This is a genomic window from Paenibacillus sp. Pae15 (assembly GCF_024519685.1).
Taxonomy (GTDB): domain Bacteria; phylum Bacillota; class Bacilli; order Paenibacillales; family NBRC-103111; genus Paenibacillus_G; species Paenibacillus_G naphthalenovorans.
This window is the reverse complement of the sequence record NZ_JALJRM010000002.1, coordinates 1-57671: the sequence shown is the minus strand read 5'-3', so window position 1 is coordinate 57671 and position 57671 is coordinate 1. Positions and strand designations below refer to the sequence as shown.

Genomic DNA, 57671 nt, shown 5'->3' with positions numbered 1-57671 from the left:
GCGACAATATAAACACCGATATCCGCGGCGGAGCAGAGGCAAAGTGCCGCACGGCCCTGGTGCTTACAGGGCTGGCGAACGAATCCAATGTAGAGGAGCAAATCGCAAGAGCCGGCGTCCGGCCGGAGCTCGTTTGCCTCCATCTCATGGAGCTCGCCGGGCGGATCGGGTAAAGAAGCTTACGATAATTCTATGAACCCCTCCAAAGGAGAGGGTTCTTTTTATTTCCATTTGACAATTATGTTGGCTGGTGCTATGATTTTTGATTATTAAATTATTTACTATTAAACTATTTTATTATTAAATATTATTTTCAGATTAGGATGGTTGCTTATGAAAATCCCCTTGGATCCTGCTGTCCGTCGCTTTGAGGCCGCCTTCTTCACGCTGTTTCGCAAGCTGGGACCTGAGCTCGGCATACCGGCCGACCTGTCGTTAACAGGACCTCAAATGATGATACTGTTTACCATTTCCAGCAGCGGGCGCTGCCCTGTCGGACAGCTGGCGCAAAAAATGGAGGTTACTCCCGGCGCCATTTCCGTGATGATTGACCGGCTGGTGAACAACGGTTTTGTCGTTCGGAAGTACGACCCAAAGGACCGGCGGGTTGTGCTTCTTGAAATTACCGGGCAAGGACGCGAAGCGCTAGAGAAAATAAGAGAGGTGCGCACAGCCCAGATCAAGCAGTATTTAGCTTACCTTGAGCCGGACGAGCTGGATTTATTCCTGCATTCGTTCGAGAAAATCGCCGCTCACATTAAACAATAATAAAGTTAAACGGGAGGAATAATGGTGTCGCAAACCTTAGAACTCAATTCATCGGAAAATAACCAAATTGCCGGCCGCGGTCTGCTGATCACCGGTTTGATCATAGCCATGCTGTTCTCCGCTTTAGACAACACCATCGTCGGAACGGCCATGCCGCGTATTGTCGGAGACCTCGGAGGTTTCAGTTTAATGACGTGGTTGACGACGGCTTATATGCTTACATCTACCACCGTCGTCCCGATTGCCGGCAAACTCGCTGACCTGTTGGGCCGCAGAACGGTATACTTGGCAGGTTTATTAATTTTTATTCTGAGTTCCATGCTCTGCGGGCTTGCCCAGACGATGGAACAGCTGATTTGGTTTCGTGCGCTGCAGGGTATCGGGGGCGGGATCATGATGCCGATGGCCATGATTATTATCGGGGATATGTTTACCGGAAAGCAGCGGGCCAAATGGCAGGGAGTATTCGGAGGAATTTTCGGCCTTTCCTCCGTTATCGGTCCGCAGGTCGGCGGTTGGATCGTCGATTCGATGAACTGGCACTGGATCTTTTTTATCAATTTGCCAGTCGGCATTCTGGCAACGATTTTTATCGCGATGGGTTTAAGGGGCCAGCGGGCACAAGGACCGGTCAAATTCGATATGGCTGGCATGATTACGATGATTATCGGTATCGTCACGCTGCTGCTGGCCCTGACGTTCGGCGGCAAAGAATACGCTTGGGGATCTTGGCAGATCATCGGGATGTTCGCGGTTTCTGCCGTTTCGCTGCTGGCCTTCGTACTGATCGAAGCCAGAACCAGCGAGCCCATATTGCCTGTGCGTCTGTTTAAAAACAGGACTTTCACCGTGGTTAATTCCATCGGGTTTCTGATGAGCGTGGGCATGTTCGGAGCCATTATGTTCGTACCTCTGTTTATGCAGGGGATTGTGGGGATCAGCGCTTCAGCCTCCGGCACCGTCATGACTCCGCTTATGATCACGATGATTGCGGCAAGCATGATCGGCGGGCAGCTGGTGCACAAAATCGGTGTAAAAATACAAATGGTTATCGGTATGATCGTCATGGCCGCAGGCTTCCTTCTGCTTACGACAATGAATATCGATACGACCAAACTGACCGCCAGCGGGATCATGGTGGTACTCGGCCTCGGTATGGGTCTGGTGATGCCTCTGCTGACGCTTACGCTGCAGGAAACGTTTCCCAAATCGGAGCTTGGGGTGGTCACGTCCTCCAGCCAGTTTTTCCGCCAAATCGGCGGTACCTTCGGCATGACCATTCTCGGCGTGGTCATGAACAGCAAGTCGGATGAGCTGCTCTCATCGCAATTGGTGCCCAAGCTGAAGCAGCTGCCGGATCAAGCTGCCGGCATAGCCGATCAACTTGCCGAAACGATCCATACGAATCCGCAGGGCTTGTATTCAACGCTTTTGAATCCGGAGACGCTGGCCCAATTTCCCAAAACGCTGGCGGATCAAATCGTTCCGATCGTTAAGAACGCATTGATCGAATCGCTGCATTCCGTCTTCTGGTTCGGACTGGTTTTCGTGCTCCTCGGTGCCCTCTTAACGCTGACTCTCGGTAAAATCAAATTGGAAAGCCGCAGCGGCAAAGAAGAAGCCACGGCCCCGGAAGGGGCCATGGAGTAATCCTTATAAGCCCCTTTAGAAAAGGAAACATCTTTTAAGCGCGGTTACCATTGTTCTTTCAACGGGGGGCTCCCTTTCGCATCCGAACCGGTCATCAACATTTAAATATTGGTTGGCTGCTTAGTTTGCCCTAATGCCGCAAGTATCATATAATGGTATTAGTCGAGAAACCGGATTTATGTATTTTACTCATTTGATAAAAATTAATTATTCTGCGCACAGTAGAGTTGCGCAGGTTCACGCTTGGGAGAGGAGGGATACCGTGAACCTCAACCAACTGGAAACGCTTATCACGATATCCAAAACGATGAGCTTCCGTAAAGCCGGCGAGCTTCTCAATTTAACCCAGCCTGCCGTGTCGGCGCAAATCAAGAGCCTGGAGGACGAGTTCAAAACGGTACTTATTGACCGGAATCAGCCCGTGACGTTGACTGACAGCGGCAAGGTATTTTTGGATCATGCCGAAAAAATTCTGCAGACGGTAGAGGATTTGAAACAGCGGCTTGCTGATTTGAACCAAACGCCCCAGGGACACATTCACCTCGGAACGACGACGTCCATCGCCATTCAAATTTTGCCAAGAGTTTTGTCGTATTTCCAAAACCAATTTCCGCTAATCAAAACAACGATTCATTCCATGACGACTTCGCAGATTATGCAAAACGTCGAGAACGGAACGATCGACATCGGCATTACGTATTTGTTCGACAAGCACCCGGCGCTGGAAAGCTCCGTACTGTATTACGACACGTTCGAGCTTGTCGTGTCCCCTGACCACCCGCTGGCTCAATACAGCCATATCCCCATCGAACGGCTGCATGAGCTGCCTCTCATTATGCTGTCTCCCGAAACGGCCGGACGCCGGTTCGTCGATCAAATTTTCAAGCAGCTTCATATCGTTCCGCAAGTGGTCATGGAGCTGTCCAGCAGCGAGGAAGTGAAGCGGATGGTGGAACTGAATTTGGGAGCGGCAATCATCTCCAAGCTGTCGATTCAAAGTGAGCTTCGTCTTGGCACGTTGAAAATGATTAACGTCAACGAGTTGGAAATCAGCCATCCGGTCGGCGTGGTATACAAATCCGGACGTTATTTGAGCTCGGCGCTGCATCAATTCTTAATGGATCTCAAAGGCATGGAAGAAATTCAATTTATCGGTTCGGAGTGATGAAAAATATGAAATTCGATTTGCATACCCATCACGAGCGCTGCGGGCATGCCGTAGGTACGATCCGCGATTACATTGAAGCAGGTATTGCCCGCGGCCTTCAGGTCATCGGGATTTCCGACCATTCGCCTTACTTCGCAAGCGAGTCCGACCGGGAACAGCCGGGTATTGCCATGGCGAAGAGCGAATTTAAACGCTATGTAGATGAAGTTCTCAAGCTGAAAGAAGAATACCGGGGACGCATTGAGGTGCTGCTCGGTGTGGAATCCGACTTTTTCCCGGAGCATGCGGACGTATACCGTAAGGTATATGAACAATATCCGTTCGATTATATCATCGGCTCTGTCCATTTGTCCGGCGGGGTCAGCATTTTCAACAAAAAACGCTGGAACGGACTGACCGACCGTCAGAAGGTCGAGCAAAAAGAGCTGTATTACGATCTGATCGAGCAATCCGCGCGCAGCGGCATGTTTCAAATTCTCGGTCACATTGACGCGATGCGGGGCTTCTACCCTGCCTTTTCAGACATCCAAACGGATGCGGTGGACCGGACGTTAAAAACGATCGGCGAAATCGGCATCGCCATCGAGATCAATACTTCCGGCAAAACGAAGGATTGCGGCGGCTGGTACCCGATCGATCCGATTCTGGAGCGGGCGCTGCATTACGGGGTGAACGTTACTTTCGGCTCGGATGCCCATGTGCCCGGGCGGGTCGGTGACGATTGGGAGGAAGTAGCCGTGCGGCTCAAAGAGATCGGGTTTCGCGAATGGGTGTATTTCAAAGAAAAGCAAATGCATAAGGTACCTTTATAACCTGTTTGCAGCGGATGTCGGGGGCTCCCCGGCATCCGCTTTTTATACCAGCCAATCCGGTCAACCCGCTGTTCGGAGCCGGGGGCTGACCGGATTTAACCAAGCGGCCTGTAGCCAAGCTGACTCATTTGCTGCGCCATGACACGATATCCCGCCGCATTCGGATGAATCTTGTCGGAAGACAGCAGTTCTTTTTCCCTTCCGGCAAACAGGCTGTAAATCCGTGCCACCTGAAAATTGGCGCACTCCAGGCTCTCAATGTGCTGGCCCAGGCGCTGTACCCATCCGGCCGCCGCGGGAACTTGCGGAAGAGGATTGTACAAATCGACGGCACGGATGATATAAGGCCTTGAACGATTCGCTTTCAGCTTCCGGATGGAATCCACGATCTTTCCATAGTTCTCCCGGCACTGCACCAGCGCTTGCTGAAGCACCTCGGGATTGGTTTGCATCGCGTAACGCTGAGCAGCGCGAATTAAATCGTTGCCTCCCGCCGTAATCGTAATGATATCCGCACGGGCCAGAATATGACGAATTTCGGGGCTTCCGTGCACCACCCGAAGCAAGTCACCTGTCGTCGCCCCGGATATTCCCAAATTGATGCTGTACACACATTGTCCCAGCCGCTTCTCTGTCATAGACCGATACTGCGGCACCAACCCGCCGCCGGGACATGCGCCTGTTCCGACGGTTATCGAATCTCCAAGTGCAGCATAGGTGAGCACGATCTTCACCCCTTTCTTCCATTATCTCTGTTTTTGGCGTACAACGGCTTTCTTGGGTTTTGCAGCATGTTTGCCTTGCAGAGGGACCGCCTTGACGTTGGCCGTTCCCAAACCGCCGATCCCGGTTCCAAATCCGCCAAAGCTGCCCATCAGCTTAAATATCGGCCCCATCTGTTTCATGATCGTAAACAGCTTCTGGAATTTTCCCATAGTGGACACAATACCGTCCAATCCGCCGATTCGATCATACATAGAGAGAAAACCTCCGCCCGATCCGACCGCTCTGGCTGCGTCACCCGCGCCTGTTCCCCCCGCGCCATCCGGAATGCCGGTCGCTCCTCCACCGCCGAAAGGACTGAACAATCCTTTTACATTGGCTGTATGCATGTGAGGACGACTTGTACCGTCAGAGCGGCGACGTTCGGGTTTAGAGCCTTGCGCCGCACGCGGGACGGATTTACGGACTTGCGATTGCTTTGTCTTCTTCATGCTCGTTCCCTTCCCTCTTCACGTGTTGGCATACTCTGACTTGTCTACTTAATCCAGATTATGTGAATGCGCTCCGTATGGCTTGGGTAAGTGGAATGCTTGCGGTAAAATGGGCGGATACCTGTGCCTGACTGTCTCAACGAAAACTATCCGATAAAGCAAAAAAAAGAAGCCGGCCTCATTTATCCGACACTTGCGTCACGGAATGATGAGTAGTCCAGCTTCTTTCCTACACCAGTTTTATTCGGTTTTTTTCAAATCTTCTATCGAATTGATTTCCATATACTTCGGCACAACCAGGCCGATCTTGGTACCGTTCAAGTTCGGACCAAGGTCTTCAATTTTGTCCTTGAACTTATCAAAGTAGTCTTTGTGCGTAGTCGGCAACCATGCGGCTACGATGCCGTCCGCATCGCCTTCGGCCACTCCGGCCCACATCGGTCCGGCTTCGACCTGCAGCAGGTCGACTTTATATCCAAGTCTCGTTTCCAGCACCTGCTTTACGACATGGGTGCTGGCGATTTCGGAATCCCAGGCCACGTAAGCAAGCTTCAGGGTCTTGCCTTCTTGTTTGGGCAGATCCTTCACCCATTCGTCCGCCTTGTCGGCATTGTCGCCGAGCCATGCAGCCGCGGCTTCTTCAGGCTTCTTGCCTTCCTGCACCTCCACCATCACCTTCGCCATATCGTCCGGTGTCCATTCAAACCGGTCCAGCATAGCGTAAGCGGCCGGATGTTCCTCTTTCAGTCCTTTTCTGACGATCGTATGAATTTGCTCATCCCCGCCATACACGTTTTTCGGATCTTCCAGATATTTAAGGTCATATTTGGCGAACTTCCAATGCGGGGTCCATCCCGTCACAATAATGGGTTTTTGGTCTTTATAGGCTTTATCCAGCGCAGCCGTCATGGCGGCCCCGGAGCCCTCCACCAGCTTCCAGTCCGTGAGTCCGTACTCCTCTAACGCTTTGCTCGTGGCCTGCATCAAACCTGCACCGGGATCAATCCCGATAATTTGATAATTGACCTGTTCCCCGACAGAAGCGGAACCGGAGTCAGAGCCGGAATCCTTCTGTCCGCAGCCGGCGGCCAGTACCGTTATTCCCAATACACATGCCGCCATCATCATCAGGTTACGAGTTCTTTTTTTCAATGCCTACCCTCTCCTTTTTTTCTTTTTGACTATATTTTGAGTTAAGCGGTCCAGAAGGATCGCCAAAATCACAACGGCAATGCCTGCTTCAAAGCCTTCGCCTATCTTGAGCTGGGTCACCGCGCGATAAACGTCCGCACCGATTCCCTGGGCTCCGATCATGGATGCAATAACGACCATGGATAAGGACAGCATAATTGTCTGGTTGATTCCTGCCATCAGTGTAGGCAGGGCCAGCGGGAGCTGAACCTTCCACAGCTTCTGGCCTGGAGTCGAACCGAACGAATCCGCAGCCTCAATCAAATCGAACGGAATCTGGCGGATACCCAGGTTCGTCAACCGGATCGTAGGCGGCACGGCAAAAATGACCGAAGCGATAACGCCGGGCACCACGCCTAAACCAAAAAAGAAAACGGCGGGAATCAAGTAAACGAATGCGGGCATGGTCTGCATAAAGTCCAAAAGCGGCGTCACCGCATTCTGGACCGAGTTATTCCTCGCGCACCATATGCCAAGCGGCAGCCCTATAATGACCGAAACCAGCGCGCTCGTCATCACCAAAGCCAGCGTGTCCATCGTGTGGTCCCAAAATCCGAGATTATCAATCAACAGCAAGCCGACCAGAGAAAACAGCCCCAGCACCCAGCCCGCTGAGCGGTAGGACCAGAAAGTTACCAACAGAATAAAAACGAAAGCCGGCGGCCAATGAAACAGCCACGAGAAAACATCCACCGTGCCACCGATGATGGTGGAGATGAAATCAAATATGAAATCAAAGGTCGAGCCGACCCAATCAACAAAACGCTCTATTCCAGGAGCAATCGGCAGCTTAGGCATCTTCGCTCACCGCCTTTCGCACCCGGTCTTGATTTCCTGCCAAAGCCCCAAGCACGGCGCCGCGGATAATTACACCAAGCAGTCTCCCGCTTTCCGAGGTTACGGCTACGGGCACACGACTGACACTGACAAGCTCGAACAAGTCGTTCAGTAGCGTATTCTCCGACACCGTCGGCACATCTTTGACGATAATTTCGTCAAGCCCTTTATTCTCTTTAATGGCCTGAGCCGTATCCTCCGCCGTCAATACGCCGATCAGACGTTTTGAATTGTCGACGACAAACAGATTGGAGATGCCGTTCTCCCGCATCAGCTCAAGCGCTACTCTCGGGCCTCCGCGGTCGTAGACCATCGTCTCCGGTCTGCGCATGACGTGCGATGCCGTCAGTACCCGGGACAAATCGACGTCCTCGATAAACCGTTCCACATATTCGTTGGCAGGCGAAATCATGATTTCCTCCGGCGTCCCGATCTGTACGATCGAGCCGTCCTTCATCAGAGCAATGCGGTCTCCGATCCGAAGCGCCTCATTCAAGTCGTGCGTAATGAATATGATGGTTTTCTTCAGCTTCTCCTGAAGCTCCCTCAGCTCCTCCTGCATGTCTTTGCGGATGAGCGGATCCAACGCGCTGAACGCTTCGTCCATCAGCAGCACCTGCGGCGAGTTGGCCAGCGCCCTGGCCAGTCCGACGCGCTGCTGCATTCCCCCGCTAAGCTGGTCTGGGTAACTGTTCTCCCATTCCTCAAGGCCGACCAAAGCCAATGCTTCCCGCGCTTTCTCTCGGCGGATTTTGGCAGGAATCTTCTGTATCTCAAGACCGAACTCTACATTCTGCGCCACCGTGCGATGCGGGAATAAAGCGAATTTTTGGAACACCATACTCATCGCCGTTCTTCTGAACTCTCTGAGTCTTCCCTCCGACATCTCGACGATATTTTCACCTTGAAACGTAATGCTTCCGAACGTCGGTTCGATCAGGCGGTTTATAAGACGGATCAACGTCGATTTACCGCTGCCCGACAACCCCATGATAACGAAAATTTCCCCTTCTTTTACTGTAAAGTTGGCGCGGTTCACGCCCACGGTCAGCTTTGTCTCGGCAAAAATGCGTTTCTTGCTCCAGCCTTGCTCCAGGAGGCTCAAGGCTTTTTCCGGCGACTGCCCGAATATTTTAGTCAGGTTTTTCACCTCAATCAACCTGTATCACCCCATTCTTTGATGTGCTTAAGTTTACAGGTTTTGGTGTAAAATGGTCAAAACCCAAATAAGTTTGTTTCGTACGTACAGAAAAAACTTTATTAACGTATTATACAGAATACTCCTTATTCCTCCAAATTCCTGTCCATGTAACTTCTTTACTTTCAAAACCAACTTCAATACAATGTAACTATTCTAGTAAGAGCGTGCCGGCGGCTGCCGGTCCGCAGTTATGAACAACATACGAATAACATCTGAACAGGCAACCGGCTTCGTCCGGAGGAGGCAGAACGATGAACAACTGGGTTGGCATGTCGGAGGAACAAGTCGGCATCATTCAAAAAGCCCGCAAACGCGTGATTGAATCAATCGGTAAAAACATGGACTTATACGGAGTTACATTATCGTCCGGACATTTATACGGTATGATGTTTTTTCAGGACAAACCCATGACGCTCGACGAAATGGGCGAAGGCATGGGGATGAGCAAGACCAGCATGAGCACAGGCGTGCGCACGCTCACGGATCTGAAGATGGTTCATAAGGTATGGGAACCGGGGTCGCGCAAGGATCTGTATGAAGTGGAGCCGGACTGGTACCAGACGTTTGCGGATTACTTCGCTATCAAGTGGAGGAAGCAAACGGAGATGAATCTTCAGGCGGTGCGCAAGTCACTCAGCGAGCTGAAGCGGTTGAAGGAAGCGTACCAAGACAATGAACAGCTGCAGAAGATCGTTAACACGGATATCAATAAGCTGGAGGAAGCCGTCCGCTATTACATGTGGCTGGGCCGTTTGATCGATACCTTCGAGAGCGGGGAAATCTTCTCGCTGGTACCGAAGGAGGAGCCCGTAAAACCATAATGCAGGAGAGCCGATTAAGGCTCTTTTTCCTGTTCAATCGTCTTTATGATAGAATAGAGTAATACTAACCGTTGTGATGAGGTGAAGCTTTTGAAAACCGATTTTGACCGTATCATCAATCGACGCCATACGCATTCCTACAAATGGGATCAATCCCTAAAGCTGTTCGGGGATCAGGACATCCTCCCCCTTTGGGTGGCCGATATGGATTTTGAAAGTCCTCCTGCCGTAAGGAAAGCTCTGGAAGCCCGTGCTGCGCTGGGAGTTTACGGCTATTCGATCAAAAACGAAGCTTATGTGGACGCCATTATCCACTGGTATCAACGGCGGCACGGCTGGACCATCGAGCGGGAATGGCTGAGCGACGTGCCCAGCGTCGTCACATCGCTCAGCATCGCGGTAGATGTATTCAGCGAGCCCGGCGGCTCCGTCATTCTTCAATCCCCGGTTTACTATCCTTTTTACGATGTGATTCGGATGAATGGCCGCGAGGTGGCTAAGAACCCTCTGGTCATCCGTAACGGCAGATACGAAATGGATTATGACCATTTGGAGGAACTGATGGCGGGCGGAGCCAAGCTGATGCTGCTGTGCAGTCCGCATAATCCGGGCGGGCGCGTGTGGGAACGCGAGGAGCTGCTCCGTCTGGGCGAGCTGTGTCTGAAGCACGGGGTTACGGTCATCTCGGACGAAATTCACTGTGATTTGGCACTGCCGGGACATCGCCACATTCCGTTCGCCTCTTTGTCGGAGGAGCTCTCGCAAATTACCTTGACTGCACTCGCGCCGACAAAGACGTTTAATCTCCCCGGCCTCCAATCCTCGTTCATTGTCACCGCTAATGCGGCGATGAAACGGAAATTCGATTACCGGGTCAAAGCGCTCAGCCTGCACATGACGAACTTCTTTACTCATGAAGCCGTGATGGCCGCATATAACGAAGGGGAAGCTTGGCTCGACGAACTGATCGAATACGTAGCAGGCAATGTCGACTATGCCATAGCTTATTTGGCTGAGCATCTTCCCGAGGTAAAGCCGATGCGTCCGGACGGCACTTATTTGCTGTGGGTGGACTGCCGGGGCCTGGGCCTCGATATTAAGGGGCTTAAGTCGCTGATGTTCGAAAAAGCGCGTGTGGCCTTCAGCGAAGGCTCTGCCTTCGGCACGGAGGGACAAGGCTGGCTGCGCATTAACCTGGCCTGCCCGAGATCGCTGTTGACGGATGCGCTGGAGCGGTTTTGTGAGGCGGCTTCCAATAGAAGTTAATCCGTTGTTTCTCACTAACACTACAGCCTTGTATTCCGTAGCGCCTTTTCGCGAATACAGGGCTTCCTTATGTCGCCTTTGGGACTTGGGCATCGGGACGTAATTCCATCATTTCCGGTGAGCCGGCGGCAGGAGAAAAGCTTACGAACGAACGGCTGCTTGCCCGAACAATGCGGCGCAGCCAGAAGACGTATACGCGAAACCCTGCGGCTTGTCCCTGATCGGCTTAATTCATAATTAAGGCCAGAGAAGGCAGCTTTGCGAAATAGCGGAACGATTCCATTTCTTCCAAAACGATGACCTAGCTCTTCATATTCCGGATGAGGTCATGCCGCAATGACTATTTTTCAACAGGTCTGAACCGTCAATCATAAGGATCATAGACCGCAGCCCGAATAAGGACCGCGCCTCCTGAAATCAGCCGGGAGACCCGGTCTTTGGGGTGCCGCTTTCTCCAGATACGCGGACAAGACGCTGCCATCATCCGCCTTCATGCTGTTCGTCGAGATAAGCCTTGTACTGCTCGGCATTGAAAAGCTCGTTCAGCTCTTCTCCGGCATCGGGAGACCATTCGATCTCTACGATCCATCCGCCCTCATACGGCTGCTCATTGACAAGCTCAGGCTGATCGAGCAGAAGGGCATTTATATTCGTGATGATGCCCGAAACGGGAGCAAACAAATCCGAAACGGTCTTCACCGATTCAATCGTACCTATAGGGTCTCCGGCGCGAACACTAGATCCTATCTCGGGGAGCTCGACAAATACAATATCCCCCAGCTCGCATTGCGCAAAATCGCTTATGCCGACCCTGACCGTCCCGGATTCCCCGATGTCCGCCCATTCATGCTCTTTGCTGTAGAAAACGTTCGCTTTAACCTCGTTCATATCCATACAGCTCCCCGTCTGTGCGGTGTTCTGCACCTGCCGGCTGCGATTCGTTCTCCCCGGAGGCACAGGCCTTCCACCCTTGTGATCCTTCATCTTCGCACGTATACTGGTAGAATAAAACAATGGACAAGTTTACGTCAATATAACTTACATATCAATTTATTTTATCGGAAAAGCACATTGACAATCCGTTTCAACCGGGAAATAATGAGAATAAGACAACTAAATATCTGTGGATGATGACAAAAGGAGAGATTACTTGACATTAAAGTAACGCCGAAGGGGTAAGCCGCAAGGTGAATCTCTCAGGCAAAAGGACTTTTGCCGGACACATCTCTGGAGAGAACCTGCAAAACAGGTCACCCAAGGGGAAACTTGTGCTGCGGCATAAGGTAACTCTCAGGTAGAAGGACAGAGCAAGGAACGAGGTAACGCCGGCAAGCCCGGCAAGCCCGCTTCTTTGGCTCTGTTTGTTTTTTCTATGCGCTTGAGAGGCCAAATCATCGAAAGAGGTGAAAGAGATGTCCCCCTTAAAAAGAACACCGCTATTCCCGCTCTACGCGGATGAACCGGGAGCCCGCTGCATCGATTTCGGCGGTTGGGAGCTGCCCGTCCAATTCATCGGCATTCAAAAAGAGCACGATGCCGTTCGCCGGCACGCCGGATTATTCGATGTTTCCCATATGGGCGAGGTTCTGGTTACGGGTACCTTTGCCGAGGCTTACCTGCAGCACTTGACGACGAACGATGTCTCCAAATTAAGGGACGGTCAGGCACAGTACAGTTTGATGTGCTATCCTGACGGCGGCGTCGTTGACGATTTGCTGGTTTATCGGCTCACCACAGACCAGTTCATGCTGGTTATCAACGCCTCGAATATCGACAAGGATCTCGAATGGATGGACCGCCACCTGATCGGCGACGTTGTGATCCGAAACGTCTCTGAGCAAACCGCTCTGCTTGCGCTTCAAGGCCCGTTGGCGGAAACCATACTCTCTCGGGTTACAGACGCCTCTCTTTCCGATTTAACCTCATTTTCGTTTATTTCGAATGTTCAGGTCTGCGGCGTTCAGGCTCTTGTCTCCCGCACAGGATATACCGGCGAGGACGGGTTTGAACTCTATCTTCCCGGCGCCGACGCTCTTCATGTATGGCGGACGCTGCTTGAGCACGGCCGGGATCACGGCTTAATCCCCGCCGGACTTGGAGCCAGAGATACGCTCCGCTTTGAAGCTAGGCTGCCTTTGTACGGGCAAGAGCTCAGCGCCGGGGTGTCCCCTTTGGAAGCCGGAGTTGGATTTGCCGTGAAGCTAAGTAAAGAAGGATTTATCGGCAGGGAAGCGCTGTTAAAGCAAAAGCGGGAAGGAGTACGCCGCAGGCTTGTAGGCATCGGGATGATTGACCGTGGTATTCCCCGCCCCCACTACAGGGTATATGCAGACGGTGCATGCATAGGAGAAGTTACATCGGGCACGCAATCCCCCACCCTGAAAAGGAGCTTGGGCTTGGCCTTGCTGGATACCCGTTATGCAGACATCGGCACGAAAATCGAAGTGGACATTCGCGGCAAACGATTACGGGCGGAGGTTGTTCCCAGTCCGTTTTATAAACGGACCAGCAAATAAGGTAATCGGCTTTCCCCCATCATAAAGGAGCTGAATAAGGTGAAGCATCGATACTTACCAATGACGGAGCAGGATCGGCAGGACATGATGGCCGAAATCGGCATCAAGTCGGTGGAGGAGCTGTTTGCCGACATCCCTGCCCCAGTCCGGTTTCAAGGAATCTTGAATGTCTCTTCCGCACTGAGTGAGCCTGAATTGCTCAAGCACACACGCCGATTAGTGGAGAAAAATGCGGATACCGATCGGTACACCAGCTTCTTGGGTGCCGGCATCTATGATCACCACATCCCCGCCGTCATTCAACACGTGATTTCCCGTTCCGAGTTTTACACCGCCTATACCCCCTATCAACCGGAAATCAGCCAAGGCGAGCTTCAGGCGATCTTTGAATTTCAGTCGTATATTTGCGAATTGACGGCGATGGCCGCGGCCAATGCAAGCATGTACGACGGCGCTACCGCTCTGGCGGAGGCCGGAAAGCTGGCCTGCGAAGCCACCAAACGAAAGCAGCTGGTCGTCTCGCGGGCGGTACACCCCGAATCCCGGCAAACCTTACGTACGGCGGCACGGGGGTTAGATCTGGATATCGTTGAAATCGACTATGCGGATGGTGTAACGGATCAGAAGCTGCTCGCCTCCCAAATCTCCGGTCAAACCGCAGCCGTAATCGTACAATCGCCCAATTTTTTCGGCTGTATCGAGGATTTACGAGCTATGGAGCCGCTCATTCATGCCGTAAACGGCTTGCTCGTAGTGTATACCAATCCGCTCTCACTCGGTTTGCTGGAGCCGCCAGGCGCTCTCGGCGCGGACATCGTGATAGGCGATGCGCAGCCGCTGGGCATTCCTGCGGCTCTTGGCGGACCTACCTGCGGCTTCTTCGCCGTCGGCTCACCGTGGCTCCGCAGGATGCCCGGCCGAATCGTAGGCCAAACGGTAGACCGGGACGGCAAACGCGGTTTTGTGCTCACGCTGCAGGCAAGGGAACAGCACATCCGCCGTGAAAAAGCAACCTCCAACATTTGCTCCAACCAGGCTCTCCTTGCTCTATGCGCTTCCGTTTACTTGTCGGTTATGGGTAAAGCCGGCTTACAGGAGGTGGCAGGCACGAACGTGCGGAAAGCACACTATGCGGTCGAAAGCTTCCGGCGGATCAAGGACGTCACCCTTGCTTTCAACAGCCCTTTTTTCAACGAGTTCGTACTTAAGTTACCCGAACAGGCCGACATCGGAAGGCTTAATGAAGCGCTGCTGTCCTTTGGATTTATCGGAGGCTATGATCTGGGATCGGCATACCCGGAATTAAAAAATCACCTCCTCATCGCCGTTACGGAACGAAGAACCCGGGAAGAGATCGAGGAATTTATCGACCGAATGGAGGCATCCCTGTGAGCAGCGAAAAATCCACTGAACGTATCGTAGAGGAAACAAGCAGCGTAAAGCACGATCAAGCCTTGATTTTCGAGATAAGCAGGCCCGGACGGATCGGGTACTCCCTACCCGAATGCGATGTGCCTCAGACCAGCATCGATGAACTAATTCCTTCCCGTCTGCTGCGAACAAAGCCCGCTCAGCTTCCCGAGGTCAGCGAGGTCGACGTCATTCGCCATTACACCGCTTTATCGCGCCGCAATTTCGGCATCGACAACGGATTTTATCCCTTAGGCTCCTGCACCATGAAATATAATCCGAAAATCAACGAGGATGTCGCTCGTTTTCCCGGTTTTTCCAAAATTCATCCGTACCAGCCCGAATCCTCCATCCAAGGCGCATTGGAGTTGTTGTATACGCTGCAGAATGATTTGACCGCCATCACCGGCATGGACCGGGTGACGCTGCAGCCCGCAGCCGGGGCACACGGCGAATGGACCGGACTCATGATGATTCGCGCCTATCACGAGAGCCGTGGCGAGCATCGGACGAAGGTCATTGTTCCGGACTCCTCCCACGGCACCAACCCTGCAAGCGCAACCGTCGCGGGGCTTGAGACCATCATCGTCAAATCCGACGCCAAGGGGCTGGTCGATCTGGAAGCGCTGCGCGCAGCGGTAGGTTCGGATACCGCCGCACTCATGCTGACCAACCCTAATACGCTCGGCTTGTTCGAGGAGCGGATCGTGGAAATTGCGGAAATCGTACACGAAGCCGGAGGCCTGTTGTATTACGATGGAGCCAATTCCAACGCGATTATGGGCATTACGCGCCCCGGAGATATGGGCTTTGATGTTGTTCATTTAAATCTTCATAAAACCATGAGCACCCCGCACGGCGGCGGAGGCCCGGGCGCAGGCCCGGTGGGCGTGAAGCAAAAGCTGGCCCCATTCCTGCCAGCACCGACCGTAGAACGCAAGGAAGACGGGACGTACTACTTCGACTATGACAAGCCAGAATCGATCGGCCGGGTCAAAGCCTTCTACGGCAATTTCGGGATTCTTGTACGGGCCTACACCTATATCCGCAGCTATGGTCCAGAGGGGCTTCGCGCCGTATCCGAATGCGCCGTGCTGAACGCCAACTACATGATGCGCAGGCTGGCGCCTTATTACGAGGTTCCGTATGAGCGCCTGTGCAAGCACGAATTTGTCATGTCCGGCAGAAAGCTGAAAAAATTCGGCGTGCATACGTTAGATGTAGCCAAAAGACTGCTTGATTTCGGTTATCATCCCCCGACCATTTATTTTCCGCTGAATGTCGAAGAATGCATCATGATCGAGCCTACCGAAACCGAGAGCAAAGAAACACTCGATGCTTTTATCGATGCGATGATCCAGATCGCTCACGAGGCCGAGCATCATCCGGAGCTGCTGCTGAACGCCCCGCACACTACAGCCGTAAGAAGGCTGAACGAAACCCAGGCAGCCCGAAAGCCCGTACTGAATTGCACCTGCCGCTAATAGTCCGTTTCGAAACATAACGGGGTTACCCTGCAATAAAGCAAACTCGCCTAACCTGGCGGGTTTGTTTTTCTTCGATCCTATCGGCAAGCTTCTAATTGATTCTCATATTGCCGCGAAAAGTTGGCGAGTTATCGTCCTTCTGCATAATATATCCTATTTCATTTTAACTTTATCGGATTTGGACATATCTTTATTGTTCTAAGCCTTCAAGACAAAAAAAGAGACCCGCCAACGGGGCCGGGTCTTAAAGTGTATATATTAAAAAAGGGGGTCTTGTCACTAATTATACATCGTCAATATGTTAAACAAGTAACAGAAATATTTCATTTATGTAACAAGTTTGAAAGCGCTATATCGAAATTGAGAATAACTATCAAAATCATTGATAAAACTTCTCAATATGGAGATAATCCACCAAAATAGGCTAATAATCGGTCTCAATTAAAGTATTTGCCAAAATTCAACACTTGACGTATAATTCGGAGCACAGGGGTACATGAAAGGCGAGGTGAGAAGAATGTACGACTATCATCATTTACATCATGTCAAGGAGCAGTCCCGATCCAAGAGAACCCTGTGGATCACGCTGTTTTTGACTGGATTTTTTACCCTGGTGGAAATTATCGGAGGTCTGCTCTCCAATTCTCTTGCTCTGCTTTCCGATTCGGCTCACATGATATCCGACGTATTCGCACTCGGGCTCAGCATGTTTGCGATTCATTTGGCTACTCGGCCCCCGAATGCAAAGTTTACGTTCGGGTACCTGCGCTTTGAGATTATCGCCTCTTCGATCAACGGACTTACGCTTTGCGCCATCGCGGTCTGGATCTTTATCGAAGGCATCCGGCGCTTTATCCATCCGGAAGAGATCAACCTGAAGCTGATGCTGACCATTGCCTCCATCGGACTTGTTGTAAATATAATACTGACCTACGTATTAAGCCGCAGCGTGAAGGAAGAAGACAATTTAAACATCCAAAGCGCATTATGGCACTTTATCGGCGATTTGCTCAGCTCGGTCGGGGTTATCGTTTCCGCGATCCTCATTTATTTTACGGGCTTCCTATGGTTCGATCCGCTGATCAGTATGGTGATCGGGGGCATCATCTTTACAGGCGGTGCCAAAATCCTGAAAGAAGCCTACTATATTCTAATGGAGTCGGTGCCTGACCGCTTTCAGCTGGATGAGATACGGGAATCGATTGCTCAGGTAGAAGGTGTGGAGGATGTGCACGAAATGCATTTGTGGGCTATTTCCACCGACCATTATTCGCTGACTGCGCATGTGTTTATTGACAATAAGACCCAACCGTTTTGCATCATTCTCGCCATTAACGAGACGCTGAAGGAGAAATACGGCATTGAGCATTCCACTATTCAAATGGAGCATGCGGTCATTCATCCCCATGGAGAGTACGGCAAGGAATTTTTACGGCACAAGGACGAGATCGGCGGGACGGCGCTGCCAACCTGATCCGGGAAATAAAGCAAAACCCTCTTTCATCCATGCGATGGCAAGAGGGTTTTATGCTTTATCCGCTTTCGCTCCCGTAATCAGTATATGACGAGCCCTGGAACGCCTCCCTTCTCTTGAAGATCAGTCCCCGTCAATGTCATTCAAAACTACAAAACGATATAAAAACCGCCCCTGCCGGCCAAAGCCGACAAAGGCGGTGATATGCATTAGCCCGGATATATTCCGGACTTCATTTACAAAATTACATGCTGAGCCATTTTTTGAACAAATGCTTCGTCGTATCGAGGTTGATCGCTGCGATCGAAGTCGTGAGCGGGATGCCTTTCGGACAAGAGCGCACGCAGTTCTGCGAGTTTCCGCAGCCTTCGATGCCGCCGTCGGACATGAGTGCTTCCAGACGCTCGTGAGCATTCATCTCGCCAGTCGGATGCGCGTTAAACAAACGCACCTGCGAGATGGCCGCCGGGCCGATAAAGTCCGTTTTGTCGTTCACGTTCGGACAGGATTCCAGACATACACCGCAAGTCATGCATTTGGACAGCTCATAAGCCCATTGACGCTTGGCTTCGGCCATACGCGGACCGGGACCCAAATCGTATGTGCCGTCGATCGGAATCCAGGCTTTCACTCTCTTCAAAGCGGAGAACATACGCTCGCGATTGATCACCAGGTCACGAACAACCGGGAATGTCGTCATCGGTGCAATGCGGATCGGCTGTTCCAGCTTGTCTACCAGCGCTGTACAAGCCTGACGCGGTTTGCCGTTGATAACCATGGAGCAGGCTCCGCACACTTCCTCCAAACAGTTCGATTCCCAGCAGACCGGTGTCGTTTTTTCGCCTTTGGCATTCACCGGATTACGCTGTACCTCCATCAAAGCGCTGATCACGTTCATGTTCGGGCGATAAGGAATTTCAAACTCCTCCGTGTATGGCGCACTTTCCGGTGAATCTTGACGGGTTATGATAAACTTGATCGTTTTGCTTGCAGTCGCGGTTGCTTCGGCCATGATTAATGACCTCCCTTCTTCTTGTCGGTCGTATAGTCACGTTTACGGGGCGGAATGAGTGATACGTCGACGTCCTCATACTCGATTTGCGGACCATCCGGCGTCCATTTCGCCTTCGTTGTTTTCAAAAATTTCTCGTCATTACGCTCCGGGAATTCCGGCTTGTAGTGTGCACCGCGGCTCTCGTCACGCAGCAAAGCGCCGAGTGTCATGGCATGCGCCAGTTCCAGCATGTTCCAAAGCTGACGGGTATAAGCCACACCCGGGTTGTTGAAGCGGGCGGAGTCGTTGATGTTGATGTTGCGGTAGCGCTGCTTCAGCTCGTTGATCTTGTCGATCGTTTCCTGCAGCTGCTTGTTGTAGCGAACCACCGTCATGTTATTGGTCATCCATTCGCCGAGCTCTTTCCCAATCACGTAAGCATTTTCGGTGCCGTCCATCTTCAGGATGCTTTCGTATTTATCGGTATGAAGCTTCGTATAACGGTCGAATACCGAGGAAGAAATATCTTCCGCATGCTTATCCAGGCCTTTGATATATTCGATCGCTTTCGGACCGGCAACCATACCGCCGTAGATAGCGGACAGCAGTGAGTTCGCGCCCAAACGGTTCGCGCCGTGGTACTGGTACTCGCATTCGCCTGCGGCGAACAAGCCCGGAATGTTTGTCATTTGGTTATAATCTACCCACATACCGCCCATCGAATAGTGAACGGCCGGGAAAATTTTCATCGGAATTTTGCGCGGGTCATCGCCCATAAACTTCTCATAGATCTCGATGATCCCGCCAAGCTTGACATCCAGCTCTTTCGGATCCTTGTGCGATAGGTCAAGATAAACCATGTTCTCGCCGTTGATGCCCAGCTTCATGTCCACGCACACGCTGAAAATTTCCCGCGTAGCGATATCACGGGGCACCAGGTTGCCGTAAGCAGGATATTTCTCCTCAAGGAAGTACCAAGGCTTGCCGTCTTTATATGTCCATACCCGTCCGCCTTCACCGCGTGCCGATTCGGACATCAGACGAAGCTTGTCATCGCCCGGAATGGCTGTCGGGTGGATCTGGATGAATTCGCCGTTAGCGTAATAAACGCCCTGCTGGTACACCGCGCTCGCCGCCGTACCCGTATTGATAACGGAGTTGGTCGATTTACCGAAGATGATCCCGGGGCCGCCTGTCGCCAAAATAACCGCATCTGAACGGAATGTTTTCACTTCCATGCTGCGCAGGTCCTGGCCGACAATACCGCGGCATACGCCGTCATCGTCAAGCACCGCACCAAGGAACTCCCAATGCTCGTATTTCTGAACCAGACCGGCAGTTTCCCAACGGCGCACTTGCTCATCCAGCGCATACAGCAGCTGTTGACCCGTTGTCGCTCCAGCAAATGCCGTACGATGGTGCTTTGTTCCCCCGAAACGCCGGAAATCGAGCAGACCCTCAGGTGTACGGTTGAACATCACCCCCATCCGGTCCATCAAATGGATGATGCCGGGCGCCGCTTCACACATCGCTTTAACAGGCGGCTGGTTCGCGAGGAAGTCTCCTCCGTATACCGTATCGTCAAAATGTTCCCACGGAGAGTCGCCTTCTCCTTTTGTATTAACCGCTCCGTTGATACCACCCTGGGCGCATACGGAGTGGGAGCGCTTGACAGGAACAAGGGAGAACAAGTCTACGTGAACTCCAGCCTCGGCCGCTTTGATGGTGGCCATCAAGCCCGCCAGACCTCCACCGACTACAATGATTTTTGAATTCGCCATGATCGTCCGCCCTCCTTAACCTTTTGCCATTTGAGGCACTTGCTGGAATGATGGGTCCATAAATGCCGTCAACGACAAGATAAACATGATGGACATGATAACAAAAACGCCCATCCAGACATAAGTAGATACTCGCTGTGCGCGCGGACCTATGGTAATACCCCAGCTGACAAGGAAAGACCACATTCCGTTGCTGAAGTGGAATACGGCTGCAATCACACCGATCACGTAGAGCACGAAGTAGACGGGATTGACTACAATACCGTGCATGTGGACGCCGATCTCACCTTGGTCAACCGTTCCGATAGCAATCTGAAAGCGAGTTTGGAAAAAGTGCCATGCCACGAAAATAAACGTGATTACGCCGGTCACACGCTGCAGAAAAAACATCTGGTTGCGGAAATACCCGTAGTTAGACACGTTGTTGCGTGCTGTATATGCTACATACAGACCGTAGATGGCATGGTATGCCAGCGGAATCCAGATCCCGAAAATCTCCAGGAACAGGACCAGCGGCAGCGAATGCAGCCAATGCACTTGCTCCATAAAGCCCGTGTGTCCACCGCTGAACGCTTTGTAGTTCGTCAGCAGGTGCTCGATCAGGAAGAAACCGACCGGGATGACACCCAGCAATGAATGAAGCTTTCGAGAATAATACGAGTTCTTAAACATTAGTAATTCGTTCCCCCCTTAAGGTCAAGGCTTGTCACTATTTCGTCAAAACCATCTTTCATTGTACTCCCGCATACTTAGAGCGTCAACAGAAAACGCTACAACTATTTTCCATGAATCGACATGCTTTTATGCAGAATACGCCGAAAAATGTGAACGGGAAGTGACATATACCATACTACTCTTGAATCGCTTATAATGGAAGTGCGGATTTTTTATATATCGTTATAACAATACTGCATATGTAAAAAGGAGACGGTTCTTATTATGGAACTCATTGATGTTTTCGCTGCCGTCGTCGAGCAGCAAAGCTTGAATAAAGCCTCTCAACTGCTGAATATTTCACAGCCTGCCTTATCGCGCAAAATCATGCGGCTGGAGGAGGAGCTCGGTGTCCAGCTGTTCAAGCGCATAGGCAAGCGTCTTGAGCTGACCCGGGCCGGTGAGATTACCTATGAATATGCTCTCGATCAGCAGCGGCTGGAACGCAAGCTGCATGAAACGCTGCAAACCTTCAAAACGGGTGTGCAGCCTGCCAGCATGATCATTGGAGCAAGCTTGACTACGCTGCAGTCTACGCTTCCGGACCTGATTACGATGTATATGAGGGAATACCCGAACACCGATATTAAAGCGATCACCGGCAAAACCCATGAAATCGTGCCGCTGGTTAAAGACAGAAAAGTGGACATCGGACTCGTCGCTTCCAAAATCGATGATCCGTCCCTCACCTGTGTTCCCTTGTTCGACGACCACCTGTGCCTTGTTTTGCCGGACGGTCATTCTTATACCGGCAAGACGGAGCTCAAGATTCACGATCTTCACGGGCTGCCGATGATCCTGTTCTCGCGAGGCACCTGGTACCGTGTCCTGATGGACGAGATCTTCCAACGCTATGCCGTCCATCCCGACGTCAAGATGGAAATCGATTCGTTCGAAGCCATCACGCGTCTGGTTTCCACCTGTAATGCGGGCACCTTGCTTCCCGAATCCTATCTCCGCCGTAATTTAATGGAAGACAACCAATTGACCGTACGTTATATACCGGAGCTGAAGCAAACCAAAAGAACGACCTCTCTGCTGTATACAGATGATGCCGTTCTCCAGACTTCCATCGGTCTTTTCATTGATCAGGCGGTGCGTCATTATCAACAGGCCAGGACGGTGGGCGTTTAGCCTTTTGGGGTTCACTTGCCCCTTGAGCCAAGCGCCTCAGCCGATGGTGATTTTACCTTCAGGGTAACGGTACAGCTCCTTATCCGTTTTCTTTCCAAGCGCGTAGGCCAAAGTCATCGGTCCAAGCCGCCCGGTGAACATCGTCAGAGCGATAACGACTTTACCGAATTCGGTGAGCTGGGGGGTTAGGCCCATGCTTAATCCCACGGTGCCGAAAGCGGAGGTCACTTCGAACAGGATAACCAAAAAGGCGTGATCCTCCGTCGTAGAGAGCAGCATCGTTATGAAAACGACCATAAAGATCGCGAACATGGTCAGTGTGATCGCTTTGAGAATCCGGTCCTTTCCGAGCCGGTAGCGAAACATGACAATGTCTTCCTTTCCCCGAACCATCGCAACCAGCGCCCCGACCAGGATGGCGAAGGTCGTCGTTTTGATTCCGCCGCCCGCCGAACCTGGAGAAGCGCCGATAAACATAAGAATAATGAGAAAAAATTGCGAAGCTTGTCTCATCTGGGAGACGTCCACCGTGGTAACCCCTGCGGAACGGGGGGTCACGGAATGCAGCAGCGAAGCCAGCAGTTTACCGGAACCGTTTAATGCTCCGAACGTTTTGTGATTCGTAAATTCAAAGATCAGCAGAATCACAAAGCCGATAACGGTGAGTGCCCCTGTAGTGCTCAGTACGACTTTTGAGTGAAGCGAGAGCTTTCGGGTTTTATGATATTCCAGCAGATCCGCAATGACAATAAAGCCGATTCCGCCAAGCACGATCAGAATGATCGCCACCAAATTGACAATCCAATCGTAAGCCAGATGAGACATGCTGCCGAATGGCTTATGGATCGCGCCGAATAAATCGAAACCTGCATTATTAAAGAATGAAATGGCATGGAAAATGCCGTAATAAATCGCCTGGCCGGGTTCCATCTCGAACGACCAACGGACCGAAAAAATCACCGCCGCTGCAAACTCAATCGTTAGAGAATATAGAAGAACCTTGCGTATTAACCGGACGATCCCTTCCATGCTGCCCTGATTCATTGCCGTCTGCAGCACCAGACGTTCTTTGAGCGAAATCTTCCGCTTGAACACAAGAGCGATCAAAGCGGCCATCGTCATGAAGCCGAGTCCGCCAATCTGAATCAGCAGGATAAGGACAAGCTGCCCGAACGCGGAAAAATACGTGCCTGTATCCACCAGCACGAGTCCCGTTACGCATGTCGCTGAAGTAGCTGTAAATAAAGCGTCCAGGAAGGGCATGGACTCCCCGCTGACCGTTGCAATCGGCAGTGAAAGCAAGACTGCGCCAATCATAATAATCAAAGTGAAGCCATATACCAAAATTTGCGGCGGTGACAGCCTCATAATCAATCCAGGTTTCAAGCCTTGGCACGTCCTTTCCGTCTCCCGGGAGCATCAAATCTGCTCCGTCCGCCTGCTAGCGGATGACTTCATTCTCGAATGTTTCGATCTGTTCGTTTGTTCCAATCACGACCATAACGTCGCGCTCTTCGAAAGTATCTTCCGCTGTAGGCGCAATGATGACACCGTTCTTTCTATTGATCGCCACGACACTGCATCCGTAACGCGCCCTGGGATCAAGCTCCTTCAGCGTCCGCCCGGCAAGCCTTTTGGGTACGGCCAGCTCCGCAATGGTGTAGTCATTGGACAGTTCAATATAATCAAGCAAATTGGGAGAAACGAGTTGATGCGCTACGCGTATCCCCATATCCCGTTCGGGATAAATGACCCGGTCAACCCCGATTTTGTTCAGCACTTTGCCGTGAAGCTCGGACAGCGCTTTGGCTACGACCGTTTTGACCCCAATGTCCTTTAATAGAATCGCAGTAAGAATGTTCGCTTGAATATCGTTGCCGATCGCCACCACCACGCAATCGAAATTCCGGATGCCCAGCGATCGGATCACCTCTTCTTCCGTCGAGTCCGCTACCACCACGTGCGTCAGCTTGTCGCTCATCTCCTCCACCGCTTCTTCGTCCACATCGATGCCAAGCACCTCATAGCCCAGTTTCAGAAGCTCCTCGGCAAGACTTGAACCGAATCGTCCTAATCCAATGACTGCGTATTGAGTGTTTTTCATCCATTCGTTTCCCCTAACCAATCGTAATTTTGCCTTCCGGATATCTGTACAATTCCTTCTCCGCCTTCGGACCCAGTGCATAAGCCAATGTCAGCGGACCCAGACGTCCGGTAAACATAGTAAACGCGATAAGGATCTTGCCGAGATCCGACAAATCCGGTGTTAACCCCATCGACAAGCCAACCGTGCCAAAGGCCGATGTCACTTCAAACAAAATCATCAGGAACGCATGATCCTCCGTTGTAGAAAGAATCATCGTGATCGTGACGACCAGCGCCAAAGCGACCATCGTAATCGTAACGGCCTTCAGAATCCTTTCTTTGCCTAACCGGTGACGGAAGAGTACAATGTCTTCCTTCCCGCGGACCATCGCGATCATCGCGCCGACCAGCGTGGTAAAGGTCGTCGTTTTGATCCCTCCGCCTGTAGAGCCGGGAGAAGCACCGATGAACATCAGAATGATGATAAAAAACTGCGTCGCCTGCCTAAGCCCGGCAATATCAAGCGTATTGGCTCCAGCTGTCCGCGGTGTAACGGATTGAAACAGTGAGGCGAGTATTTTGCCGGACCAGTCGAGCGGTCCAAGCGTTCTGGAATTCGTAAATTCGAAGATAAATATAATCAACGCCCCGATTCCGATCAAAAAACCGGTAGCGCTTAGCACCACTTTGGTATGAAGCGTCAGCTTTTGGTTCCTTCTATAATCCATGAGGTCCGACAGAACGACGAAACCGATTCCACCCAAAATGATGAGTCCCATCGAAACCGCGTTGATCACCGGATCAGCTGCATAAGCCGTCAAGCTGCTGAATTTTCCCGTTACCGGCCCGAAAATATCGAAACCGGCATTGTTGAAGAAGGAGACGGCATGAAAAATACCATAATAAGCCGCTTTGCCGGGACCCAAATCAACCGACCATCGAACAGCGAAAATAACGGCAGCCGTAAACTCAATCGTGAGCGAATAAATCATCACCTTACGGATTAACCGCACAATGCCTTCAAGACTGTTCTGATTCAGTGCTTCTTGCAAAATAAGCTTTTCTTTAAGTGAGATGCGCTTTTTCAGGGCAAATGCGAATAAGGTAGCCATGGTCATAAACCCGAGCCCGCCGACCTGGATCAATAGCATGATAACCATCTGGCCGAACAGGGTAAAATAAGTGCCCGTATCCACAACGACAAGTCCGGTTACACAGGCTGCCGATGTCGCCGTGAATAAAGCATCCAGGAAACGCATCGGTACACCGCTGGCCGAGGCCGCGGGAAGCGACAACAGCATGGAGCCGATCAAGATCATAACAGCAAAACCGATGACCAAAATTTGCGGAGGCGTGAGCTCGACTTTCCTGGCAATGGTTTTCATGAATGCACCCCTATTTGACGTTTCAGGCAACAAAAAAGACACTGGAAACCCAATGTCAATTTAAGGTTCCTGTAATTCAAGCCTACGAGGTTAGCTGTCGGATTCGGATGTACAGGCACCCTATCAGCGGATTGTATCCGCTGAATTCACCCCTAAACTCATGGTTCCCCCGTTTTCCTTTAGAAATTCGGCTCGCTATTCAATTGATATGAATTATAATCCTCTTTTCATTGAAGTACAAAGCCTTGTTTCACCTGAATGCACCGGATTTCGCAAAATTACGACATATGTAAGCGTTTTTATAGGTGTGGCGCTTCGCTTTGCTGAATATTGCCTCGCGTAGCTCTTGTTATCATTGGATTTGCTTATGGAATGTATGCTACCTTAAAAGAATAGACTGTTATTATCCCATATCTGCTAAGGAGCATTTCATGCCGAAACGACGATTCGAACCTCCACTGCTGCTTCTGGCCGTCCTTGGCCTGATGCTGTACCTGGGCGTTACGTTTGCCTCCGCCTATTTGGACAAGACTCGCCTCCCTAAAGACGATGCCGAAGACCTTCCCGTCGTTACAAAGCAGCAAGCGGCGAATGCTGCGATGAGCTTTGTCCGCAACCGCTTTGCGATAGGACCAGGCGCACAAGCCCATACCTTGTACCAATCTTACCCGGTAAGAAACGGCTATTTGCTAAAGGAGCAGCTGTACGATCAATACAAGAAAAAATATGAAGGACGATTTCCCCTCGAATATTTTGAGGTGGAGATTAACGACATCGAAAAGGGCGCAACGTACTATGTGGCGGTGAATTATAAAACCTTGGCCATATTCGGATTCTCGATGAGCCGGACCGCAACCGCCAGAAGCGAATCCGTAAGCTCTCCGGATGCCGGCCTCCTGAAGACGGCGAATACCGCCATTCGGGAGATGGGCTATGACCCCGCGGAATTTGCATTGACGGGCGAATCCGGGCGGGCCGGGAACGGAAGTCTCATCTTCCGCAGCAAGACGGAGCGAATAGGCGAAGCCCCGCTGGAGCTTCACCTGAAAGTGTCCGGCAGCCGGGTCACTGCGTTTGAGCCGGTATTTCCGGTTCCGGATGCGTTCATGGCCTGGCAGGAAGCGCAGGATCGCCGTTCCGCTTTAATGACGCGGATCAGTATCGGAATCTCGCTTGTGATGACACTCGCGGCGCTGATCCTTGTTGTGCGGCGGCGGCGTGACATCCGCTATGCGCGCGGTGCGCTGCTCACGTTTTTCTTCGTGGCGATTTATATCGTCAACAATTTTAATATGATCCCTGCGTTCCGAACGATGCACGGAAGCGGACCTTCCTGGCCAGTAGCCCTGTTTTACTTATGGTTCACCAATATTGTTGTCGGACTGATGGCCCTTTCGACGTATTTGGCCTTGAGTGCGGGGCGGCGGCTCTGGCTCGACCGCGGATGGAATCCCTGGCCGGTTTGGCGGGACTCTGTATTCGGAGGCGAGGTATGGAAAGCGGCGGTACGAGGTTATTTCATTTGCTTGTTCATTTTGGGCCTGCAGCAAACCATGTTTTTTATCGGTACCGAAGTGTTCGGCGTATGGACGGTCAGCGACCCGGCCGACTCCGTATACAACATGACCTATCCCGGTATATTTCCGTTGATGGCCTGGGTGGCCTCCATCTCCGAAGAGGCGGTGTACCGGCTGTTGGGCATCGCCCTCATGCTGAAGCTGACACGCAGCCGTTTCCTGGCCGTACTGCTGCCGAGCGTCATCTGGGCGATGAGCCATACCCAATACCCTATTTACCCGGTGTACACCCGATTGGTCGAGGTGACGGTCATCGGATTGATATTCGGTTATGTATTCTTGAAATATGGCTTGCTTACCGCTCTGTTCACCCATGCGTCCATGAACAGCATCCTGATGGGGCTCTCGATCATGTTCGTCGGAGAGCCCGAACAGGTCGCTATCGGCGCGGCTTATTTGGCGGCGCCATTGGCTATCGGCCGGGTGCTGTCTCTGCTGCACGCCGGATTCAATCGACGGCCCCCGTCGTTTCCCCCGCCGAATCCTTCGCCGGATCCGAATCCGCACCCTGGCTCCGGCCGTTTAACGCCGTTATGATTTGCTCCGCCAGCTTTGGACCGATACCAAGAGGCTTAAAGTCTTCAGGCTTGGCCTCTTTTATTTTTTTCAGGGAACCGAAATGCCTCAGCAGCGCTTTCCGCCGTTTCTCCCCAACGCCGGGTACGGCATCCAGCTGGGAGACGACCATCGACTTGGCCCTCGTTTCCCTGTGGAAGGTGATCGCGAACCGGTGCACTTCGTCCTGGATGCGCTGAAGCAAATAAAATTCCTGGCTGTCGCGCGGCAGGGGCACAACCTCGGCCGGATCGCCCATAAGCAGCTGCGCGGTTTTGTGCTTGGCGTCTTTTACCAAACCGCAAACGGGTATAAAGAGTCCGAGCTCGTTCTCAAGCACGTCCACCGCAGCAGCGATATGCCCCTTTCCGCCGTCAATGACAACGAGATCCGGCAGCGGCAGACCTTCCTTCAGCACCCGTTCATAGCGGCGCCTTACTACCTCGCGCATCGTTTCATAGTCGTCCGGTCCCTTTACCGTGCGTATTTTGTACTTGCGGTATTCCTTACGGTCCGGCTTGCCGTCCGTAAATACAACCATCGCCGATACGGGGTCCGAGCCTTGAATGTTGGAGTTATCGAACGCCTCGATGCGCCGTACGACGCCCGTGCCCAAATAGCGGCCTAGGTTCTCCACCGCCTTGACCGTACGCTCCTCATCCCGTTCAATCAAACGGAATTTTTCTTCAAGCGCAACCCGGGCATTCTCGCAAGCCATATCCACCATATTCTTCTTCAGGCCCCGGCGCGGAATATGCACCTTTACCTTCAGCCAGCTTTCAAGCGCCTCCTTGATTTCGACTTTGGCCGCCACTTCATGTTCTTCCGATTCAGCATCGGAGAAGCCGGCCTTATGCTCCGCTTTCCCGACAGGATCGCCTGCTTCTTCCTGCTTCTGCCCCGCTCCCCACGCCGGCAGGAAGACTTCCTTCGGCAGCGCCGGATTCTCGCTGTAGTACTGCGTCACGAAAGTGAGGAAGTCTTCATCCGCCTCGCCATAATATGGAAAGAGAGAGGCGTGGCGTTCGATCAGCTTGCCTTGGCGCATGTACAGGATTTGCACACACATCCAGCCTTTGTCTACGGCAAAGCCGAATATGTCCCGGTCCACGGTATCCGTTGTCGTAATTTTCTGCTTTTCCATCACGGCATCGATTTGCAGAATATGATCACGGAGTTCCTTTGCCCGCTCGAAGTTCAGCTCCTCTGCCGCTTCGTTCATTTTACGAGTCAGCTCCGCCTTGATGGCATGATGTCCGCCGTTTAAGAAACGGCTGATCTCTTGGACCATCTTGTCATACGTATCCTGCTCCACCTCATATTCGCAGGGGGCGATACATTGGCCAAGATGGTAATACAAGCATACCCGGTCCGGAAGCGTCTTGCATTTGCGCAGCGGGTACAACCGGTCCAGCAGCTTCTTCGTCTCCTGTGCCGCAAAGGCGTTCGGGTAGGGTCCGAAATATTTGGCTTTATCCTTCAGCACCCGGCGGGTCACCTCAAGCCGCGGATGCTTTTCATTCGTAATTTTAATATATGGAAACGATTTGTCGTCCTTAAGCAGAACGTTATATCGCGGAAAATACGTTTTAATCAGGTTAGCCTCAAGAATGAGCGCCTCCACATTGCTGGCCGTAACAATGTATTCGAAGTCGACGACCTCATTGACCATCAACTGCGTCTTCACGGTATGACTGCCGGTAAAATAGGATCGCAGCCGGTTGCGCAGCACTTTCGCTTTGCCGACATAGATGACGGTGCCCTCCCGGTTTTTCATCAAATAACAGCCGGGCTGCTCCGGTACGAGCGACAGCTTGTTTTTGATGGCTTCCAGCGTCTTCTTCCGTTCCTGTAGGTGATGGGCTCCCCCTTCGTGCTCGGTCATCTGCGCTCCTCCTTTCCATAACAAAAAGCTCTTTTTCCAGCATAGCAGAAAAAGAGCTTTTTCGTCACCTTACTCGCCTGCTGCCAATTTATTGATAGCGGCTCAGTACGTTTTTCAGGGCATCCTTGGATTGGAAGCCGACAACCTTGTCCACCGGCTGTCCGTCCTTGAACACAATCAGCGTAGGAATACTCATAACGCCAAAACGGGAAGCGGACTCCGGATTGTCATCCACGTTCACCTTGGCGATTTTTACACTGTCGCCGATTTCTTTATCCAGCTCCTCAAGTACAGGAGCGATCATTTTGCAAGGACCGCACCAAGGAGCCCAGAAGTCTACTAGAACCGTACCGGATCCTTCTACTTCATTAGTAAAGGATTGGTCAGTAACATTTACGATTGCCATATTTTATATATTCTCCTTTCGGTTTGGTATGCCAACATGTAAAGTATACCACATCACGGCCCTTTTTCAACCGCGCTAAAGTTTGCATAATTGTCACTTTCACGTTCTTTACAATTCCTTCGAAAGTTGGGTATACTGTCTTTATATATGCACCCCGGCTAATTGCCGAAGGAGGAAAGGGACATGAACGATCCGAAACATCCGGAGCTGCACGTATACGAAGAAGGACGCGACGATTTGATGGATACGGCCATGGGCTTTGGCGTATTCTTTATCGTTCTTATCGGAATCGCGGTAGTGGCTACCGTTGTCTCCGTTTTGGTGAAGTAATTTCTCATTAGACAAGTTAGTTTTCCCAAAGCCAAAAGCCCTTCTCGACGTCTGCATGACGCGAGAAGGGCTTTTTTACCTTTTTTATAAGCGGCCGCTTATTGCAAGCCCCGTTTATTCGTTCCATTCACCATGACCACGTCGACAAAATGCCGGATGCGATCCATGATTCTCTGCCCTTTGTACTCCTCGTCTCCATCCTTACTGGTGAAGCTGAAATGCTTCTCCAACGAGGTTAAATCCAGATTAGAGGTAAAGAACGTCGGCTTGCGGTTCATCCGGTAATTGAGAATCGCTCCCATCACATGGTCGCGCAGCCACGGATTCAGGTTCTCCGCGCCGATGTCGTCAAATACCAGCAGATCCGTTTCCTTGAGCACATCAATCGTTTCCTTCAGCTTCAGCGGTTCCTGGAACATCGACTTCAAATCCTCGGCAAAATCCGGCATGTACACAATGGCTCCCGTATATCCGTCTTTGGCCAGCTCATAAAGCAGGTAACACATTAAGAAGGTTTTTCCTGTTCCGAACGCCCCTGCCAGGTAAAGCCCCTTCGGTTGCAGCCCGTTTTCCCGCACCTGGAAAATATAATCCATCACCTGCCCGACAGCTTCTTCACGATCGGGGTCCTTGCCCAAAATCTCCAATGACGAATAACCTTCCGACAGCGCCCGCTCATCTACATAGAAGCTGCGAATGCGGCTGCGTACCGCCTCTTGCGTTGACCTTGCGATAAACTTTTTGCAGGCCACCTTCTGATCGTGGATGCGGATCCGATCTTCCGTCGCCTCCACCGTCAGTATCGAGTAATGACCTTCAAAATCGTTCGGACAGCGGTCCAGGCCCGGACAATTGGAACAGTTGTTATATTCCGTCACATATTGGTGCAGCTTATTTAAATTCAGCTTCATCGTCTGAAGATCAAGCTCCGGATATTTTTGTCTCAGCTTCACGATGAGCGGGTCCTTTGCCACCTGCTGTAACTTTTCATCCGCCTGTTTTAACAACTGTCGTCCCTGCATGCCGCGCAGCAACTCTCCTAACGATTCCACCGGCTTCACCTCCCCATGGTTTCCGATTCATTGACCGGACTAAAGCCTACCGCTGTCCGTCCAGCTGCTGAGCTTTTCTGCGGAGCGTCTCCCGTTCAGCTTCCGTTAACCGTTTGACGTTAGGCGCATCCTTGACGATCGGGATGACCGGCTTCTGGCGCCCTCCTGCCCGGCTTCCCCTTGCCGCTGCAGCGCCCTTGCCTCTTGGGCTTTGCGCATCGCGAGACGCTTTCTTGTCCGTATATTTCATCTGCTCGCGTATGTATTGCACCGCTTGTTCGAACGAGTTCACCTGTTTCCCCAGCATATCCGTCACGCTGAATTCAATGGATGCCCTTGACCAGGATCGTTTATTTACATAGATATAATGAATGAGCACATTGATGACTTCTTCACGCAAGCCGTAATTCAAATCGACCTTTGCCAGCGTATCGAGCAAACCGTCCGGTACCGAACCCTTCGAAAAAATTTTCTCCAGCAGGAACGTATAGGGCTCATTACGCAAAATGTAATTATACTGATGCTGGTTGCATTCGCCTTGAAAAATATCGGGCACGTCCAGATAATATTCCATTTCGACGATGTTGTCCCCCGATTCCGGGCCTTCGCCGCCGCGGTTCAATTCACCCTGCCTGTCGGTCAATTTGGCCAGCAAACGGGTACGGTCGTCGCTTCGTTTCTTATCCGCCCGGAAGATCTGATTCGCCTTATGCTGAAGCAGTTCCAGCACCACCCGGCCCTCTTCATCAAACACGCCATCCTCATCCAGTAAGCGGCAGACGTCCGTCAGGTGTAAATTATACTTTTTGGCCACAAAATTAATGGTTGCCATTTGCTCTGTTTCGTATTTGAGCCTCTCCACGTACTCCCGGTTTATGGATTCGCGCGGGAAATGCATGATGATGTCGGCATATTGATAGCCCTTGTACGTGACTTCCGGCTTCCCTTCCGCAGGTTCAGACGCGGCGGATTCGAAGAAAGCCTGCTCCAGCTCATAATCGACCACCTGTGTGTTGAGCCGGAACAGCTCGTAGAAGGGCACGGATAAATTCTCCGTATTGGCATTCTTCAGTTCGTCAGGCTCCGGCCGCACCAGCTCGTCCCGAAGCGCAAAGACCGCATACTTGCCAACCTTATCCCGCAGCAGCAGCGTCAAATGCTGGTTGCGGAAAAATTCCGCCGGCGTATGGGGCGCATACAGCGTATATTCATATACATAGTCCTCCGAAGCCGCCGCAAACCGGCGGGAGGTCTTCAGAAGCCCTACCGCCTCGAGACGCGAGGTCTGTTCAATAAAGAGCTTTCTGCCCCGCTCTCCCGCCTCCAGTTCCAGCGCCAAGAACAGCTTGCGCTGCTGCTCCACCTCGGAGCAGCCTGTTTTGTCGGCCGGCAGCTGCTGAAACAGCGTGTGGTATATGCTCAGGGCATACGCCCCGACCATAGGCTGGTAGACGGCGGTCAGCATCTTGTAATCCAGGCTGCTCAGCGCGAAATCCCGTACGACATAGAAACGGTGGTATTCGGAAAAATGCAGCAAATTCGTTATTCGCATTCGTTCAAAGCTCCATCCGTGTTGCGAGTCTTACTCTCCATTTTACCACAGGAATCGACAACATGTGTAGATGAAAAAGAAGGCTCTGCTCTGGTTGGCGTGGCTGAAGTGCCAGGGTGGCTGCCGGCGTTCCGCTGCGAGCTCGTGTTAACTGCCTCCGGCCGCTCTTGAAATCAGGTTCTTCTTAATTATTAACTTACGTAGCGGTTAGAACCCGATTTCAAAGGCGGCACGTAAACTCTCCGGCAGTTACACGGCTCTCCGCTTCACACCAAACCACCTTAAAAAACGTAAGCCCCGCCAAAATGGCAGGGCCTTGAGGGGGGATAAGCAGGAAAATCAAAGCGACAAAATATCAGAAACATCAAGGAGTTTAAAACATTTTGTAGCCTTTTTGCCGAAGAGATTTGATCGTGGAGCCGCTGACGATGGCGCCGGCTAATCCGCCGATCGCAGGTATATAATCGACAATCGAGTACTCTGCAAGGTTTGCGCCAAGCGAACCGGTACCCCATTCCCAATAAATGACCAACCCGATGACCAGTACGATATATCCGTAAATGGGAAACCATGTCGTTTTCATCAGCATGTTTAGTATAAAACCGAGTCCGAAGAAAAGCACGAACAACAGCATCGTAACGATAATTAATTGAAGCAATCCGGACAACCCCTTTCTTTTCGCACACAACGCAGGCTTTTCCATTCTATTTTATAATAAACAGGAGTGCCCGGTAAAGTGAACGGTGACTGAACAGAGAATTTGGACACAAATCGTTCGCTGTTTTGTCACGGTCTGTCATTTGCCCTTTATTACCGATTTCGTTACAATGAAACAAGCAACCTCAAAATTATATCATAAATGTTCCAATATAAAGGAGTTGTATATCATGAGTGAAGCCGTTTCTACATTGGAAGGCTGGTACTGCCTGCACGATTTCCGCGCCATCGACTGGAATGCCTGGAAGAGCCTGACGGACCAGGAGAGAGCCCGCGCAGAGGATGAGCTGTACACCTTGCTGCGCCAGTACCAGAATACGGAAGACCAAAAGCAGGGAAGCACCGCTTTTTACTCCATCGTCGGACAAAAAGCCGATTTTGTGTTCATGCACCTGCGCGAAACGCTCGAAGAGCTGAACGAGCTTGAAACCGCGTTTAACAAAACGTTATTCGCTCAAGTTACAATACCGACCTATTCCTATGTTTCAATTGTAGAACTTGGCGGCTACATGGCCAAACCCGGATCGGACCCGATGCAGGATCCCGAAATTCTCGCCCGTTTGAAACCGATCCTTCCAAAAGCAAAACATATCTGCTTCTACCCGATGAACAAGCGCCGTGAAGGCAATGACAACTGGTACATGCTGTCTACCGAAGAGCGCCGCAACTTTATGCGGAACCATGGCATGATCGGCCGTAATTATGCAGGCAAAATCAAGCAAATTATCTGCGGCTCCATCGGTTTGGACGATTGGGAATGGGGAGTTACCCTGTTTGCGGATGACGCGCTTCAATTCAAGAAGATCGTCTATGAAATGCGTTTTGACGAAACGAGCGCACGCTTCGGCGAGTTCGGCGAATTTTATGTCGGAAATCTGCTGGATAAAGACAAAATGGAAGCGATGCTGAAGCTATAGGCCCGGCATTCCTGAATACAGCCGACAAAAAACCTTATCGCGCACGGTTCCTAACTCATACCGGGCTGCGATAAGGTTATATTGGTCAATCTTCATCATCGTCCGCTGTCAAACGCGCCAGTTCTTTTTCAAGCTCTTTACGGCGAAGGTATTCTTCCGTATCCCGGTCGCGCTGCCGCGACTTCTCTTTCAGCCGCTCGATGGCGGGAAGAATCAAAATATCGATTTCCTTCTGTACCGTATGAACCAGATCGTAGCGCTCTTGCGATTCCAAATAATGGCCGACGTCCATCAGCGCATTGTACCGGTCAAGCTCATCCCGCGTCAGAAGTCCCCGAACTTGAACGCTGCAGTGTCTCACGATTTAAAACTTTCCTTTCCTAATGACCAGCGGAATTCCGCCGATGATGTACAGGTAACGCAAATCGATGATTTTCTTCATGATGGCGGCGATTCCGCCTTTAATTTTCTTTGAACCGACAATCCCGATCGCTTCGCCGCGGCCGAGGGACGCCACTGTACCTTTAGGTTTGTATTCAAATTTCTTCAGCTCGGAGCCGCGGATTTGAGCAACCAGATTGCTTGCGCACACTTCGGCCTGTTGCATCGAAATTTGCGCCGTTGGCGGATACGGACGGCCTTCCGGATTCATTACAATGGAGCAATCGCCCAGGACGTACACATGGTCATAGCCTGGCGCACGCAGCGTCTCATCCACTTTAATGCGGCCGCGCATCGTTTCGAAACCAGCTTCATCCAGCAGGTGATTACCGCGGATACCGCCGGTCCAAATGACCGTGGAGGACTTGATTTCCTCGCCCGTTGCCAGCACGACGCCTTCCGGCGTGCACTCTTTGATCGCTGTAGCGATTTTGAACGTCACACCTTTTTTCTGCAGAACTTCCATCGCGTACTCGACCAGCTCCGGATCAAAGCCCGGCAGTGCGGTCGGCGCCGCTTCAACGTTATAAATTTTAACAAGGGAAGGATCCACGTCGAATTCCTTGCACAGCTGAGGTATGCGGTCAGCCAGCTCGCCGACAAATTCGATCCCCGTAAACCCTGCTCCGCCGACGACAAAAGTCAAGTAATCGGTACGGGAAGGTTCACGCTTGAACTTGGCGAACTGGTATTCGATATGCTCGCGAATGAGGCGCACGCTGTTGATCGAGCGAATGTTCATTGCATATTCCTTCAAACCCGGAATCCCGAACGTTTCCGGTTCGCCGCCTAGACCGATGACCAAATAGTCGTACGAGAGCGTTCCTTCTTCAAGAATGACCTTCTTCTCCTGCGGACGAATCTGAACGACCGTGGATTTCACAAAGTCAATTTTAAACTCGTCGATGAGCTTCAAAATATTCACTCTTGCATTCTCAGGATTGTCCGTCCCTGCGGCCGGCATGTGCAGATGCGTTGTGATGTAATGGTAATCATGCTTGTTTACCAATGTGACATCCGCCTCATTATAATTCAACTCTTTTTGTAAGCGAATAGCTGTTACAATGCCTCCATACCCTGCGCCTAAAATGACTATTCTCGGAATTCGACTCATGGCTTTATCCCTTCCATCCCGCATTTGCGTTGTATATGTCTATCATAGCGCTTGTGAAAAAATACACAAGTTATACCAAAAATAGCTTCCATCTTTACTTTTTCCGTCGGGAAATGAAAGTATGAACGTTTAAAGCATACATGGTACAACAGTTTTAACCAATTCACAAAAATAATATAATTTTATGACTTAAATAGCAAGCCCTATTTTGGATAAAATAGTAGGAAAATCAGCAGAATAATGGGGCATACGCCAGTAAAACACGCAAAAAATGTCGAAAGCTATACAAAAACTTTATCGGGCTAATCAATTAAATCACTCATTGAAAAGGGGATTTTTTATTTTCATACTACTGGACGTACGTTTATAATAAAAAGGATTGAACTTCGGAGGTGTTATTTTTTCATGAGTAACCAAATCAGCGACGTGATTATTGTCGGCGGTGGCCCTGCAGGTATGTTCGCCGCTTTTTATGGAGGAATGCGGCAGGCTTCCGTAAAATTGATTGAAAGTATGCCGCAGCTTGGAGGACAATTGGCCGCGCTCTATCCGGAGAAATATATTTATGATGTGGCCGGATTTCCCAAAGTGACGGCACAAGAGCTGGTTAACAATCTGTATACCCAAATGAAGCATTTTCCGATCGAAGTATGCCTGGAAGAAAAAGTGCTGAAGGTGGAGAAAAAAGACGAGCGGCTGTTCGAAGTGACTACGGACAAAGGAACCCATCATTCCAAAGCGGTCATCATTACCGGGGGCGTCGGCGCGTTTGAACCGAGAAGACTGGAACTTCCGGAAGCGGCACAATACGAAAAGAAAAACCTGCATTATTTCGTAAGCGATCTTAACCGGTTTAAAGGACAAAAGGTGCTCATTAGCGGCGGCGGAGATTCCGCTGTAGACTGGGCGCTGATGCTGGAGCCTATCGCCGAGAAGGTGACCTTGGTTCACCGCCGCGATAAATTCCGCGCCCATGAGCACAGTGTAGAAAACCTGATGAAGTCCAAGGTCGAAGTGGTTACTCCAACGGAAATCACCGCCCTGCACGGAAACAGCCAGATCGAAAAAGTCACGCTCAAGCACATCAAAACAGGTGAAGAAACCGTTGTAGATGTGGATGCTGTTATTATTAATTATGGTTTCGTCTCCACTCTCGGTCCGATCGCGGAATGGGGACTTGAGATCGACAACGGCTCGATCGTCGTCGATTCCCGGATGGAAACGAACATTCCCGGCATTTTCGCTGCCGGCGACATCACCACTTACCCTGGCAAGCTGAAATTGATCGCCGTCGGTTTCGGCGAAGCGCCAACGGCGATCAACAACGCCAAAGTATATATCGATCCTTCGGCCAAGCTTTCCCCGGGTCACAGCTCGAACATGAAGCTCTAAGCACCGGTTTACATTTAGGCTCTACAAAAAACGGACTCCACGGTCCGTTTTTATTTTGGGTATTTTCTGTTTATACTCCATTGCAGCCCGTCTGAAAAAGAAAAAAAAGCCCGGTCAGCTGACCTGGGCTTCACCCGCTCTGTAGTAATCTAGGTTGATTTGCCTGTGTCTAATTTCATCCAACAACAACGCAACAAATTCATCCTCTAACTGCAACTCAATAGCTTTGAAATAGGACTCGACCAACATCTCATCACTGATAAGTTTCATAATAACTATCACCTTATTCTGTAATCTACCATCATATTAGCATGCGGTTAACATTAGAACAAGCGTTCTGTTATCCACAAAATCATGTGAACAACCTGTGTGTATCTTGTTAATAACCTTCTAATAACTGTTATTTATGCGGTGGGTAATGTGGACAAAGTTATACACAGCCGCTTATTCGATCTTGTCGATAAAAAAGAATAATTGGAAAACATATAAACAATCTGATTTAATAAATTTTTCCTTTCATGTCAAGACTGCCCTTTTTCGCAAAAAACCGCCAGGCTTGTCCGCCTGACGGTCCCGCTATTTACAAGTGCAGATTTTCCAGTTCAATAAGCGTTAGAAGAACGGAGAGTTGTTTATACTTGCTTTGAACGGATGTCTTCTTCAATCATCGCAATGACGCTCTCCAGGCTTTGAGCGCCCAAATCGCCTTGTCCCCGCTTGCGTACCGACACGCTGCCCGATTGGACCTCGTTCTCGCCCACTACAAGCATGTAGGGGATTTTTTCCAATTGCGCTTCACGGATTTTGTAGCCGAGCTTCTCGTTCCGCAAATCAGCCTCCACACGAATACCTGCGAGCTTCAGCTTCTCTTCCACTTCCTTGGCATAAGCCTCGAAATTGCCGGATACCGGAAGGACTTTCGCCTGCACCGGACACAGCCAGGTCGGCAATGCGCCTGCAAAATTCTCAAGCAGGAAGGCCGTCATGCGCTCCATCGTCGAAATAATGCCGCGGTGAATAACAACCGGACGGTGCTTCTGGCCATCGGCGCCGACGTACTCCAGCTGGAAACGCTCCGGCAGCAGGAAATCGAGCTGGGCAGTAGACAGCGTCTCTTCCTTCTTAAGAGCGGTTTTGATCTGAACGTCAAGCTTCGGACCGTAGAAGGCCGCTTCGCCCTCTGCTTCAAAGAACGGAAGGCCCAGCTCCTCCACAACCTCACGCAGCATGCGCTGCGACATCTCCCACATCTCGTCGTTTTGGAAATACTTCTCCGTATCCTTAGGATCGCGGTAAGACAAGCGGAACCGGTATTCCTTAATCCCAAAATCCTCATATACCTGACGAATCAGGTTCACAACACGGGCAAACTCCTCTTTAATCTGATCCGGACGGCAGAAAATATGTGCATCGTTCAGTGTCATCGCCCGGACACGATGAAGACCGGTCAGCGCTCCGGACATTTCATAACGGTGCATCGTACCCAGCTCGGCGATCCGTACAGGCAGATCGCGATAGCTGCGCATGTCGCTTTTGTACACCATCATATGGTGCGGACAGTTCATGGGACGCAGCACCAGTTCTTCGTTATCCATCGTCATCTTGGGGAACATGTCCTCACTGTAGTGCTCCCAATGGCCGCTCGTTTTGTAAAGCTCGACGTTAGCGAGCACTGGTGTGTAGACGTGCTGATACCCCAACCGTTCCTCCAAATCGACGATGTAGCGCTCCATCGTGCGGCGCAATTTTGCCCCGTGCGGAAGCCACAGAGGCAGTCCTTGTCCGACCTCGCTGGAGAAAGTGAACATTTTCAGCTCTTTGCCCAGCTTGCGGTGATCGCGTTTTTTGGCTTCCTCCAGCAGATGCAGATGCTCGTCCAGCTCCGCTTTTTTCGGGAAAGCCGTACCGTAAATGCGCTGCAGCATTTTGTTTTTGGAGTCGCCTCTCCAGTAAGCGCCCGCTACGCTCAGCAGCTTGAACGCTTTGATCCGTCCGGTGGAAGGAAGATGAGGGCCGCGGCATAGATCGAAGAACTCGCCCTGATCGTAAATCGTAATCACGGAGTCCTCCGGCAGATCACGGATCAGTTCGAGCTTCAAAGGATCCTCCAGCTCGGTGAAGATGCGAACCGCTTCTTCCCGGCTCACTTCGCGGCGGCGAATCGGCAAATTCTCCTGAGTGATCCGCTCCATTTCCTTTTCGATCTTCCCAAGATCCTCCGGCGTCAGCGAGGTCTCCATATCGATATCATAGTAGAAGCCGTCCTCGATGACCGGGCCGATCCCGAGCTTGACGTTCTTCTCGCCGTACAGGCGTTTGATCGCCTGCGCCATCAAGTGCGCCGTACTGTGACGGTATACTTCCAGTCCTTCCTCGCTGTCCAGAGTCACGATTTGAAGCGCGGCATCCGCTTCGATCGGCGTATTCAAATCCACCAGCTTGCCATTGATTTTGCCCACCACAGCGTTCTTTTTCAAGCCCGGGCTGATCGAGCCCGCAACGTCCTCTACCGTGGTCCCCTGTTCAAACTCCCTTACTGCGCCATCCGGAAAACTTACTTTTACTGCCATACTCCTGTACCTCCGATTCTAAGTCCCTTTTCAAAATAAAAAAGCGCTTCATCCCGTAAGGGACGAGTGCGCTTGGCTCGTGGTTCCACCCTAATTCGATTCGAAAGCCGATTCCTGACAGGACGCCATGCTTGCGAATCCTCAAAACATTCGATAACGTGAATGATCCGGTGACATATACTGAACGCCTGCTGACGGTCGCTCCGCCGATACGGTCGTCGTTCCACATCACGGCTACAAAGGGGTAAACCATTGTCGTTCACTGAAGGGGATTTCAGCCAAGTCCCCTCTCTCTGGGCAGCACTTCAATCGTTCATGTCTTTGATCATAGCCTTAACCTTTATTATATTCAGCTGCCGCTCCCCGGTCAAGATTATGACACAACCTGCAGTACCCGCACAATTCCACCCGGTTTTCAAAAATTTGCTTGATCGTTTTGATCACCTGCAGCTCCGGTTCCCGGGTGTGAATATAGATTTGCTGGGGAGAAACGGTAATTAAAGTACTGATGATCATATCTTCAAAATTGATTTCCTTCTCAAGCATCTCTACAGTAACGACCGCATCCATTTCCGGGGTTTCCATGCTTTCCATCTGTTCGTTAAGCAGCAAAAAATCACTGCCCCCCTTATGAATCAGATGCACGAAAGGTATTTTCGCCTCCTGGATATAGACAAAATACTGCAGCAGGGAGATGAATTCCTGATACTGCCGGTCCATCACAAATTCGTCGATCGCGTATTCCACCACATCCCGCAGCTCATCCTTGTAGGCATGAAGCCGAAACCGCAAAAATCCGTTCAGGTCGAACTCCGTATACACCTCGAGATATTCGTAAAACTCCGATATAATTTTTTGTTTTCTTCTTAAATAAGCCTCCGTTTGACCGGCTCCTTCGCCCCATTCGCCTTCACCGTACAGCACCTGCCTGCAAAAGGCCAGGATGCCTTCCACTTCGTCATCCTGCTTATAGTTAAAGTCCTGTTTAATGATCTTGAGCAGCAGTTCCCGCTCCTCTTCCTCCAGTACATAATCCGCAAGGACATCCGCCGCTGCTTTATAAACTCGAATGCCGTCTTCCTTCAACCGAAATCCGGGCGGCACTCCGCTGACTTCTATTCGATACAAGCCTTTCCGCCGGTCCAGGGCGATATGGATGTGCTCCTTATGATGTAGGATCCCGCAGGAGGATTGAAGCAGTCGATACAGCCGATCTGCTTGCTCATCCGTACGTTTGGTCAAGGTCACTGTAAACAGCTTCATCCCCACTCACTCCTTTGAGGCCTTACTTTCTTTTTTAAGTATATGGTAGGACATTCGCATATATACAAATATCCGCCGGCCTAAGTATAGGAATAAATGAGATTTACACACAATTATGGTGTATTTCTCAAGCCGATACATAAAAAACATGGCGCCATCGCCCGGAATATCATTTTTTATTGATACGTTGCGTATATTAAATATGTTCTTATATTAAATCCAGAATAAATATGATACTATATGTATCATAACGTTGTGATGAACAGGAGGGCAGATATGCGGCATAATCGCGATCGGTATAAACCCCCGGCAGCGGACAATCTGGTTCACCTTCACAAAAATGTTTACGTGAACCGCAGCGACCCGAACTATCACGAAAAAGTCCTCCGCTACCTCGATCCTCATTCGCCTGAAGCACATTATCGGTTAGGACAGCAATTCGAGCATGCAGGAGATACCGGCAAAGCCCTTTTTCATTACAAGGAAGCGATGAAGACGCACCCTTCCCCATACTATTATCCTGCATACACAGCCATTCGCAGGTTGGATACTCAACCATTGAATCCGTCAACTCCCCACCATGCCGGAGACATCGCTTCTTCTTCCGGCACGAGGACGCGACCTTTCATTCCCTTGTTTTTGAAAACGCTTATCATCGTGCTGTTGTTATTGAATTTCCTTCTGCTTGCGGCACTTTACGGGCCCGGATCCGTATCCAAAGCGGTATCCGTAGTCATCCCATGGTCCATCGGCAAAGAAGTCACCTATGAAAGCGTGGAGACGCCGTTTATCATGCATTTCCCATACGGTTTCCCTCGCGAGCAAGTCGAAAAAGCGCTGCACACCAAAGCATTGCAGCTGTCGGAAACTTATCCGACGCACAGCATTCGCATTTACGGTATGGCTTCACCCGTGACGGTCGCCGACAATAAAGCGATGCCGCTAACCGACGAGACGACTAAAAGCAAAGCCTTTGTCGTAGCGGAATATAACCCGGCCATCGATACGGCCGTAAAAATCCGTTTTCTGAATACCGAACTGCAGCAGCTTCATACCGCCGCGGGCGCCAACCTGGTCCGGACGGCTCTCCTTGCTTATCAGGAGGATCACGGGAGCCCTCCCGCCTCCATCGGTTTGCTGCTTAAAGATTACCCTAATAATTATTTAAGCTTCCTCCCTATAGAAACGGAATCCGGTTCGGCGAATGTCCGAACCGTTTTTGATCGCAGCGGCGGCTGGGTGTACGATCCAACGGCAGAGGAACCGTCCGCTATGTTTTATCCCAACACCATAAAGGGTACAGCCTTCCCTTATGTTCCTGTGAAGCTGACCGTCGATCCGTCCGCCCATGCTTTACGGCTTGCGGCCGGCCCGCTTATCCTTGCGGAAGCCCCCGTCGGAGTGGGCAGGGACAACCTTACTCCGGAAGGCCGTTTCTTCATCTCCGAGAGGGTTCTGGACCCGCAAGGCATCCATCCCGGGGTATACGGGGCCGCAGCGCTCGGTATGGGACAGCTTGCCATCCATGGAACCTTCGATAAAGAGTCGATTGGTCAAAATCAATCGCTGGGATGCATCCGGCTAACCAACAGCGATATTACGGCCATCTATCCCCTGGTTCCCAAAGGCACCGAGGTGGAGATCGCCAACGGCGCAGCAGCGGATGCCGCCTTTACCGCCACCCTGACGCCGGAGCTGCTGCTGCCCGATCCCTTCCTTTTTCCTCCTCCCGACGAAACGGCGCCAAGCCGCCAGTTCCATTGGCTTGGCTGATCCCATCTATGAAAAAAGACGCCTGGCTCCACAGAGGCAAGCGTCTTTTTTGCATATTAATTTTGCATAACAAAGTCCTTGTCCACAGACACCGAAGCGTCATCAAACACGCGCAAAATTTCGTACTTCGTATTGCGCTGAGCCGGAATCTTGCCCGCTTCACGAATGATCTGCAGCGTCGAGCTGATGTTCACCTTATGCGTGGTTCCTGCGGCGGATACGACATTCTCCTCGATCATCGTCGAACCGAAATCGTTGCAGCCGTAATGCAGGGACAGCTTGCCTACTTCCGGTCCCATCGTTACCCATGAAGATTGGAAGTTCGGAATGTTATCCAGCATGATGCGGCTGATCGCCACATTTTTGAGATAATCCTCCGCCCCCAGCTTCTCGGCCTTCATGTTCGTATTCTCCGGCTGGAAGGTCCATGAGATAAAGGCCAGAAAGCCCGGTGAATTCCAGCCGTTGGCTATACATTCATCTTGAGCGTCGCGAATGCGGAGCAGATGCAGCGCTCTCTCTTCTATGGACTCGCCGAAGCCGATCACCATCGTACCCGTCGTATGCATCCCGACCCGGTGGGCTGTCTGCATGACATCCATCCAGTCGCGCCAGGAGCCCTTCAGACGGCTGATCTTGCGCCGCGTCCGATCATCCAATATTTCCGCGCCGCCGCCCGGAAGCGAATCAAGTCCCGCCTCGTGAAGCGCGCGGACGACCTCTTCCAGCGTAAGGCCGTTCGATACTTCCTTCATCTTCATGATCTCCGCAGGAGAGAAGGAATGCATCGTAATTTGCGGGAACCTCTTCTTAATCTCACGCAGCAAATTCGTATAGTACGTGAAAGGAAGGTCCGGATTCGTTCCTCCCTGCATCAGGATTTCCGTCCCGTTGACATCTATCGTTTCCTGGATTTTTTGGAAAATGACATCATCCGGAAGCACGTACCCTTCTTTAGAGCCCGGAGCCCGGTAGAAGGCGCAAAACCGGCAGTACACATCACAAATATTGGTATAGTTCACATTCCGCCCGATCACAAAGGTCGTAATCGGTTCCGGGTGGTGCTTCAGCATAATCTGGTTAGCGGCATGGCCCATTTTTTCAATTTCATCCGATTCATAGAGCGTGATGCAATCTTCCAGGCTAATCCGATTCCCGGCCAGCGCATGCTCCAATATCCGGTCGATGGAACTCATCGCATTCATCTCCTTTACCCTATTCATCGTATCATAAATCACACGCTACCCGCTATACAAAAAGACCGTCATTTCGGACCAAAGGCCTTCAAACGGTCAAAAATTCAACAAATTGTTCAGGTTATCCGGAGTTATTCTCAGTGAATAGGATGGTCCTTCAGACATGATCCAAAGAAAAACCGGTGACGCCTGCCAAGGCCACCGGCTGCATTTATCGTTTATCCTAACGTCAGCGGCTGATTTTCCTCGATCTCCTGACGGGCCAAGTCAATAGCCCGGGACAAATCCGCAATCAAATCGTCAACGTGTTCTATCCCGACGGAATAGCGCAGCAGCTTGTCATCCACGCCAATCCTGCGGCGGATTTCCTCGGGAATGTCCGCATGCGTTTGGACGGCCGGATACGTCATTAACGATTCGACCCCGCCCAAGCTTTCCGCGAACGCAATCAGCTTGATATGCCGCAGAATCGGCTCGACGTAGCGGGCATCTTTCAATTTGAAAGAAAAAATACCGCTGTTGCCCGAGGACTGCTTGTTCTGAATATCATGACCCGGATGGTCCGGAAGCGCCGGATAATACACCGCTTCCACCTGCGGATGGGATTTCAGGAACGAGGCCACGGCCAGCGCGTTGGCTTGATGGCGCTCCATACGGATGGCCAGCGTCTTCATTCCCCGCATTAACAGCCAGCTGTCCTGCGGATTCAGCACCGCGCCGATGGAATTGTGCAGGAAGGCCATCTGCTCCGACAGCTCCTTGCCCTTAGTCACGATCAGTCCGGCAAGGACATCGTTATGGCCCCCGAGATATTTGGTCGCGCTGTGAATGACGATGTCTGCGCCAAGCTCGATCGGCCGCTGGAAAAAAGGCGTCAGCAGCGTGTTGTCAACGATCGACAGAATGCCTTTCTTTTTGGCCCAGGAACACACAAGCTCCAGATCCGTAATCATCATGAGCGGATTCGTCGGCGTCTCGATCAGAATCGCTTTTGTGTTCGGCTTGATATTGGCTTCCAGCTCATCTAAATTGTTCGTATCCACATAAGTGGCCGTCACTCCGAAGCGTGACATGATACGTTCAAGGAGACGGTATGTACCGCCGTACAAATCAAGCGAAACGATCAAATGATCCCCTTGACTGAACAAAGCGAAAATCGTCTGCAGCGCCGCCATTCCGGAGCTGCAGGCAAACCCCGCATCTCCGGATTCCAGCTCGGCGATTGCATCTTCAAGCACCTTGCGCGTCGGACTCTTCGTACGTGCATAATCAAATCCGGTGCTTTGCCCAAGCTTCGGATGACGAAACGCCGTGGATTGATAAATCGGAAAGCTGACCGCTCCGGTCACCGGCTCCTCCTGAGAACCGATTTGAGCCAGCCGGCTTTCGATTCTCAATCGCTGATTTTCCTCTTTGCTGTTACTCATCTTACGAATTCCCCCTTGTGCAGATCAAACGGTGTCTCTTGGTACACATAATAATTGAGCCAATTGGAGAACAACAGATTGGCATGCGCCCTCCAAGTGTTAAGCGGCGGCTTGCTGGGATCGTCGTTCGGGTAATAATTTTTCGGGATGGCAATGTTTAACCCTCTATTGATATCGCGGTCATACTCCATTTTGAGTGAACACGCATCATATTCCGAATGTCCGGTAACAAAAATTTGCTTACCGTCATGGGTAGCGACGATATATACGCCCGCCTCCTCCGACTCGGAAAGAATTTCAAGCTCCGGCACCTTCAAAATGTCCTCCCGGCGCACCTCCGTATGGCGGGATTGGGGCACCAGATACAACTCGTCGAAGCCGCGAAGCAGTTTGACATTGGACCTTGTGATGGTATGCGGGAACACGCCAAACATCTTTTCCTCCAACGGATATTTCGGGACGCCGAAGTGATGATACAGCCCGGCTTGCGCCGCCCAGCAAATATGCATGGTGGAGGTGACATGCGTTTTGCTCCATTCCATGATTTGCTTGATCTCATCCCAGTAGTTGACGTCTTCAAAATCCATTTGTTCCACTGGAGCCCCGGTGATGATCATGCCGTCGAACCGTTCATGCTTTACATCTTCGAACGTTTTGTAAAACTGTTCCAAATGCTCGGGTGATGTATTTTTGGACCTGTGTGTTTTGGGGTGCAGCAGTGTGAATTCGACCTGCAGCGGAGTGTTTCCGATCAGCCGCAGCAGCTGCGTTTCCGTCGTCTCTTTGGTCGGCATCAAATTCACAATGGCAATGCGAAGCGGCCGGATATCTTGACGATATGCCACACTTTCGTCCATGACAAAAATATTCTCGTTGATCAATATTTCTTTGGCAGGCAGATTATCTGGAACCTTGATAGGCATCGGAATCACTCCTTTACATTGTGGGATTCGTATGTTCCTTGCACTCTCACGCTCGCAGCAGGCAAAATAAAAAAGCCTTCTTCGCACGCACGAGAAAGGCCTTTGTCTGTAACATCGTCCTCTCTCATCTCTCAGAAGCCGCTACAGCTTCCGCAAGATTTAGCACCGTGCAGTCTTTGTTATGCAAAGAACTGTCGGTTGCCGGGTATCATAGGGCTAGTCCCTCCACCTGCTCTTGATAAGAGTGTGAAACCGAATCTATTCAGTTGAATTTGGATAATAATAATGTATACGAAAACTCGGCGATCGTCAAGCGCATGCCTCACGCAATCGAACGAATTGTACGCTTTCCGGATGGACTCCGCGGCACCAAAAGATACACGCATTCATAGTATGTGGTAAGGTGCATTTTTTCTATACATTATGGATTGTCTTCTCGAATATGAGGAGTTATACTAGACAAGTATTCGACAATTCATGCAAAAAAGGGGTGCAGTATTCGAATGGACGGAGACCCGAGGGGTAAACATCTTACGTTCAAACAACAGAATAACTCGTTTGGAACCCGGTCGCAGTTGTTCGTCGGATTCTTGCCCCAGACGGTAGAAGGCAGGCTTGACGTTCTATTCCGGAAATGACCGCCTCGCTGCCAGGAACGGCTGACGCCGGCCGTGCGTTCCACTCGGGTACAAGCAAAAGGGGTGGAACCTATGAAGGCACGTTTAGTGCAGGATGGCATTTTTACACTTGTTGAAGACATTACTCAGACCGCTTATCCGCCTCAGCACGGCTTTTACTGGATTGATGCCGAGCCGGAGGATTTGGATATTTTACAGCCTTTATTTCATCTTCATGAATTGGCCGTGGAAGACATGCTTACGGAAGAAGAGCAGCGGCCGAAAATCGAGCTTTATGATACGCATTATTTCATTGTGGTCAACAGCATCCGTTTTGACGATGAAGAAATTTTCCTTCGCGCCTTGAACATCTTTTTGGGCAAGCATTACATCATCACGATCACAAGACAGAAAATCAATGAAATCCGTGCTGTAAAGCCGGTTCTCTGGGAAGAAAAGGTCACTTCCCCCGACCAATTTTTGTATCATCTCATGGATTTGATCGTGGACAATTACACGATTGTCGGCGACCGGATCGATGCGAAGATCGAAAAGCTCGAAGAAGATATTTTGATGCATACGAAGAAGTCTCACCTGAATGAAATTATCGGGCTGCGAGGCGAGATTCTATGGCTCAGGAAAGTGCTCGTCCCGCAAAAGGAAGTGCTTTTCACTCTTCATAAAAAAGAACTGAGGCTGATCAGCGAGCCGCTCAAAAAATATTTTGGCGACATCTACGAAAATGCCGTCAAAATTTCTGAAACATTCGATACGCTCCGGGATTTGATGGGCAACTTGCGGGAAGCTTACCAATCCAGCCTGGCGAGCCGCGCGAACGATATTATGCGCATATTCACCGCGCTCACGACCATCTTCATGCCGCTGACGTTCATCACGGGGATCTACGGAATGAACTTCGAGTATATCCCGGGTCTTCACTCCCATTATGGGGGAATCGCAACCGTCGTATTTATGGTCATTGTCGGTGTATCCATGTTCATTTTATTCCGCAAAAAAGACTGGCTCTAATCGCCAGTCTTTTGTGGTTTTCAGAGCTCTTTGCGGCATCAGCTTGCCTCAACGGATTTCATCGCGTTCGCACGACGAAATTTCATTCGCAGCAGGCGCAGCCATTCGTAGATGCGATCCGCATCCTTGGCCGAGAGCTCTTCCTCCTTGTAGACGGCTTGCAGAATCGGCTTCAGATAACGGTCGCCCTGCTGTTGGAACGCCCGCCAAGCCCGTTCCCGTTCCGCTGCGGGAATCGGCTCGAGCAGCTGCTCGATATAGCTTTCTAAATCGTAACCGTCGCGATCCAGTTCCTCGATCCATAGGAGCAGATTCCTGCGCTGCACCTTGGTCTGCTCCATCAGCTTGTCGAGCTGCTCGCCCCGGGAAATCGCCTCAAGCAGCTTCCGTTTGATCTCCTGCTTGTCCGCCTCCGCCTTACGCTTACGTTCCTTCTCTTCCAACAGCCAGGCATTGAATTCCATGGGGTCGACTTTTTCCTCTACCCACGTTAACGGAAACAAGCCGTTTTGCGGGAGTTTTGCAGTCAATGCAAGAATCTCTGCGCCGTACATGGACAATTTGGTTCGTCCAAATCCGGGAAGCTGCAGCAGTTCTTCTTCCGTTTGGGGAACGAAGGTGCTGATCAGTTTGAGCAAACGGTTCGTAGCAACGATGAACTGCGCTTTGCTCTCGCGCGACGCCTGCTTCCATCGCCATTGGCGCAGCGCCTCATAAAGCTCCTCATTCGAATGCTTCTCGCTGTAAAAATGCAGCATCAGAACAAACGCGGCGCGTCCATCCAGTCCGTCAACCTCACTTACGCTCATCTCAAGCAGGGGTTTAAAGCCTCCACACTGTTTCATAAATACCCCCTCCCGAAAGGAGGACATCATCTCATCCCAATGCAAGCCCTCGTACCAGGTCTCCTGCTCCGACCGCCCGTCCTCCTTGATTTCATTCCACATCACGACCCATACGCCTTGATTTTCAACGATGGATACCTGAGCCGTCCGGACTCTTCCCTCCTCCGTCGCCTTTTCCAGACTGTTCATAAACATCAGATTCAATGGGCTCCCCTCCTGAACTTTATGATTTTCAAACGCAAAAAAGCACCCTCCTACGGTAAGTAAGAGAGGTGCTTCCTCATTGACGTTTGAAATTAATTCGATCATATCATGGAGAACCTACAAAATCAAGCAGGTTTTGGATAATAATCCATGATAAGGGGAAAATTAAATCAACAGTTTATCACCCAGTCCCAAGGAGGTGACAACAAATGGCTTCGATCGACCGTAATCGAGACGGCTTTATAGAGGAAGCCCCTCAAAAGAAATATACCGATCTGAAAACCGTCGAATCCCAGCGCAACGACCTGACCGCGGAGGAATTTCCGGAGGGGCCCTACGGAAGCAGCCTGGAAACCGAATCTCTCGGCAAGAGTAGCCCATGGCGAGAAGACCAGCGGCCGCATAATCAATTTACCTACGAAAACCGGGAGCTTCACGCAGGCATTTCACGCGAGTATCCCGATGCCCATCCGACCCACGATTCGTCTGGTGACGATCATGTAGACGAATAAAAAGGATTAAGACAGCCTCATCCTGAACTGCCCCCCGATGGTTAGACATCCCTAACCATTGGAGGTGCAGCTCACCGCGGTAATACCGATGGGCTGTCTTTATTCATGGACAGATCAATCTATTTTCATAACGCCGCCCGTGCTGGCGGACGTAACAAGCTTGGAATAACGGGCCAAGTAACCGGTCTTCACCTTCGGTTCGAAGCCTTTCCAGTTCGCCTTACGACGCTCGAATTCTTCTTCGCTGATCAGAAGCTCAATCTTGCGGTTGTTCAAATCGAGCTCGATGATGTCTCCGTCTTCTACGAATGCGATCGGACCGCCTTCCGCCGCTTCCGGAGAAATGTGACCGATGCTGATACCGCGGGATGCGCCGGAGAAACGTCCGTCCGTAATCAGGCCCACCTTCGCGCCAAGCCCCATGCCGACGATCTGGGAAGTCGGTGCGAGCATTTCCGGCATGCCCGGTCCGCCTTTGGGTCCTTCGTACCGAATGACCACCACATGGCCTTCCTTCACTTTACCGTTGGCAATGCCTGCAAGAGCTTCTTCCTGGGAATCGAAGCAAATGGCCGGCCCTTTATGGTAGCCGCCTACGGATTTGTCGACCGCACCGACCTTAATGATCGAGCCGTTCGGAGCCAGATTGCCGAACAGAACAGCCAATCCGCCTTGTTCGGAGTGCGGATTATCCAGCGTACGAATGACATCCGTATTCCGAATCTCATGACCTTCCACATTCTCTCTCAGCGTCTTGCCGGTTACAGTGATCCGGTCGCCGTGGATCGCTCCCGGCTTTTTGAGCAGTTCGTTAAGGATCGCGCTCACGCCGCCGGCGTTATGCACGTCTTCAATATGATAATCGGAGGCCGGTGCGATTTTGGCCAAATGCGGCACACGCTTCGCTACTTCGTTGATGCGTTCGATGGGATAGTCGATCCCTGCTTCATGCGCTATGGCCAGCGTATGAAGAACGGTATTGGTGGAACCTCCCATGGCCATATCCAAAGCGAACGCATTGTCGATCGCTTCAACGGTGACGATGTCACGCGGCTTGATGTCCTTTTGGATCAGCTCCATCAGCTGCTTTGCCGAACGTTTCACAAATTCTTTGCGTTCCGGATCGACAGCAAGAATCGTACCGTTGCCCGGCAGCGCAAGGCCAAGACCTTCAGCCAGACAGTTCATGGAGTTGGCCGTAAACATGCCGGAACAGGATCCACAGGTCGGACAGCCGTACTGTTCAAGCTCCTGCAGGCCTTTTTCATCGATTTTGCCCGCTTGGTAGGCGCCTACGCCCTCAAATACGGAGGACAATGAAATCGAACGGCCATCGCTGGTCTTACCCGCTTTCATCGGCCCGCCGCTGACGAAAACCGTCGGAATATTGACGCGCAAAGCGCCCATCATCATGCCCGGCGTAATTTTGTCACAGTTCGGGATGCAGACCATTCCGTCAAACCAGTGAGCGGAAACCACCGTTTCCAGGGAATCGGCAATAATTTCACGGCTCGGGAGGGAGTATCGCATACCAATATGTCCCATCGCAATACCGTCGTCTACGCCAATCGTATTAAATTCAAACGGAACGCCGCCCGCTTCACGGATCGCTTCTTTTACGATTTTCCCGAATTCCTGCAGGTGGACGTGACCGGGAACGATATCAATATAGGAGTTGCAAACCGCGATAAACGGCTTGTCGAAATCTTCTTCTTTGACGCCGGCAGCACGCAGCAAGCTGCGGTGAGGCGCGCGGTCAAAGCCCTTCTTGATCATGTCACTTCTCATTTTTCTCTTGGACATTTTTCTTACAAGCCTCCGTTTCTACTCTATGAATCGCTTCATTCTATGAATGCTACCGCTTCTTCCGATTGTACCATGTTTCACCCGAAATGAAAACGAAACGCATGGTCGAAATCGGGCTAAAGTCATCTCGCGATCGGATTTTTTGGCGAAGCCCCGGAAAATCTGTTATAATTCGAATAACTTAAAGCTTGAAACGGAGGAGAAAGCGGAAATTATGGAATTTGATTATTTATACGACGGTACGGAGGAAACGAAAACAAGGTTCGTTTGTTTTGTCGGAGATTCGCTGCGGAGATTCGATTTGGCCATCACGACGACTAACCGTTTTTACGGAAAAAAGATGGTCACGGATTTGCAGACCGGACGCACGGCTGTCATCGGGCCGGACGATCTGGAGGCTGAGGGCTACCTGGAGCACGTATACAAGCTCAATGAGGAAGAAGCGGCGGAGCTCACAGCCTTCTTAACGGAGGTTGTGGGGCCGGTCAACTTTACCGATATTTAAAGTGAAGAAAGCCGATCGATAGCTCCCGTAAGGGGCAAGATCGGCTTTTCCATGATGATTGCACTTCCATCGATTCACTACGGCTCCACTCTAGGAATGATCAGAGCCTGAATCCGATTCCCACGGGAAACTCACCGTGAGGTAGTCCGCAAATTTCTTGCTTTCTTCTCTGCGCAATCGGCGCATCTCGGCGCGATGCACAGCCGTTTCGTGAAGCCTGATCTCCTCTTCCGTTTCCGGTATGACTGCCGGGATGGCAACGGGCTTCTTATTGTCATCGAGCGCCACGAAAGTAAGGAATGACGTCGCGGCAATGGTGCGCTCCCCCGTTTTCAAATCCTCGGTAATCACTTTGACAAAGACCTCCATTGAGCTTCTTCCCGTCCAGGTTACGAAGGATTCCAAGCATACCGAATCTGTTGTTCGAACCGGTGACAAAAAGTCGACAGAATCCGTCGAAGCCGTCACGACGTTTCTGCGGCAGTGCTTGGAAGCCGCGATAGAAGCGATATCATCGATATAGGCCATCAGCTTTCCGCCAAACAGCGTATTGTGATTATTGACATCCGTCGGAAATACTCGGGATGTTTTGTAGCATCTAGATTCCTTGACATATCTTTGTTCCATATACAGTCTGCCGGCTCCTTCATGTTCATGTACATCATCCGTACGCGCATGTACGTTTTGAACACATTATGCAGGCTAACCCAGATGTTGTCAATGCTGTGTCGCTTCCCGTTTGCCCAAATCCGGCGCCGTTGGAGAAAAACGAATGTAAAAAAGCCCCCCGGATTAATCACAGGAGGCATTTGGTATATTCAACCGTAATATTCTTCTCTCCATTTGCCGAAGCTGGAGAATGTCTTTAATTCATGCGACGGGATGCTCAGGAAAACCTGAACAAGGTTTTTGTCAAATTGCTTCCTGCTCTGATACCACAGCTCTTGCTTGGCTTCTTGAACGGATAAACCTTTTCTGTGAGGACCGTCCTGCAGCATGTCATCAAAAGCATCAAGGATAGAGCAAATTCGCGCAAAAGTCGGAATAAACTCACCGCGCAAGCCATAAGGATAACCGGACCCATCCCAGCGTTCGCGGTGGTATTTAATGATTTCAATAATATTCAAATCATGAATTCCTTCTTTTTGCGCCAGATTTGCTCCGAGCACAGGATAACGTTTCATGGTTTCCCATTCTTCTACCGTCATACCTGTTTTCTTTGTAATAATATCCGTTGGAATAAAAATCTTGCCAATGTCATGAAGCAGACATCCTACGACCAGACTACGTGTTTGTTCCTGATTGAAATGAAGATAGGATGCCATGATTCTCGCCATTTTGCCAACCCGCATGCAATGTTCGTATGTATTTAACTCTTTCTTCATCAATCTAAAAAGAATGTACAGCAATCGTTCATTTTTCATGACTTACTCCTCCATACCATGAAACTGATCCATGCAGACTTCATGTGAAACCGTCCCGTATGTCAATCATCAACTGGTCTTTTTTTCCTTTTTTCTTGATAATTCTTTAAAAATAAAATCGATTTCTTCCTTAAGATCGGCTGCCCTTTCAAATTCAAAATTAACGCGAGCCACCTTTAATTCAGCTTTCAGGTTAGTGTAGTGGTGTTTTAATTCCTCATAGGTTTGGTTTCGAATCTCATCCAATCCCATTGCAGGAACTCGGCCAAGATACATTTTCACTCTCTCCTCTCATCAATGATTTCACAAAACACGGACCAACTCATCTACTTAGAGTGACGATGGAAGAATGCTACATAATACGTCCCAAAACCAAAAAATCCCCCGAAATTGGAGGATTGATGATCCGGATTTCGGTAACTGGCTGGCATAGTGTTTATCACACTGAAGCCCCTGTAGCTTTGCGACCCCACTTTTCAATGGGTGTGCCTTTATCACTTTTCAAAGGAGATTAGTTAGAAAAAACTAGATATTATCTAACAATGTTCGACATATTCAATCAAATTCCTTTTTTATAGTAAAAATTTTCATTTTTATACTATATATTGTGAATGGAAAAGCCTCTCCTCATGTAAACCATCGATTGGAGAACGGCTTTCGCCGGGGGATGGAATAATATGAAAATCAGCAAAAAAATGGTTGACAACTCAGTGACAAGATCAATATATTGGGAACCAATGCAAGCTGCCATTTCGTATTAAGGAGTTGGAAAAATGCCAACGATATATGTGCTGAATTTTCAGAGTATTGATAAATCCCATCTGCCGGCTGTGGGCGGAAAAGGAGCCAACCTCGGGGAGCTGACAAGAGCCGGCTTCCCGGTACCGCAGGGTTTTTGCGTGACAACTGCCGCCTACCGCCAATTCATTCAATCCAGCCGGGAGATGAAGGAACTGTTCGATCAGTTGGACCGCGTCAGCCATGAACAATTGGAGCAAATACGTATATTGGGACAGCGTATTCGCGAACATCTCACCTCCCTTTCGATGCCCAACTCTGTAAAATCGGCTATTTCAAAAGCGTGGGAAACCGCTGGGAAAGCTCAAGCTTATGCTGTTCGTTCCAGCGCTACGGCTGAGGATCTGCCGACGGCCTCGTTCGCGGGACAGCAGGATACTTATCTGAATGTTTGCGGACTGGAGCAGCTGCTCAACGCCGTACAAAACTGCTGGGCCTCACTGTTTACAGACCGGGCGATCTCGTATCGCGCCAAAAACGGCTTTAACCACCGTTCAGTGTTTATTTCCGTTGTTGTTCAACACATGATTTTCCCGGAGGTGTCCGGAATTATGTTTACGGCGGATCCGGTCACGGGACATCGCGGAACGGTATCGATCGATGCAAGCTTCGGTTTGGGAGAAGCCCTCGTATCCGGTTTGGTTACTGCGGATTTGTATCAGGTGCGTGCAGGTGAAATCGTAAAAAAACAGGTTTCCAAGAAGGAAACAGCCATATATGCCGTGCCGGAAGGAGGAACGGTTGCTCAGCATCTCCCTCCGGAGAAACAGCAGCTGCAGGCTTTAACGGATCATCAAATCATTCAACTGGCAATATTGGGTAAAAAAATTGAAGCTCACTATGCCTCGGAGCAAGATGTGGAGTGGGGTTTTGCCGACGGTCAATTTTATATTCTCCAAAGTCGGCCGATTACATCGTTATATCCAGTACCGCCTGTCTCAGATAATCAATTGCATGTATTTATAAATTTCGGCTACATTCAAATGATGACTGATCCAATGAAACCGCTGGCTATATCCGTTTTGAGCCGCCTTCTTCATTTTATAAAGAAAAATCCTGCTTCATCCGAACCGTACATCCTGCATCATGCAGGGGGAAGAATGTTTGCTGATTTTACCGCTCCTCTTTCTATAAGGCCTGTTCGAAACAGAATGCTAAAAATATTCAAGGGCATGGATGAATCCATAGCGTCAGCTTTGGAGGAAGTCATGAGCCGAGAAGCCTTTCGCCATCGATCCATACCGATAGGCACAATATTACGCACGGTCAGTAAACTGGCGCCGATCATCATTCCCTTGGCATTGAAAGTAATCAATCACCGGTTTGTGCAAGATCCCGCAAAGGCGAACAGAAAGGCCTCCGCCCTTATTGATCGTATCACTCGTGAAACCGGGATCCATGTATTTTCCGCCTCAGGGGCGGACAGGATTCGCGCGATCAGGAAGAGTATCGAGAAAATGCCCAAGGTGATTCCCAGAGTGGCCGTCTATTTTATTGCAGGTGTCCTGGCTTCCGGAACGCTTAAAAAGAAGCTGTACAAAAGGGTGGGGAAAGAACGGGCAGATAGGTTGTTGAATCCATTGTACAAATCTCTTCCCGGCAATGTGACAACCGAATTCGGCTTGGCGTTGGGAGACCTTGCCGATAAGATACGAAAGTATCCCGGCTTAATTGATTATTTGCAGAAAGCAAGCAGCGACCATTTCGATGAAAAATTGGGCGAGATTCCGGGCGGGGATGAATTTAAATTAGAATTGGAGAGCTTTCTTCAGAAATACGGTATGCGGTGTGTGGGTGAAATTGACATCACCAGACCAAGATGGCGCGAGGAGCCTACCCAACTGATCCCTTCCATTATCAGCAATATCAGAACGGCAGCGGCCGGGGAGCACAGGAAGAAATTCAGACAAGGCAGGCTTGAAGCCGAGGCGGCGGGAAAAGAAATTGCCGCGCATTTTGGTTTTTGGCAAAAAAGAAGCATATCCCGGTTGATTAAGCTATACCGCCACCTGCTGGGCATGCGCGAGCATCACAAGTTCTGTGTGGTGAAGCTGTTTGACATCTACAAACGCGCGATGATGGAAGAAGCGAACGGACTTGTCGCAAAAGGAGTCCTTCGGCATAAAGACGATGTGTATTATTTAACGCTGGAAGAGCTCATCGCACTGTTGGAAAACCGCTTTTCAGGAGATGTTCCAACCATCGTAGAAGCAAGAGAAAAGCAGCATGAACGGAATCAAAAACTAAAATCTCCCCGGGTGATGACAAGCGAAGGAGAAATCATTTCCGGAAAATTGCGTGATGTGGTGGAAGCGCCGGAGGGCGCGATTGTAGGCACGCCGGTATCCGCAGGTATCGTCGAAGGTGTTGCAAGAGTCGTTCTTAAGCCGGAGGAAGCCAAGCTGAATGCCGGGGAAATTTTAGTCGCTCCCTATACCGATCCCGGATGGACACCGCTGTTTACCTCGGTCGTCGGCCTGATCACGGAAGTAGGCGGTTTGATGACGCACGGATCGGTGATTGCCCGGGAGTATGGCATTCCGGCCGTCGTTGGAATTGAAAAAGCGACCGAACGGATTAAAGACGGCGCTTATATCCGGTTGAACGGAACGAGCGGCTACGTGCAAATATTGGAAGGCACTGACTTTGAGTAAGACATAAAAAAGCCTGCCATAGGCAGGCAGGCTGTTTGCTTGGCGACGTTCTACTCTCCCGGGACCCTGCGGTCCAAGTACCATCGACGCTGGAAGGCTTAACGGTCGTGTTCGGTATGGGTACGCGTGGTTCCCTTCCGCCATCATCACCAAACGTATTCATTTCTCAAGGCTTGCGCCCTGAAAACTGGATCGAAACCAAGCCGCTGATCATCTTCATGTGCTTTTTTGGATAAGCCCTCGACCGATTAGTATTCGTCAGCTCCACACGTTGCCGTG

General features: G+C 50.8%; 51 protein-coding genes, 1 rRNA gene and 4 riboswitches (1 of these 56 running past the window's edge). Of the genes, 21 read left to right on the top strand and 31 right to left on the bottom strand.

The window, feature by feature from the left end; genetic code table 11:
- From NR121_RS02020 to NR121_RS02000, 5 genes are all read left to right on the top strand, one after another.
- Positions 1–173, top strand: partial view of an HAD-IIA family hydrolase gene (locus NR121_RS02020; RefSeq protein WP_174350105.1) — the end only. The gene continues 622 nt to the left of window position 1, outside the view; only the last 173 of its 795 coding nucleotides appear in the window; its start codon lies off the left edge, out of view; its stop codon occupies positions 171–173.
- 160 nt (positions 174–333) lie between these two features.
- A complete protein-coding gene (locus tag NR121_RS02015; protein WP_062409385.1) occupies positions 334–768 on the top strand; it encodes a MarR family winged helix-turn-helix transcriptional regulator in 435 nt (144 codons plus the stop codon).
- Positions 769–789: 21 nt separating this feature from the next.
- Entirely contained in the window at positions 790–2418 is a 1629-nt protein-coding gene (locus NR121_RS02010) for an MDR family MFS transporter (RefSeq protein ID WP_054819598.1), read from the top strand.
- 262 nt (positions 2419–2680) lie between these two features.
- Positions 2681–3583 carry a LysR family transcriptional regulator gene (locus tag NR121_RS02005; protein ID WP_062409387.1) on the top strand — a complete coding sequence of 301 codons (903 nt, stop codon included), beginning with the start codon at positions 2681–2683 and terminating at the stop codon, positions 3581–3583.
- Between the two features lie 8 nt (positions 3584–3591).
- Positions 3592–4398: a histidinol-phosphatase gene (locus NR121_RS02000; RefSeq protein ID WP_062411004.1), complete on the top strand. Its 807-nt coding sequence runs from the start codon at positions 3592–3594 to the stop codon at positions 4396–4398.
- Positions 4399–4493: 95 nt separating this feature from the next.
- Here NR121_RS02000 and NR121_RS01995 read toward each other — a convergent pair whose 3' ends face one another.
- From NR121_RS01995 to NR121_RS01975, 5 genes are all read right to left on the bottom strand, one after another.
- Complete coding sequence (locus tag NR121_RS01995; protein ID WP_054819597.1) at positions 4494–5132, bottom strand: GDSL-type esterase/lipase family protein; 639 nt, start codon at positions 5130–5132, stop codon at positions 4494–4496.
- Positions 5133–5144: 12 nt separating this feature from the next.
- Complete coding sequence (locus tag NR121_RS01990) at positions 5145–5612, bottom strand: hypothetical protein (RefSeq protein ID WP_054819596.1); 468 nt, start codon at positions 5610–5612, stop codon at positions 5145–5147.
- Positions 5613–5852: 240 nt separating this feature from the next.
- Positions 5853–6737 carry a glycine betaine ABC transporter substrate-binding protein gene (locus NR121_RS01985; protein WP_373864980.1) on the bottom strand — a complete coding sequence of 295 codons (885 nt, stop codon included), beginning with the start codon at positions 6735–6737 and terminating at the stop codon, positions 5853–5855.
- Between the two features lie 30 nt (positions 6738–6767).
- Positions 6768–7601, bottom strand: coding sequence for an ABC transporter permease (locus tag NR121_RS01980; protein WP_062409389.1), 834 nt, complete (start codon positions 7599–7601; stop codon positions 6768–6770).
- Positions 7594–8799 (bottom strand): quaternary amine ABC transporter ATP-binding protein, encoded by a 1206-nt coding sequence (locus NR121_RS01975; RefSeq protein ID WP_062409390.1) that lies wholly within the window; start codon positions 8797–8799, stop codon positions 7594–7596. The genes NR121_RS01980 and NR121_RS01975 overlap by 8 nt, the downstream gene beginning before the upstream one ends.
- Before the next feature lie 293 nt (positions 8800–9092).
- On the opposite strand from NR121_RS01975, the gene NR121_RS01970 reads away from it, so the two are divergent.
- Together NR121_RS01970 and NR121_RS01965 are read left to right on the top strand one after the other, a co-directional pair.
- A complete protein-coding gene (locus NR121_RS01970) occupies positions 9093–9662 on the top strand; it encodes a GbsR/MarR family transcriptional regulator (RefSeq protein ID WP_062409391.1) in 570 nt (189 codons plus the stop codon).
- Between the two features lie 90 nt (positions 9663–9752).
- Positions 9753–10928: a MalY/PatB family protein gene (locus NR121_RS01965; RefSeq protein ID WP_054819595.1), complete on the top strand. Its 1176-nt coding sequence runs from the start codon at positions 9753–9755 to the stop codon at positions 10926–10928.
- A 480-nt stretch (positions 10929–11408) separates the two neighbouring features.
- On the opposite strand, the gene gcvH is transcribed toward NR121_RS01965, so the two are convergent.
- Positions 11409–11816, bottom strand: coding sequence for a glycine cleavage system protein GcvH (gene gcvH, locus NR121_RS01960; protein ID WP_256830445.1), 408 nt, complete (start codon positions 11814–11816; stop codon positions 11409–11411).
- 239 nt (positions 11817–12055) lie between these two features.
- Positions 12056–12150, top strand: a riboswitch (glycine riboswitch).
- A gap of 190 nt (positions 12151–12340) precedes the next feature.
- Here gcvH and gcvT point away from each other — a divergent pair.
- From gcvT to NR121_RS01940, 4 genes are all read left to right on the top strand, one after another.
- Positions 12341–13444 (top strand): glycine cleavage system aminomethyltransferase GcvT, encoded by a 1104-nt coding sequence (gene gcvT / locus NR121_RS01955; RefSeq protein WP_054819594.1) that lies wholly within the window; start codon positions 12341–12343, stop codon positions 13442–13444.
- A 39-nt stretch (positions 13445–13483) separates the two neighbouring features.
- Positions 13484–14836, top strand: a complete 1353-nt coding sequence (gene gcvPA / locus NR121_RS01950) for an aminomethyl-transferring glycine dehydrogenase subunit GcvPA (RefSeq protein ID WP_054819593.1) — start codon at positions 13484–13486, stop codon at positions 14834–14836.
- Entirely contained in the window at positions 14833–16338 is a 1506-nt protein-coding gene (gcvPB, locus tag NR121_RS01945; RefSeq protein ID WP_309144120.1) for an aminomethyl-transferring glycine dehydrogenase subunit GcvPB, read from the top strand. The genes gcvPA and gcvPB overlap by 4 nt, the downstream gene beginning before the upstream one ends.
- Before the next feature lie 520 nt (positions 16339–16858).
- Positions 16859–17815, top strand: coding sequence for a cation diffusion facilitator family transporter (locus NR121_RS01940; RefSeq protein ID WP_054819606.1), 957 nt, complete (start codon positions 16859–16861; stop codon positions 17813–17815).
- A 244-nt stretch (positions 17816–18059) separates the two neighbouring features.
- On the opposite strand, the gene sdhB is transcribed toward NR121_RS01940, so the two are convergent.
- Genes sdhB through NR121_RS01925 form a run of 3 tightly spaced genes read right to left on the bottom strand, consistent with a single transcriptional unit; the run spans position 18060 to position 21262 of the window.
- A complete protein-coding gene (gene sdhB, locus NR121_RS01935; protein ID WP_062409396.1) occupies positions 18060–18827 on the bottom strand; it encodes a succinate dehydrogenase iron-sulfur subunit in 768 nt (255 codons plus the stop codon).
- 2 nt (positions 18828–18829) lie between these two features.
- On the bottom strand, positions 18830–20590 hold the full coding sequence (sdhA, locus tag NR121_RS01930; RefSeq protein ID WP_062409397.1) for a succinate dehydrogenase flavoprotein subunit: 1761 nt from the start codon (positions 20588–20590) through the stop codon (positions 18830–18832).
- Positions 20591–20605: 15 nt separating this feature from the next.
- Positions 20606–21262, bottom strand: coding sequence for a succinate dehydrogenase cytochrome b558 subunit (locus NR121_RS01925; RefSeq protein WP_062409398.1), 657 nt, complete (start codon positions 21260–21262; stop codon positions 20606–20608).
- A 267-nt stretch (positions 21263–21529) separates the two neighbouring features.
- Between NR121_RS01925 and NR121_RS01920 the strand changes: the two genes are divergently transcribed.
- Entirely contained in the window at positions 21530–22438 is a 909-nt protein-coding gene (locus NR121_RS01920) for a LysR family transcriptional regulator (RefSeq protein ID WP_054819386.1), read from the top strand.
- 36 nt (positions 22439–22474) lie between these two features.
- Here the strand turns inward: NR121_RS01920 and NR121_RS01915 are convergent, their stop codons facing one another.
- The 3 genes from NR121_RS01915 to NR121_RS01905 form a co-directional block, all read right to left on the bottom strand.
- A complete protein-coding gene (locus NR121_RS01915; RefSeq protein WP_054819391.1) occupies positions 22475–23806 on the bottom strand; it encodes a TrkH family potassium uptake protein in 1332 nt (443 codons plus the stop codon).
- A gap of 73 nt (positions 23807–23879) precedes the next feature.
- Positions 23880–24542, bottom strand: coding sequence for a potassium channel family protein (locus tag NR121_RS01910; protein ID WP_054819390.1), 663 nt, complete (start codon positions 24540–24542; stop codon positions 23880–23882).
- A gap of 13 nt (positions 24543–24555) precedes the next feature.
- On the bottom strand, positions 24556–25908 hold the full coding sequence (locus NR121_RS01905; RefSeq protein ID WP_062409400.1) for a TrkH family potassium uptake protein: 1353 nt from the start codon (positions 25906–25908) through the stop codon (positions 24556–24558).
- 64 nt (positions 25909–25972) lie between these two features.
- A riboswitch (cyclic di-AMP (ydaO/yuaA leader) is annotated at positions 25973–26111 on the bottom strand.
- A 228-nt stretch (positions 26112–26339) separates the two neighbouring features.
- Between NR121_RS01905 and NR121_RS01900 the strand changes: the two genes are divergently transcribed.
- A complete protein-coding gene (locus tag NR121_RS01900; protein WP_256830313.1) occupies positions 26340–28022 on the top strand; it encodes a CPBP family intramembrane glutamic endopeptidase in 1683 nt (560 codons plus the stop codon).
- Here the strand turns inward: NR121_RS01900 and uvrC are convergent.
- Positions 27934–29925: an excinuclease ABC subunit UvrC gene (uvrC, locus tag NR121_RS01895; protein WP_256830311.1), complete on the bottom strand. Its 1992-nt coding sequence runs from the start codon at positions 29923–29925 to the stop codon at positions 27934–27936. The two genes, NR121_RS01900 and uvrC, sit on opposite strands and share 89 nt — an antisense overlap.
- A gap of 88 nt (positions 29926–30013) precedes the next feature.
- On the bottom strand, positions 30014–30331 hold the full coding sequence (gene trxA, locus NR121_RS01890) for a thioredoxin (protein WP_054819385.1): 318 nt from the start codon (positions 30329–30331) through the stop codon (positions 30014–30016).
- Positions 30332–30514: 183 nt separating this feature from the next.
- Between trxA and NR121_RS01885 the strand changes: the two genes are divergently transcribed.
- Entirely contained in the window at positions 30515–30661 is a 147-nt protein-coding gene (locus tag NR121_RS01885; protein WP_137670599.1) for a YqzM family protein, read from the top strand.
- A gap of 98 nt (positions 30662–30759) precedes the next feature.
- On the opposite strand, the gene dnaI is transcribed toward NR121_RS01885, so the two are convergent.
- The 3 genes from dnaI to NR121_RS01870 form a co-directional block, all read right to left on the bottom strand.
- Complete coding sequence (gene dnaI, locus NR121_RS01880; protein ID WP_256830309.1) at positions 30760–31713, bottom strand: primosomal protein DnaI; 954 nt, start codon at positions 31711–31713, stop codon at positions 30760–30762.
- 46 nt (positions 31714–31759) lie between these two features.
- The gene (locus NR121_RS01875; protein WP_256830308.1) at positions 31760–33265 is read right to left on the bottom strand and encodes a replication initiation and membrane attachment family protein; all 1506 of its coding nucleotides are present in this window, start codon (positions 33263–33265) and stop codon (positions 31760–31762) included.
- Positions 33266–33638: 373 nt separating this feature from the next.
- Positions 33639–33923 (bottom strand): YuiB family protein, encoded by a 285-nt coding sequence (locus NR121_RS01870; RefSeq protein ID WP_054819389.1) that lies wholly within the window; start codon positions 33921–33923, stop codon positions 33639–33641.
- Between the two features lie 229 nt (positions 33924–34152).
- Here NR121_RS01870 and hemQ point away from each other — a divergent pair, with 229 nt between their 5' ends.
- On the top strand, positions 34153–34899 hold the full coding sequence (gene hemQ / locus NR121_RS01865; protein WP_054819383.1) for a hydrogen peroxide-dependent heme synthase: 747 nt from the start codon (positions 34153–34155) through the stop codon (positions 34897–34899).
- An 85-nt stretch (positions 34900–34984) separates the two neighbouring features.
- Here the strand turns inward: hemQ and NR121_RS01860 are convergent, their stop codons facing one another.
- On the bottom strand, positions 34985–35260 hold the full coding sequence (locus tag NR121_RS01860) for a hypothetical protein (RefSeq protein ID WP_054819382.1): 276 nt from the start codon (positions 35258–35260) through the stop codon (positions 34985–34987).
- A gap of 3 nt (positions 35261–35263) precedes the next feature.
- Positions 35264–36454: an NAD(P)/FAD-dependent oxidoreductase gene (locus NR121_RS01855; protein WP_174350097.1), complete on the bottom strand. Its 1191-nt coding sequence runs from the start codon at positions 36452–36454 to the stop codon at positions 35264–35266.
- A gap of 405 nt (positions 36455–36859) precedes the next feature.
- Here NR121_RS01855 and NR121_RS01850 point away from each other — a divergent pair, with 405 nt between their 5' ends.
- Positions 36860–37846, top strand: coding sequence for an NAD(P)/FAD-dependent oxidoreductase (locus NR121_RS01850; protein WP_062409406.1), 987 nt, complete (start codon positions 36860–36862; stop codon positions 37844–37846).
- A gap of 114 nt (positions 37847–37960) precedes the next feature.
- On the opposite strand, the gene sda is transcribed toward NR121_RS01850, so the two are convergent.
- The 3 genes from sda to ytxC form a co-directional block, all read right to left on the bottom strand.
- Positions 37961–38116, bottom strand: a complete 156-nt coding sequence (sda, locus tag NR121_RS01845; RefSeq protein WP_054819381.1) for a sporulation histidine kinase inhibitor Sda — start codon at positions 38114–38116, stop codon at positions 37961–37963.
- A gap of 362 nt (positions 38117–38478) precedes the next feature.
- Complete coding sequence (gene thrS / locus NR121_RS01840) at positions 38479–40416, bottom strand: threonine--tRNA ligase (protein WP_256830306.1); 1938 nt, start codon at positions 40414–40416, stop codon at positions 38479–38481.
- Positions 40417–40749: 333 nt separating this feature from the next.
- Positions 40750–41679, bottom strand: coding sequence for a putative sporulation protein YtxC (ytxC, locus tag NR121_RS01835; RefSeq protein WP_174350096.1), 930 nt, complete (start codon positions 41677–41679; stop codon positions 40750–40752).
- Positions 41680–41955: 276 nt separating this feature from the next.
- On the opposite strand from ytxC, the gene NR121_RS01830 reads away from it, so the two are divergent.
- Positions 41956–43452, top strand: coding sequence for a L,D-transpeptidase family protein (locus NR121_RS01830; RefSeq protein ID WP_174350095.1), 1497 nt, complete (start codon positions 41956–41958; stop codon positions 43450–43452).
- Positions 43453–43508: 56 nt separating this feature from the next.
- Here NR121_RS01830 and mqnC read toward each other — a convergent pair whose 3' ends face one another.
- The 3 genes from mqnC to metA form a co-directional block, all read right to left on the bottom strand.
- Positions 43509–44648, bottom strand: coding sequence for a cyclic dehypoxanthinyl futalosine synthase (gene mqnC / locus NR121_RS01825; RefSeq protein ID WP_062409410.1), 1140 nt, complete (start codon positions 44646–44648; stop codon positions 43509–43511).
- A gap of 218 nt (positions 44649–44866) precedes the next feature.
- Positions 44867–46075 carry an aminotransferase class I/II-fold pyridoxal phosphate-dependent enzyme gene (locus NR121_RS01820; RefSeq protein WP_256830305.1) on the bottom strand — a complete coding sequence of 403 codons (1209 nt, stop codon included), beginning with the start codon at positions 46073–46075 and terminating at the stop codon, positions 44867–44869.
- Entirely contained in the window at positions 46072–46998 is a 927-nt protein-coding gene (metA, locus tag NR121_RS01815; RefSeq protein WP_054819377.1) for a homoserine O-acetyltransferase MetA, read from the bottom strand. The genes NR121_RS01820 and metA overlap by 4 nt, the downstream gene beginning before the upstream one ends.
- A gap of 121 nt (positions 46999–47119) precedes the next feature.
- Positions 47120–47243: riboswitch (SAM riboswitch) on the bottom strand.
- Positions 47244–47708: 465 nt separating this feature from the next.
- Here metA and corA point away from each other — a divergent pair.
- Positions 47709–48644: a magnesium/cobalt transporter CorA gene (gene corA, locus NR121_RS01810; protein WP_062409412.1), complete on the top strand. Its 936-nt coding sequence runs from the start codon at positions 47709–47711 to the stop codon at positions 48642–48644.
- Between the two features lie 38 nt (positions 48645–48682).
- Here corA and NR121_RS01805 read toward each other — a convergent pair whose 3' ends face one another.
- On the bottom strand, positions 48683–49684 hold the full coding sequence (locus NR121_RS01805) for an HRDC domain-containing protein (RefSeq protein ID WP_256830442.1): 1002 nt from the start codon (positions 49682–49684) through the stop codon (positions 48683–48685).
- Between the two features lie 218 nt (positions 49685–49902).
- Between NR121_RS01805 and NR121_RS01800 the strand changes: the two genes are divergently transcribed.
- The gene (locus NR121_RS01800) at positions 49903–50205 is read left to right on the top strand and encodes a hypothetical protein (protein ID WP_054819375.1); all 303 of its coding nucleotides are present in this window, start codon (positions 49903–49905) and stop codon (positions 50203–50205) included.
- Positions 50206–50319: 114 nt separating this feature from the next.
- Here NR121_RS01800 and ilvD read toward each other — a convergent pair whose 3' ends face one another.
- Positions 50320–52008: a dihydroxy-acid dehydratase gene (ilvD, locus tag NR121_RS01795; protein WP_054819374.1), complete on the bottom strand. Its 1689-nt coding sequence runs from the start codon at positions 52006–52008 to the stop codon at positions 50320–50322.
- A 214-nt stretch (positions 52009–52222) separates the two neighbouring features.
- On the opposite strand from ilvD, the gene NR121_RS01790 reads away from it, so the two are divergent.
- Complete coding sequence (locus NR121_RS01790; RefSeq protein WP_062411007.1) at positions 52223–52516, top strand: DUF3055 domain-containing protein; 294 nt, start codon at positions 52223–52225, stop codon at positions 52514–52516.
- A 90-nt stretch (positions 52517–52606) separates the two neighbouring features.
- Here NR121_RS01790 and NR121_RS01785 read toward each other — a convergent pair whose 3' ends face one another.
- The 3 genes from NR121_RS01785 to NR121_RS01775 all read right to left on the bottom strand — a co-directional run bounded on the left by NR121_RS01785 (position 52607) and on the right by NR121_RS01775 (position 54216).
- Positions 52607–53143: an acyl-CoA thioesterase gene (locus NR121_RS01785; RefSeq protein ID WP_054819373.1), complete on the bottom strand. Its 537-nt coding sequence runs from the start codon at positions 53141–53143 to the stop codon at positions 52607–52609.
- A gap of 191 nt (positions 53144–53334) precedes the next feature.
- The gene (locus NR121_RS01780; protein ID WP_256830300.1) at positions 53335–53940 is read right to left on the bottom strand and encodes an HD-GYP domain-containing protein; all 606 of its coding nucleotides are present in this window, start codon (positions 53938–53940) and stop codon (positions 53335–53337) included.
- Positions 53941–54009: 69 nt separating this feature from the next.
- Positions 54010–54216: a hypothetical protein gene (locus NR121_RS01775; RefSeq protein WP_074729326.1), complete on the bottom strand. Its 207-nt coding sequence runs from the start codon at positions 54214–54216 to the stop codon at positions 54010–54012.
- A gap of 136 nt (positions 54217–54352) precedes the next feature.
- Positions 54353–54440, bottom strand: a riboswitch (cyclic di-GMP riboswitch).
- Positions 54441–54713: 273 nt separating this feature from the next.
- Between NR121_RS01775 and NR121_RS01770 the strand changes: the two genes are divergently transcribed.
- Positions 54714–57392 (top strand): phosphoenolpyruvate synthase, encoded by a 2679-nt coding sequence (locus tag NR121_RS01770; RefSeq protein ID WP_256830299.1) that lies wholly within the window; start codon positions 54714–54716, stop codon positions 57390–57392.
- A gap of 37 nt (positions 57393–57429) precedes the next feature.
- On the opposite strand, the gene rrf is transcribed toward NR121_RS01770, so the two are convergent.
- Positions 57430–57546: ribosomal RNA gene (rrf, locus tag NR121_RS01765) — 5S ribosomal RNA — on the bottom strand.
- Positions 57547–57671 lie beyond the last annotated feature (125 nt).

Coding starts and splice junctions, on each gene's coding strand:
- NR121_RS02015 (WP_062409385.1), top strand. CDS start 334: ATGAAAATCCCCTTGGATCCTGCTGTCCGTCGCTTTGAGGCCGCCTTC.
- NR121_RS02010 (WP_054819598.1), top strand. CDS start 790: ATGGTGTCGCAAACCTTAGAACTCAATTCATCGGAAAATAACCAAATT.
- NR121_RS02000 (WP_062411004.1), top strand. CDS start 3,592: ATGAAATTCGATTTGCATACCCATCACGAGCGCTGCGGGCATGCCGTA.
- NR121_RS01990 (WP_054819596.1), bottom strand. CDS start 5,612: ATGAAGAAGACAAAGCAATCGCAAGTCCGTAAATCCGTCCCGCGTGCG.
- NR121_RS01985 (WP_373864980.1), bottom strand. CDS start 6,737: ATGATGGCGGCATGTGTATTGGGAATAACGGTACTGGCCGCCGGCTGC.
- NR121_RS01980 (WP_062409389.1), bottom strand. CDS start 7,601: ATGCCTAAGCTGCCGATTGCTCCTGGAATAGAGCGTTTTGTTGATTGG.
- NR121_RS01970 (WP_062409391.1), top strand. CDS start 9,093: ATGAACAACTGGGTTGGCATGTCGGAGGAACAAGTCGGCATCATTCAA.
- gcvH (WP_256830445.1), bottom strand. CDS start 11,816: ATGAACGAGGTTAAAGCGAACGTTTTCTACAGCAAAGAGCATGAATGG.
- gcvT (WP_054819594.1), top strand. CDS start 12,341: ATGTCCCCCTTAAAAAGAACACCGCTATTCCCGCTCTACGCGGATGAA.
- NR121_RS01940 (WP_054819606.1), top strand. CDS start 16,859: ATGTACGACTATCATCATTTACATCATGTCAAGGAGCAGTCCCGATCC.
- sdhB (WP_062409396.1), bottom strand. CDS start 18,827: ATGGCCGAAGCAACCGCGACTGCAAGCAAAACGATCAAGTTTATCATA.
- sdhA (WP_062409397.1), bottom strand. CDS start 20,590: ATGGCGAATTCAAAAATCATTGTAGTCGGTGGAGGTCTGGCGGGCTTG.
- NR121_RS01925 (WP_062409398.1), bottom strand. CDS start 21,262: ATGTTTAAGAACTCGTATTATTCTCGAAAGCTTCATTCATTGCTGGGT.
- NR121_RS01920 (WP_054819386.1), top strand. CDS start 21,530: ATGGAACTCATTGATGTTTTCGCTGCCGTCGTCGAGCAGCAAAGCTTG.
- NR121_RS01915 (WP_054819391.1), bottom strand. CDS start 23,806: ATGAGGCTGTCACCGCCGCAAATTTTGGTATATGGCTTCACTTTGATT.
- NR121_RS01910 (WP_054819390.1), bottom strand. CDS start 24,542: ATGAAAAACACTCAATACGCAGTCATTGGATTAGGACGATTCGGTTCA.
- NR121_RS01905 (WP_062409400.1), bottom strand. CDS start 25,908: ATGAAAACCATTGCCAGGAAAGTCGAGCTCACGCCTCCGCAAATTTTG.
- NR121_RS01900 (WP_256830313.1), top strand. CDS start 26,340: ATGCCGAAACGACGATTCGAACCTCCACTGCTGCTTCTGGCCGTCCTT.
- uvrC (WP_256830311.1), bottom strand. CDS start 29,925: ATGACCGAGCACGAAGGGGGAGCCCATCACCTACAGGAACGGAAGAAG.
- trxA (WP_054819385.1), bottom strand. CDS start 30,331: ATGGCAATCGTAAATGTTACTGACCAATCCTTTACTAATGAAGTAGAA.
- NR121_RS01885 (WP_137670599.1), top strand. CDS start 30,515: ATGAACGATCCGAAACATCCGGAGCTGCACGTATACGAAGAAGGACGC.
- NR121_RS01875 (WP_256830308.1), bottom strand. CDS start 33,265: ATGCGAATAACGAATTTGCTGCATTTTTCCGAATACCACCGTTTCTAT.
- hemQ (WP_054819383.1), top strand. CDS start 34,153: ATGAGTGAAGCCGTTTCTACATTGGAAGGCTGGTACTGCCTGCACGAT.
- NR121_RS01855 (WP_174350097.1), bottom strand. CDS start 36,454: ATGAGTCGAATTCCGAGAATAGTCATTTTAGGCGCAGGGTATGGAGGC.
- NR121_RS01850 (WP_062409406.1), top strand. CDS start 36,860: ATGAGTAACCAAATCAGCGACGTGATTATTGTCGGCGGTGGCCCTGCA.
- sda (WP_054819381.1), bottom strand. CDS start 38,116: ATGAAACTTATCAGTGATGAGATGTTGGTCGAGTCCTATTTCAAAGCT.
- thrS (WP_256830306.1), bottom strand. CDS start 40,416: ATGGCAGTAAAAGTAAGTTTTCCGGATGGCGCAGTAAGGGAGTTTGAA.
- ytxC (WP_174350096.1), bottom strand. CDS start 41,679: ATGAAGCTGTTTACAGTGACCTTGACCAAACGTACGGATGAGCAAGCA.
- NR121_RS01830 (WP_174350095.1), top strand. CDS start 41,956: ATGCGGCATAATCGCGATCGGTATAAACCCCCGGCAGCGGACAATCTG.
- mqnC (WP_062409410.1), bottom strand. CDS start 44,648: ATGAGTTCCATCGACCGGATATTGGAGCATGCGCTGGCCGGGAATCGG.
- NR121_RS01820 (WP_256830305.1), bottom strand. CDS start 46,075: ATGAGTAACAGCAAAGAGGAAAATCAGCGATTGAGAATCGAAAGCCGG.
- metA (WP_054819377.1), bottom strand. CDS start 46,998: ATGCCTATCAAGGTTCCAGATAATCTGCCTGCCAAAGAAATATTGATC.
- corA (WP_062409412.1), top strand. CDS start 47,709: ATGAAGGCACGTTTAGTGCAGGATGGCATTTTTACACTTGTTGAAGAC.
- NR121_RS01805 (WP_256830442.1), bottom strand. CDS start 49,684: ATGTTTATGAACAGTCTGGAAAAGGCGACGGAGGAGGGAAGAGTCCGG.
- NR121_RS01800 (WP_054819375.1), top strand. CDS start 49,903: ATGGCTTCGATCGACCGTAATCGAGACGGCTTTATAGAGGAAGCCCCT.
- ilvD (WP_054819374.1), bottom strand. CDS start 52,008: ATGTCCAAGAGAAAAATGAGAAGTGACATGATCAAGAAGGGCTTTGAC.
- NR121_RS01785 (WP_054819373.1), bottom strand. CDS start 53,143: ATGGAACAAAGATATGTCAAGGAATCTAGATGCTACAAAACATCCCGA.
- NR121_RS01780 (WP_256830300.1), bottom strand. CDS start 53,940: ATGAAAAATGAACGATTGCTGTACATTCTTTTTAGATTGATGAAGAAA.
- NR121_RS01775 (WP_074729326.1), bottom strand. CDS start 54,216: ATGTATCTTGGCCGAGTTCCTGCAATGGGATTGGATGAGATTCGAAAC.
- NR121_RS01770 (WP_256830299.1), top strand. CDS start 54,714: ATGCCAACGATATATGTGCTGAATTTTCAGAGTATTGATAAATCCCAT.